This window comes from Psychrobacter sp. BF1 (assembly GCF_019279065.1).
GTDB classification, from domain to species: domain Bacteria; phylum Pseudomonadota; class Gammaproteobacteria; order Pseudomonadales; family Moraxellaceae; genus Psychrobacter; species Psychrobacter urativorans.
This window is the reverse complement of record NZ_JAGYWV010000008.1, coordinates 115344-160133: the sequence shown is the minus strand read 5'-3', so window position 1 is coordinate 160133 and position 44790 is coordinate 115344. Positions and strand designations below refer to the sequence as shown.

The following is a 44790-nucleotide window of genomic DNA, read 5'->3' as shown; positions in this document are numbered from 1 at the left end:
GGTGATAACGTTGAGATGGGCGTAGAGCTTATCCACCCAATCGCTATGGACAAAGGTCTTCGCTTCGCTATTCGTGAAGGCGGCCGTACTGTAGGCGCTGGTGTTGTTGCTACTGTTCACGCATAAGCCACAATCCTAAGCTATAACTAACGCTAGCAGAGCGATCTGTTGGTCGTTAGCTGAAAAGCCACTCTCTTTATTGAGGGTGGCTTTTTTTTGGGTAATAGGAAGTAAAAGGTTAGTGATGTTTCAGGTATTAACAATAAATAATTTGATTGATTAGGTGAAGTTTGCAGTATTTAATAAATAGCTAGACTACAGCTTTTCATATTGCAAATGTGTAAATGGATAAGACAATTTTTGCTCCCAAAGGAAAATAAAATGAAGAATGAATTTTTACTATTAGGTAGTTTATTGATATTAACTAGCTGCGCTAAGCCAAACATATATGACCCTGATGCTCAAATTATAGTGAATATAAATGATGACAAATACGTAATTCCGCTAAATCATATCACTAGACCAGATACTGGAAGTTATGCAAGCTTTGAGACGGATATGGGTCTTAGTTATTTTTTTTGGCCAAGTGGTCAAGGACTTTCCAATGAAGATAAAAATCCAAACGTTTTACAGTATGATGCAAATATTGTGAAGTTTCATTGGACAGCTCAAAACTCTGGTATTGAAGGCAACGATATGTCTACAAGAGTAAATATCGTAAAAAAAACAAATCGTAAAAATACGGCACAAGATAAATTTAGGTTAAAAGCTTATATTGACAACAATGATGACTCAATAATAACCTACATAGGTAATATCTATCCTAATTCGCCGACTACTATACGATGTTTAATGGCAACTAACAAAGATCAGAATAGTGTTTGTCAGATGGAATACTTACATCCTATTTATAACAATAATATCTTGCTTGAGTTTTCTGGAAAAAACCTTGCGGATTGGCAGTCGATAAATGCTATGGCAGTCAACTATATGAAAAAATGGCATCAGGAATAGTCATCATATGCATTGGTTAATACTAAAACAACTTCTAATACTTGGCAAATTCGATTCTAAGAACTGCTAATTATTAATGATAATCAAATAAGAAATGACCCTTGGCGCAGGCGGTGGTGCGGTTCGTACCACCTACATCACAGCTTTTCCTGTTGCTTTATCCTTAATCCAAATATCAGCGTAGCTGTCTCCACTGAACCATGACGTACCGATATCAGTAACCAAGTCTAATTGATAGTTTTTGTTGGCTTCAGCTTTAAAGCTAATCGTAGTCGGCCGAGTATAATGTCCTGCCATACGATAGCTGACGCGATGTTCATATATGGCGTTGCGTCTAGTCATCTAGCATAGCCCTCCTTAGATTACCTATCACCAATCAAATCACCACCACGCACACTCAAGATAGAGAAAGCACGTTGTGGATGAAGACGGTCGATCAAGGCAGTGTCGTTACTACTGCCGCGCTACCTAAATTCAATCAAGTACCAACGATTACCTCACCTAATGGCGTGGTAGTAGCTGTCCCTGTTGAGGTTACTGTTGATGCCAACGCAAAAGCTAAAGCGGCTATCGAAAAGAGTCCAGCAGAGCTAGGTAAGATAGCACTTGAGCTATCTAAGCAGCCCGGCTACGAGTATCTAGCGACTCTGGACAAGACTAACGATATTAATTGGGTACAAGTCGATCTGATTCAGAAGAATTGGGACTATACGCAAGAGGGATTGACGCCAGGGGCAGCGGCACTGATTGCTATTGCGATTACTATCGCAGCAGGTCCAGCAGGTTCAGGTCTGACCGCATCTATGGTAGCGACTAATGCTGCCGGTATTGCCTTACAGACGCAAGCGGTTATTACTTTGATTAATAATAAAGGTGATATTAGTAAGACGTTAAAAGATATGGCAAGTAGCGATACTATTCGTAATATGGCAACCGCTGCATTGACGGCAGGCTTGACTTCAAAGCTGAATATCCCAAATATGTCAACTAACGAATTTGCTAATAAGTTAGTTAATGGCGTTGCCGAAGGTGCGACTGGTGCATTTGTGAACGCTGCGGTCAACGGTGTTAGTTTGGAAGAAGCATTAAAAAATAGTTTACGTAACTCACTAGTTGACGTTTTCGCAGCTGAAACCTTTAGCAGCTTTGTAAAAAATATTGATACAGATGATTTCGCTGATAATCTTGCGCATAAGTTAGTAGCAGCTGGTGTCGGTTGTGTTTCTGCTAGTGCTAAGAAACAAAGCTGTGACGCTGGAGCGCTTGGTGCGGCTGTTGGCGAAATGCTGGGAGATTATTTAGTTGATGGAAGTCCATTAACACCCAAACAAGAATCAGATATCCTCAACGCTGCCAAGCTACTCGCAGGTTCTGTGGCGTTATTAACTAATGTTGATCTCAATACAGCAGCTAGTAGTGCTAGTTTAGCAGTTGAAAACAATGCTTTGCATCCAGGTGATTTTGTAAAAGTGGCTCGTGACTTTGAGAATCAATGCTTGAAATCAACGAATGCTGCACAATGTAGCTCTGCATTAAATAAATGGAAACAGACTTCTTACGATAGAGCTGGTTTAAAATCAAGCGAAGCTATACAAGGTTGGGAAGATTTTGCTTATTCAGAATATCAGCCTGCAATTGCAATTTGTAAGACTGATAGAAATTGTCTAGCCTTTGTTACGTCTAAGTTGGTTACTGATAGTATAAATTTTGCAGGTTCTTCTGTTGATTTGATTGAAGTTGCGCATATCGCTAAATTGTCAGCAGCTAAAATCATGAAAGATTCAGGTGCTTTTTTTGTCGCTGGTTTAGATGATTTTGGTTGGATGATTGGTTCAGGTGTTGTAACAGTTCCATCAAGGTTTACAGCCCCATTAATTTCTTTATATGCACAAAGTGGCAAGGTAGTTTCAGCCCCCTTATCTAAAGTACCTAGTATACTTGATCCTGCAAAATTTAGAAGCGGAATGCCATCTAGTTGGTTCAAAGCCTCATATAACCCAGCCACAAAAGCAGTGTCAATTTCTGTTGCAGAAATAAAAACAGCATCAGGACAAGTAGAAAGAGTCATGTCAGTTAGTGGTAATGCTTGGCATGGCGTTAATGCACCTAAAAGCCCAATCACATTGAATGGTATAAATTATAAGATAATAAAGGATATTCCGCAGAACCTAGCTGGTACTGCCAACCATGCTGGAAAAAATATTTTTGAGTACATCAATACCGCATATGCTAATCAGAGGGTTACCGTAAAATTAGGAGTTGAAAATACAAATTCTCGTGCACCAGGGTATGTGTGGTGGTTGAGGTACAGCTGTACGAGATCTATCTCGTAACAAAAAGAATTTAAATATTACAATATATCAAGGATCTACGCTTGTACGTAATCCATAAAATTGAGGAGCTTTAATAAATGAGTCCATATATACAACAATTCATAGATGCTATAAGCCCAAATATATGCTGGGAATTATATCCTGAATACATTGAAGGGTTTACAGAATATCAAATAGATATTTATGCTGAAGCATTAGATATGGATATTAATGGAGCATTTAGACAATGGCTTTTGACCTTCGGAAAATGTTCTGGAGGTTTATTCACTCAAGATCACTTTAATCATTATCATGGTGGTAGTAATATTGAAGAAAATCTAGCATATTTAAAAATGTATCCAGAGTTTCGAAAAGACATGTTTGACGATGGAAGAATTACTAATGACCAATTAAATCTAAAACCATTTAATTTATATTGGGAAAATGAGGTTGACCATTATTTTATTTTGACTAAAGACCCTGAATTATTCGTCTGGTTCTATACTGATAGTTATGATAGTGACTATGCTATTAATACAGGACTAAAATTTGACGAATTCATCAAATTAAAAATAGGAAAATTGAGGTGTCGAAAAGGTATTTGGATCGATAAAGAAGACATAATTGAAATGTCTAGTTCTAACATTTTTAAATAAAGTCTTTAGATTTAAATCATCCAAATCTTTTTGTTAAAAGCCTTATATCTAACTACGTTTTAAGTAATGAAAATTTTTATCAAATAGACTTAAACACTGATGCTGATATTTTTAATTAATTATTGATAATAATAGGATAAGAAATAACCCTTGGCGCAGCAGGTAGTTGTGATCTCATCACATCCGATACAGGCTGCTGCGTTGCCTTATCCATCACCCAAAAGTCAACATAGCTATTTTTACTAAACCACTCCGTACCAATATCCGTGACGAAGTTTAATTGGTAATTTCTATTTGCTTCAGCATCAAAGATTATCTTAGAAGGGACAGCATAATGTCCACCTATTCGATAGCTAATCGTCATCGTATGCTCACCTGTAGCAATCGGATATATCGTATCCCATGTTGCGCTATAGTCTTCTTTACGTTCTTTCGGTACACGCTTCCCATTAATCTCCATAATATAAGCAATACGATCACCGACTAGGCTCATGTAGCCAGGCTCTGAGCTACCCATTATCGTTGCCGTCTGACCCAATACTGGTGGCTGATAAAGTAGCTCAGCGGGTAAGTCTTTAGTATTCTTCAGGCTCATACAGCCTGTCAATATAAGCAGCGCAGCTATTAATACAACTATTTTCATCTTTTATCCTCAATAGAATCCATTCGTGTGGTTATAATCTTATTTTATAGTGATTTTAGCAATGATTTATTAGCTATGTGACTTTATACTATTTGATTGGTCACCATCTATTATATTGTCATATTTATAATCTATTCCATGCCATAACATATAAGACAAACCCTCTTCACTAAAAAAATATACTGTTAAAACTTGCATTATATATAAAGCCATGTATAATAATCAGCCTTAACACCCCTAGGCGATTGGCTCAATTGGTAGAGCATCGGTCTCCAAAACCGAGGGTTGTAGGTTCGAGTCCTACATCGCCTGCCATCTTTTTTTATCCTATCTTTGTTGTAGTCTAGCAACTCCAAAGTGAGTCCTTTATGAGCAATGACCAAGATAACCTCGATTCAAAGTTATCTAATGCCAATGCGGTTACTGGCGGCATGCTGTCTAAAGGAAACCACATCTCAGCGACAAATACTTCTGCCGTTGAAGTGGCAAAGAAAAGCTCAGCAAAAGATATAGTATTGTGGCTATTAGCCATTGTTGCTTTAATTAGTGCAACTTTTGCCAATCAATATTTACCCGGTGTATGGCAGCCAGCCAACGACCTTTGGGTCCGTATTGGTATCATTGTTGTATTAGCAGTATTTGCATTATTTTGTTTGGCGATGACCCATCAAGGTACTGCTTTTAAAACCTTATTGAGCGATGCTGCAGTTGAATTACGCCGAGTAACTTGGCCAAGTAAAGACGAAACCTTTCAATACACATGGCAAACCATTGTCGTGATCGCGATTGCTGGGTTTTTTGTTTGGTTGTTAGATAACTTTTTTAACTGGTTCGTCGGTCTATTTATTGGTTAATATTAGAGGTATTACTCTTTTTTAACCCCAATTTTATTTATAACGACTTAGTTATAAAGATCAGGAGCGTGATATGCGTTGGTATATTGTCCAAGCGTTTTCAGGATATGAAAAACAAGTACAACGTTCATTAACTGATCGTATTAATCGTAGTGACTTCGCTGATTCTTTTGGTGATGTGTTAGTACCTACTGAAGAAGTCGTCGAAATGAAAGACGGCAAAAAGCGTAAAAGTGAGCGTAAATTCTTTCCAGGCTATGTATTAATTCAAATGGAAATGAACGACAGCACTTGGCACATCGTTAATGAATGTCCTCGTATTATGGGCTTCATCGGTGGTACTGCTGAAACGCCAGCACCAATTACTCAAGTAGAAGCTGACCGCATCTTAAACCGTCTTAATCAAGCTGAAACCAATCCACGTCCTAAGACTCTATTTGAGCCAGGCGAAGAGTTATTGGTTATTGATGGTCCTTTCACCGACTTTAAAGGTATGGTGGAAAAAGTCGATTATGAAAAGTCCAAGCTACAATTAACCGTAAACGTATTTAATCGACCTACACAGGTTGAACTTGAGTTTAGCAAAGTTGAAAAGCTAGACTAAATAACTATTATTAATGCAGTAATTATTAATTAATTCAGTATTCATCAACCGGGGAGCTGTTGTTAACTACTAAAGTTCTTTGAGACTCAGTCTCTTAAGTATATAAAGTATTTAACTGGCGCTATTACCCATTTAGGAGAAAATCATGGCTAAGAAGATTGATGGTTACATCAAACTACAAGTCCCAGCAGGTAAAGCGAATCCTTCACCACCGATTGGTCCAGCTTTGGGTCAAAAAGGCGTGAACATCATGGCGTTCTGTAAAGAATTTAACGCTGCGACTTCAAACCAAGAGCCAGGTTTGCCGATTCCAACTGAAATCACTGTTTATAGTGATAAGTCTTTTACCTTTATCATGAAGTCACCACCAGCTGCGTACTTATTACGCAAAGCTGCTGGTGTCGCTAAAGGTTCAGGTACGCCAAACACTGCTAAAGTCGGTAAAGTGACTCGTGCTCAGTTAGAAGAAATCGTCAAAACTAAAGATGCAGATTTAACCGCTGCTGATCTTGATGCTGCTGTTCGTACTGTTGCTGGTACTGCCCGTTCGATGGGTATTACCGTGGAGGGTGTATAATGTCTAAGCTAACCAAACGTCAAAAAGAAATAAATAGCCGTATCGATAATGATAAGCAGTACACTATTGAAGAAGCGGTACAAATCCTAAATGATTTGCCAGCGCTAAAATTCAAAGAGTCTGTTGATATTGCTGTTAACTTGGGTGTTGACCCACGTAAATCTGACCAAGTTGTTCGTGGTGCTACTAACCTACCTGCGGGTACTGGTAAAACTAAGCGCGTTGCTGTGTTCGCACAGGGTGCTGCCGCTGAAGCTGCTAAAGAAGCTGGTGCAGACATCGTAGGTATGGAAGATTTAGCAGATCAAATCAAAGCCGGTAACATGGATTTTGATGTGGTTATTGCTGCTCCAGATGCTATGCGTGTCGTCGGTCAGTTGGGTACAATCTTAGGTCCACGTGGTCTAATGCCTAACCCTAAAGTCGGTACAGTAACGCCAAACGTTGCAGAAGCTGTGACTAATGCTAAAGCTGGTCAAGCACAATATCGTGTTGACAAAGGTGGTATTATCCATGCGACTATCGGTCAAGTTGGCTTTACTGCTGAACAAGTTATGCAAAATGCTCAAGCATTAATAGCGGATCTAAAACGCGCTAAGCCTGCTACTTCAAAGGGGATTTTCATTAAGAAGATCACTTTGTCTAGCACTATGGGTCCAGGTCTAACTATTGATCCTGTTCCTTATCGTATGGCTAAATAAGCTAGTTTTGATAAGCAAATGCTTTGAGAAAAATATTTTTACTATTTAGCTATTAGGCTTAAACAGTAATCCAATCAAATTTTAAAAATTAGGTCAGCGTAGTTTTTTGCTACGCTGTCTAAGACCGTAGGTAGAGAGCAGTTCTAAGGTATTTTTGATAGAAGACAGTAGTTGTTATCAGCTACTAGTTATTCTTATAAATAGCAACGAGTTGGTCTTGTTAATCGATGACAGATGAAAATCTTAATTGTCCTACGCAGACGGTGACCCACCCAGTTTAAGACTAGAGACGATAGGGTAGCATTACTATTAACTTAGTAGCGTTAGTTTATCATTCGACGTCATTCTGATAACGGTGCCGTAATCAGGCGTTACTTAAAACGAAAGTTTATGAGTAACGTGTCGTATCAAGTCAATCAACGCTGATAGCTTAATTTATTTAAGACTTAGGTCTTTAATTTTTATCTTGATAGTTGATTGGTAAGATTAAGGAGTTAACTTATGGCATTAACGCTAGAGCAAAAACAACAAGTTGTGGCTGAAGTGTCTGAAGTTGCTGCTAATGCTTACTCAGCAGTAGCTGCCGAGTATCATGGTATTGGTGTTGCAAAGCTTACTAAGCTGCGCGAACAAGCCCGTGATAAAGGTGTAGTTTTGAAGGTTGTGAAAAACACCCTAGCAAAACGCGCTTTTGAAGGCACTAAGTTTGAGTGCATGTCAGACAGTATGACTGGTCCATTACTTTTGGCTTTCTCTATGGAAGATTTGGGATCTGCTGCTAGAGTCATTTTTGACTTCAGCAAAGATAACAACGCTTTAGAGACCAAATTAGTATCAGTCGGCGGTGTGGTTTATGGTCCAGAAGAGCTAGAGCGCGTATCGAAACTACCAACTCGTGACGAAGCACTCTCTATCTTGATGGCTACTATGAATGCACCTGTGACCAAGCTAGTTCAAACTATGAACGCTGTTCCTAGTAAGCTTGTTCGCACTGTAGCAGCAATCAAAGACGCAAAAGAAGCTGCTTAATTGCTTGTTTTAACGTAAATTTATTATCGTTTGCTGCATTGATTGTTCATTCATTAAACTTTGGACAAGCAGTTTAAACGCTACTAGAATCAATTAATTTTATCAGATAACGGAGAGTTCTCATGGCACTATCTAAAGATGATGTGTTAAACGCAATTGCTGAAATGTCAGTAATGGATATCGTTGAATTAATCAGCGCTATGGAAGAAAAATTCGGCGTAACTGCTGCTGTTGCCGCTGCTGCACCTGCTGCTGCTGGTCCTGCTGCTGCTGCTGAAGAAAAAGACGAATTTGACGTTATTCTTACTAGCTTCGGCGAGAAGAAAGTTGGCGTTATCAAAGCTGTTCGCGAAGCGACTGGCCTTGGCCTAAAAGAAGCGAAAGATTTGGTTGAAAGTGCTCCAGCACCAATCAAAGAAGGCGCTAACAAAGCTGAAGCTGAAGAATTGAAAAAGAAACTTGAAGAAGTTGGCGCTACTGTTGAACTAAAATAAGTTCAGCTAAGCTCTAAATCTAAAGTTTTACAAAAAAAGCTGGTGATGCCTTGCATTGCTGGCTTTTTTTTATTATAATTACTAGCTTGACCTTTTGTGTCTGCCAATAGTCGTATCACAAGCGGTGGATACCCATCAAAAGGACACACGTTATACATGCAAGCAACCACAGTAGTTATGAGTAACAAATTAATATAGGCTAAACGTCGTTTGATGTTTGGCATTTTTCTGTGTCTGCATGCTTTCCCAATAATGGTAAATTTTGTTCTAATTTCAATTGATGTTTGTCTCATAGCCCTTTTGTAATTGTTTTTACCTACTATATATTATGTAGTTTAGCATGATTTTACTGTCAGTTCATAAGCTTGCCAACAGTGCTCGTAGACGGTAGATATTAGCGACCATACTAATAACGCATTGAGTTTGAATTTAAGCACTATTTTATAACCGTTTTAAAAGTATTTAAGAAAGGCTAGTTAAATACTAGTGAGTACGACTTTATTATCGTTTACGTTGCCAACTATGCATACTATTTATGCTTGCTGGTCACGCTTTCAATTTGTTTCCACGTTACTGTAAGGACTCCCGATGGCATATTCTTATACTGAAAAAAAGCGTATTCGCAAAAGCTTTGCTGAATTGCCAACTGTGATGGACATTCCCTATCTATTGTCTATTCAAGTTGATTCTTATGAGCACTTTTTGCAAGAGCACAAAAAGCCTAAGGCTCGTGAGAATACTGGTTTACAAGCTGCGTATTCCTCTATTTTCCCAATTGAGAGTCACTCTGGTAATGCTGAGTTACAATTTGTTGAGTATTACTTAGGCACGCCTGAGTTTGATGAGCGTGAGTGTATATTGCGCGGATCAACTTTTGCAGCACCTATGCGAGTTAAGATTCGTCTGATTATCAAAGATAAAGACAGCAAAGACAAAGATAGCAAAGCTGCGGTAAAAGATATCCGTGAGCAAAGCGTCTATATGGGTGAAATCCCACTGATGACCAACAACGGTACCTTTATTATTAATGGTACTGAACGAGTTATCGTGTCTCAGCTACATCGCTCACCAGGGGTGTTCTTTGATCATGATAAAGGCAAGTCACATTCAAGTGGTAAAGTACTTTATAACGCTCGTATCATTCCTTACCGTGGTTCATGGTTGGATTTCGAGTTTGATGCTAAAGACTTAGTTTTTGCTCGTATTGACCGTCGCCGTAAGCTGCTTGCATCTATTATTCTACGCGCTTTAGGTCTTAGTACTAATGAGATATTGGATCTATTTTTCCAAAAAGTAGCTGTATATAAAGGTGAAGAGCAGTTCGAAATCGACTTAGTAGCTGATCGTTTACGTGGTGAAATGGCTCAGTTCGATATCGTATCAGCAGAAGGCGAAGTGATCGTTGAGCAAGGCAAACGTATCAATGCTCGTCGTATCCGTCAGCTTGAAGAAGCGGGTATGACTAAGATTGCGGTACCTGATGAATATTTGTATGAGCGTATTCTAGCTGAAGACATCATCGTTAACGGTGAAGTTATTGCTAAAGCTAACACTCCTATTGATCATGAACTATTAGTCAAAATTAATTCGTTTGAAGCTAGTGATGCTATCAAACAAATTAGCATCTTGTTCACCAACGATATCGATCAAGGTAGTTATATTGCCGATACGCTACGTGCTGATAGTACTTCTAGCCGTGAAGAAGCGTTGATTGAAATTTATAAAGTTATGCGTCCAGGTGAGCCACCAACAGTTGAAACTGCTGAGAAACTATTCGACAGCATGTTCTTTAACGCTGATCGTTATGACTTATCAAACGTTGGCCGTATGAAATTCAACCGTCGTTTAGGCCTTGAGTTCGATAATACTGACGATCCTGATATTCAGCGTGAGCGCAGTGTATTGACCAATGCTGACATCGTCAATGTTCTAAAAGAGCTGATTGAGATTCGTAATGGTCGCGGCGAAGTCGATGATATCGATCACTTAGGTAACCGTCGTATTCGTTCAGTAGGCGAAATGGCAGAAAACCAATTCCGTGTTGGTCTAGTACGTGTTGAGCGTGCGGTCAAAGAGCGTTTGAGCTCAGCGGAATCAGACAACTTATCGCCACAAGATTTGATTAACTCAAAACCTGTCGCTGCTGCGGTCAAAGAATTCTTTGGTTCAAGCCAGTTGTCACAGTTTATGGATCAGAACAACCCCTTGTCGGAAGTTACCCATAAACGTCGGGTATCCGCACTAGGACCCGGTGGTTTGACTCGTGAGCGTGCAGGCTTTGAAGTACGTGACGTTCATGATACTCATTATGGTCGTGTATGTCCGATTGAGACTCCTGAAGGTCCAAACATTGGTTTGATCAACTCACTAGCTACTTTTGCTAAAACTAATAGCTTTGGTTTCCTAGAGACGCCTTATCGCCAAGTAGTCGATGGTAAAGTAACTGACGTTATTGAGTATTTATCAGCTATTGAAGAAGTAGGTACCGTAATTGCACAGGCCGACTCCCCAGTAACTGCTGATGGTGCGCTTAGCGATGAGATGGTCAGTGTGCGTAGCTATGGTGAATTCGTACGTATGCCACCAGAAAAAGTGACGCATATGGATGTGTCACCAAGTCAGGTAGTATCAGTAGCAGCAGGTTTGATTCCGTTCCTAGAGCATGATGATGCTAACCGTGCCTTGATGGGCTCGAACATGCAGCGTCAGGCGGTTCCTACACTACGTGCTGATAAGCCGTTAGTAGGTACGGGCATGGAGCGTCACGTTGCTCGTGATTCTGGTGTTTGTGTGATCGCTAAGCGTGGTGGTGTCATTGAAGATGTTGACGCTTCTCGTGTGGTAGTACGAGTTAACGAAGATGAGATGATTGCTGGTGAAGCTGGTATTGATATCTATAACTTAGTTAAATACACTCGTTCTAACCAAAACACTTGTATCAACCAACGTATCATTGTTAACCAAGGTGATGCTATTGCTGTAGGCGATATTTTAGCCGATGGTCCATCAACCGATCTTGGTGAGCTAGCGTTAGGTCAGAACATTCGCATTGCCTTTATGCCTTGGAATGGTTACAACTTCGAAGATTCAATCTTGCTATCTGAAAAAGTAGTGAAAGAAGATCGCTTTACTACTATTCATATCCAAGAATTGACTTGTGTGGCTCGTGATACCAAGTTAGGTACTGAAGAGATCACTGGTGATATTCCAAACGTTGGTGAAGCGGCTTTATCTAGTCTTGATGAAGCAGGTATCGTTTATATCGGTGCTGAAGTAGATGCTGGTGATATCTTAGTGGGTAAAGTCACGCCAAAAGGTGAGACCCAACTGACCCCAGAAGAGAAACTACTACGGGCAATCTTTGGTGAAAAAGCGGCTGATGTAAAAGATACTTCTTTACGAGTACCTACATCAAGCAAAGGCACGGTTATTGACGTGCAAGTCTTTACTCGTGATGGCGTTGAAAAAGATGCGCGTGCGCGTGCTATTGAGAAGTCACAGTTAGACAGCTATCGTAAAGATTTAAAAGAAGAGCTACGCATCTTTGAAGAAGCGGCTCGTGGTCGTATCAGCAACTTGCTTAACGGTCAAAAAGTCAGTGGTGGTTCAGGTCTAAAAGCCGGTACTGTTATGGCTGCAGTTGATATGAAAGATATGAATCTTGAGACTTTGCTTGATATCCAGCCAGTCGAAGAAGATATCTCTGAGCGTTTGACTCAAATTGCAGAATACTTAGTCGATAAGCAAAAAGATATCGATAGTAAATTTGCTGAGAAAAAACGCAAATTGACTGCTGGTGATGATTTGGCGCATGGCGTACAAAAAATCGTTAAAGTATATCTTGCGGTTAAGCGTCGTATTCAGCCTGGTGATAAGATGGCTGGTCGTCATGGTAACAAAGGTGTGGTATCACGTATTATGCCAGTTGAAGACATGCCTTATGATGAGCATGGCAACACTGTTGACATCGTACTGAATCCGCTAGGCGTACCTTCGCGTATGAACATCGGCCAGGTACTAGAGACCCATTTAGGTATGGCTGCTAAAGGTTTGGGCGAAAAAATAGATGGTATGCTTAAAGCCCAAGCAGCGATAAAAGATTTGCGTGATTTCTTAGACCAAATCTATAACAAAGTTGGTGGCGAACAAGTCGATCTTGATAGCTTAAGTGATGATGACATCATGGCGCTATCAGATAACTTGCGTGCCGGTGTCCCTATGGGTACAGCAGTATTTGATGGGGCGCATGAGCATCAAGTCAAAGACTTGCTGGAGCTTGCAGGTATGGCACGTGATGGTCAGCAAACGTTATATGATGGTCGTACTGGTCAAAAATTCGATCGTAAAGTAACGGTTGGCTACATGTATATGCTGAAACTTAACCATTTGGTTGACGACAAGATGCATGCGCGTTCAACGGGTTCATACTCACTAGTGACGCAACAGCCGCTAGGTGGTAAAGCTCAGTTCGGTGGTCAGCGTTTCGGTGAGATGGAAGTTTGGGCTCTAGAAGCTTATGGCGCCACTTACACCTTGCAAGAAATGCTAACCGTGAAGTCGGATGACGTTGAAGGCCGTACGCGTATGTATAAAAACATCGTTGATGGTGAGCAGTACATGGATCCAGGTATGCCTGAATCGTTTAACGTACTGACCAAAGAAATAAAATCTTTGGGTATTAATATTGAGCTAAAACAAACTCACTAACTAAATATGATTTCATAATTGATCATTTAGGTAGTTAACTAAAAGCAGTACGCTTATTGCTGCTGCTTTTAGGCATTTATCTCAACCCTATTCATTGCCTTCATTCATCTTAACTAGCAGTGCCACTGTAATTAGGGTGACAACACTAGCAGATGATTATAAAGATAACGGAGAAGCAACTTGAAAGATTTACTCGATATCATGCAGAGCCCTACCAGCAATGGTAACCATGAGTTTGACAGTATCCAAATTACCTTAGCCTCGCCTGACGTTATTAAGTCATGGTCACATGGTGAAGTTAAAAAACCTGAAACTATTAACTATCGTACCTTTAAGCCTGAGCGTGATGGTCTATTTTGTGCCAAGATTTTTGGTCCAGTAAAAGATTTTGAATGTCTTTGTGGTAAGTACAAACGTCGTAAGTTCCAAGGCGTTATCTGTGAAAAATGTGGCGTAGAAGTCACTACTGCTAAAGTGCGTCGTGATCGCATGGGTCATATTGACCTTGCTAGCCCAGTTGCGCATATTTGGTTCTTAAAGTCATTACCAAGCCGCATCGGTCTATTGCTAGATATGACTCTACGTGATATCGAGCGCGTTTTATATTTTGAAAGCTACATCGTAACTGAGCCTGGTCTGACTAGCTTAGAGAAGTATCAGCTTTTAGACGACGAAGACTACTATAAAGCTCTAGAAGAGTTTGGTGATGAGTTCGTTGCTAAGATGGGTGCAGAAGCGATTCAAGACTTGTTAAAAGATATCGATTTAGATATCGAAATTGATGAGTTACGTGAAGCGATTCCACAGACAGGTTCTGAGACTAAGCTTAAAAAGATGTCTAAGCGTCTGAAGTTATTAGAAGCCTTCCGTGATTCTCATAATAAGCCTGAATGGATGGTAATGACCATCTTGCCAGTACTACCACCAGATTTGCGTCCTCTAGTACCGCTAGAAGGCGGTCGTTTTGCGACTTCAGATCTTAACGATTTATATCGCCGCGTTATCAACCGTAACAACCGTCTTAAGCGTTTGCTTGAGCTTAGCGCCCCTGACATTATCGTACGTAACGAAAAACGTATGCTACAAGAGTCAGTTGATGCGTTATTAGATAACGGTCGTCGCGGTCGTGCTATCACTGGTAGTAACAAGCGTCCACTGAAATCTTTAGCGGATATGATTAAAGGTAAGCAAGGTCGTTTCCGTCAAAACTTACTAGGTAAACGTGTCGATTATTCTGGCCGTTCAGTAATCGTAGTAGGTCCAACACTACGTCTACATCAGTGTGGTCTACCTAAGAAAATGGCTCTTGAACTTTTCAAGCCTTTTACTTATAACAAATTATTATCACACGGTTTAGCGACGACGATCAAAGCTGCTAAAAAGATGGTTGAGCGTGAAGAGCCACAAGTGTGGGATATGCTAGCGATGGTTATTCGTGAGCATCCAGTGCTACTTAACCGTGCACCAACCCTACACAGATTGGGTCTGCAAGCGTTTGAGCCAGTATTGATTGAAGGTAAAGCCATTCAGTTGCATCCGCTGGTTTGTACCGCGTTCAACGCTGACTTTGATGGTGACCAAATGGCAGTTCACGTGCCATTGACCCTAGAAGCACAGCTTGAATCACGTGCCTTGATGATGTCTACCAACAACATCTTGTCACCTGCTAACGGTGATCCAATTATCGTACCATCACAAGATGTGGTATTGGGTTTATATTACATCAGTCGCTCGTCAGTGAACGTTAAAGGCGAAGGCATGATCTTCGCTACTGTTAATGAAGCGCTACGTGCTATTGGCTCTAACGATTTACATGTTAACGCTAAGATCAAAGTTCGAGTAACTGAAACTACTATCGCAGAAGATGGCACTCGTACTGAAAAAACTAGCCTAAAAGAAACCGTAGCAGGTCGTTTATTGATCTGGAACATTATGCCTACGGGCATGGCGTTTGAAGAATGTAATCAAGAGATGACTAAAAAGAATATCTCAAGATTGATTAACTCTTGCTATCGTAACTTGGGTGTCAAAGACAGCGTTATGTTCGCTGACCAATTGATGTACCTTGGTTTTGCACAAGCCACTTTATCTGGCGTATCGATTTGCTTAGATGATATGGTCATTCCACCAAGTAAAAAACAAATTATTGGTGTAGCAGAAGCCGAAGTACGTGAAATTGAAGATCAGTTCGAGCAAGGTTTTGTGACAGCAGGTGAACGCTATAACAAAGTAGTCGATATTTGGTCACGTACCAATGATAAAGTCGCCAAAGCAATGATGGACAACTTGGCAACAGATAAAGTAATCAACGCCCAAGGTGAAGAAGAAGAGCAGAAGTCTTTTAACTCTATCTTTATCATGTCAGATTCTGGTGCTCGTGGTAGTGCGGCACAGATTCGTCAGTTGGCAGGTATGCGTGGTTTGATGGCTAAACCGGATGGCTCTATTATCGAGACGCCGATTAAAGCTAACTTCCGTGAAGGTTTGACTGTACTTCAGTACTTCATATCAACTCACGGAGCGCGTAAAGGTCTAGCTGATACTGCCTTGAAAACTGCTAACTCAGGTTACTTGACTCGTCGTTTAGTCGACGTAGCACAAGATTTGGTTATCACTAGCGATGATTGTGGTACTGAAGTTGGCTTGCTAATGACTCCGCATATCCAAGGTGGCGAAATCATTGAGAAGCTTGGTGATCTAGTATTAGGTCGAGTAACTTCACGTGATGTTACTTATAATGATGATGTTGATAAAATCTTAATCCCAGTAGGGACTTTGATTGATGAGCATTGGGTTGATGTGCTTGATGACAACGCTATCGATGATATCTGGGTTCGTTCAGTTATTACTTGTGATGTAGCTCATGGTGTTTGTGCGCAGTGTTATGGTCGTGACCTTGCCCGTGGTCATAAAGTTAACATCGGTGAGTCAGTTGGTGTAATGGCCGCTCAGTCTATCGGTGAGCCTGGTACTCAGTTAACCATGCGTACGTTCCACGTAGGTGGAGCGGCAAGCTCAGCTTCTGTAGATAACAGCATCTCTGTCCGTAATGGCGGTCAGGTTCATTTCGAGAATATGAAAACTGTTGAGCACATTGATGGTCACTTAGTTATCGTATCTCGTTCAGCTGAAATTGCCTTGACCGATGAGTTAGGTCGTGAGCGTGAGCGCTATAAAGTGCCTTACGGTTCAAGCGTACTTGTGAAGAGCGAAGATCATGTTGAAGGTGGTCAAACTATCGCTAAATGGGATCCGCACACGCATCCTATTATTACTGAGTTTGCGGGTAAAGCACGCTTTAGTGATATTACCGATGGTCTAACAGCTACTGTAAAAGTTGATGACGCTACTGGTATGAGCTCGTTTGAGATTCTTGCTACCCGTGATCGTTCAAGCTCAGCCAAAGATTTACGTCCGGCTATTATCTTGAATACTAATGAAGGTAAAGAAGTGGTTTACTTCTTACCTGCTGAAACTATCATTCGTGTTGGTGATGGTGAAGAAGTGGCTGCTGGCTCAATCTTAGGCCGTGTACCACAAGCCTCTTCAGGTACTAAAGATATTACCGGTGGTTTGCCACGTGTTGCTGACTTATTTGAAGCCCGTCGCCCGAAAGATCATGCCATCATGGCAGAGATGACTGGTGTAGTGAGCTTTGGTAAAGAGACTAAAGGTAAAAACCGCTTTATTATTACTAATGAAGACGGTGAGATCCATGAAGAGCTAATCCCGAAATGGCGTCAAATCAACGTCTTTGAAAATGAGACAGTAGCTCGTGGTGAAGTGATCGCTGATGGTCCACAGAATCCACATGATATCTTGCGTCTAAAAGGTCAGACTGCTCTTGCTGACTATATCGTAAACGAAGTTCAAGATGTTTACCGCTTGCAGGGTGTAAAAATCAACGATAAGCACATCGAAGTTATTATTCGTCAGATGCTGCGTAAAGTTGAAGTTACTGATGCTGGTGACTCTAATCACTTTAAAGGTGATCAGGTTGAATACGTTGATATCAGAGCATTGAATGCTAAACTCGAAGCAGAAGATAAGTTCCCAGTGAAGTTTGAGCGTCAGTTGCTAGGTATTACTAAAGCAAGTTTGGCTACTGAAAGCTTTATTTCAGCAGCATCTTTCCAAGAAACCACACGTGTATTAACAGCGGCTGCGGTAACTGGTAAGATTGATGAGCTACGCGGTCTCAAAGAGAACGTGGTTGTTGGTCGCTTGATTCCAGCGGGTACTGGTCTTGCTTATCATAAAGCACGTAAAGACAAAGCTGAGAAAAAACTACAAGATAAAGACTTGAATGCCTCTTTCGATAATACGGCGTTTGATATGAGCATCGGTGGTAGCGATAGTAAAGACTTTGCTAGCTTTGATGAAGCCTTTGCTCAAGAGCTTAATCAAGATAACTAATAGAGTTATTGTTAATATTAATAGCGTTTTTATCAATATTTTTATTAACAGTAGTTCTCTATTACAGCTTAGATAAACTCAGAAGCCAGCCAAGTTGCTGGCTTTTTTGTCTCTAAAAATTACTATGTATTTTGTAAGAAATCTGTGATGGAAAATAGTAAACTGGATAATAGACGGTAGTTTTCCAAAGTTTTAATGACCTTTATAAGGATAGTAGACTCATGGCAGGTAAAACTCGTGTTGCCAAATATCAAGCAGATCGTACCAATCAAAAGCTATATTTTTGTCGTTTAGCCTGTCAAGCAGCTGGAGATAGTACTGATAAGCAGCTTTATCAAGCGCATTGCGAGACGGCTATCTTTCACTTGTATGGCACTTATTTAGCTTTTCTGCAAGAGTTAGGACACTTCTATGGCTTGAATATGAGTGCACCAACGATGGTAGACATCGAACAGGCATTAAGTGCACGTACCCAAGTTTCACCAGAGATACAGCGTCTACAGCTGCTACAACAACAAGGATTCTTAGCTAACGTTGAGCGTGCTTATCAGCGTTGTCTCTATGCGGTACAACCCGAAGAGATAGAAACTCAAAGTGCAGCTATAGTTAATAATCAACCGCCAGCTCGTGATTTGATCGTCAACGTTGTGACTTTGTCTAATCAGTGGTTACCAGATGATGCTACTATACGTGAATGGCGACAGCAGTTTTTGGACCTCATCGAGCAACTGCGAGCCGGTATGGTGGAGTTTTAACCACTGAGTATCAGTAGGCTGTGCAGCTATATCGTATCAAATAGCAAAACCAGATTGTATTAAACAGCAAAAAGGCTTATTCAGTATTAATTGAATAAGCCTTTTTTATTACCGTACTGCTTAATGAGCTATATAAAGTTGTAAGCTTATAAAGTTAGCCGCCATAAACCATGACGACTAGTAAGCTTAATTACTCGGGCGTTGATGATAACTGGCCGACTGGTGCTGGGGTTACCGTCTTTGGTATTCTAGCATTACGTGGTTGATCGCTAGTACTAGTAGCCTTGGTGCTGTCCTTGCTGTTGTTAATCTTAGCCGCACTAGTAGCTGCTGCTTCATCTATCTCAAGCACTGGTAACGGACGTTGCTGAGTCTTAAGTTTGACAGGTTTGGCTACACCATTACCGCCCTCATCTTCCTCTTCACTAGTAGTAACTGCGCCCTCATCAGTCATCTCTATGATTCGTAACTTTTGTTTTTGCGACTTTGATTTGTTATTCAAAGATACCCACTGACGAGGTGTGCCCTTCAGTTGGGCCCGCATAAAGTCCATCCACACTGGTAGAGCAGCAACACCACCATACTCACGGCGACCAAGCGTTTCAGGCTGATCAAAGCCCATCCATACTACAGTAGTGTTAGTAGGGTGAAAGCCTGCAAACCAAGCGTCTTTGGCTTCGTTAGTAGTTCCTGTCTTGCCACCTATATCGTCACGACCTAAAGCGCGCGCTTTTACCGCTGTACCACGCTGCACTACATCACGCAAGATACTGGCCATATCATAAGCTACTTTTGGCTTTAGAATACGGGGAGCCTGAGTAGCAGTCACATACTGAGTAACTGGCGCTTTGAGACGATCCGCTGCTGGGCTAGCATCATACATATTGAGGTTAGCACTTTGGTCTGCTGAGATACTGTTAATATTCTGCACGCTATCCTCTGTACCATCTGCCGTTAATTTCTTGGCATCTTTTGCAGCCTCAGTAGTGTTTTTACTGGTTTTAGCATCAGTGGCAGCTAGTAAGGTTTCTTCAGCCCGTTTATTATAATCTACAACTAATTTTTCATTAAGCTTCTGCAAGCCCTCATTAAAGCACAAGGCGCAAGCTTGTTGAGGATTGGCTTGGAATAACATTTTATTATCGTAGTTATAAATCTGCTCAATAAAGTAAGGCTGAATACGATGGCCACCATTAGCAAAAGTAGTATAAGCAGTCGCCATCTGTAAAGTGGTGGCTTGACCCGCACCTAGAGCTAACGATAGGGTAGTAGGTAGTTTTTCTTTATCCAAGCCAAACTGATCTAATAAGTTGCGAGCATCGGAGATCCCAATGGCTTGCAGTAAGCGAATAGACACTAAGTTACGGGATAAATATAAACCACGGCGTAAAGTAATATCCCCTAAGAAGCGCCCATCAGAGTTCTTTGGCTTCCAGTCACCTACTTGAATAGGACGGTCAGAGACTATACTGTCAGGACTATATCCTTTTTCTAGTGCAGCGGTATAGACTAAAGGCTTGATAGTTGAGCCAGGTTGACGCCAGCCTTGTAACGCTCGGTTGAACTTACTATGATTAAAGTCAAAGCCACCGACTAAGGCGTTGACGGCACCAGTATCAGGATGCAAAGATACTAAGCTACCTTGCACTTTAGGTATTTGTCCCAGTTTCCAGTTACCACCTTCAGTCGGTATCAGACGAACAATATCCTTTTCACTGACAATCTGTGAGGCATTGCTAGGGGAGCTACCAAAACGGTCGGCAGAAATATACTTGCGTGCCCATCTCATACCTGACCAATTGACGGTAACCGTCTTACCAGAAAGCATAATAGCTTCAAAGCTACTGGAGTTAACTTTAGTTACTTTAGCAGGTGACATATTAGCGTAGCGTTGGAAACTCTCTAGCGGCTTGTCATTAGCCTCAGCACCACGCCAGCCATGACGATGGTCATAATCAACTAAGCCTTTTAAAACCGCTTTTTCTGCATCCAGCTGGGCTTGACTGTCGACAGTCAAACGCACCCGCCAACCCCCATTGACTACTTGTTCACCGTAACGGTTGACTAAAGCATAACGAGTCATTTCTGCCAAATAAGGCATGTTGACATCGAGTTTTTCTTGATACAAGTTGAGGCCAATTGGGGATTTAACGGCTTCATCATGCTCAGCTTTGCTAATATATTTGAGCTTATACATTTGGCCAATAATCCAGTTACGGCGTACTAAAGCACGGCTAGGATTAGCAACCGGATTATACTTTGAGGGCGCTTTAGGTAAGCCTGCCAGCATCGCCATTTCAGCTATAGTAAGCTTATCAAGAGATTTACTATAGTATTTTTTAGCGGCTGCACTAATACCGTAAGCGCCTTCACCTAAATATATCTTGTTGACATATAAAGTCAAAATTTCTTTTTTGCTAAGCTCGTCTTCCATTTTCCGTGCGACAAAAAGCTCAGTCAATTTGCGGTCTAAAGTACGCTCAGGAGATAAAAAATAGTTCTTAGCAACCTGCATAGTAATAGTCGAGCCACCCGTTTGCGTATCATCATCGGTGACTACTTCAGTGACCGCACGACCAAGGCCCTTAATACTGATACCGCTATGTTGGAAAAAAGAGGCATCTTCGGCTGCTAAAAAAGCATTGGTGAAATTCTTTGGAATCTCATCATAGCTCACGGGTAAGGAGAGGCGATTGCCATACTGACCTATCAGTTTGTCATCGCTACTATAAATTTGTAGCGGCATCTCTAATTTGGCAGTCTTTATTTCCTGCAGACTGGGCAGAGTAGGCGATAAATACATCGCCATACCATAAAAACCAATCGGCACAGCCAAGGCTATAATTATAGCCAGCGCCAGACAAGCAATAAAAAGGCCCACCAAAAAGTGGATTAAACGAGCGGTAGCATGTTTTTTAGCCATAGGAAACTTATCATTTAAAATTTGCATTAAATTCTACATTATACCTCGAACAAAACTAGTAAGTCATAATTAATGTGTAAATCGCGGCTAAGGAACCCCTAAATACTTGAAACTAGTATTTAAGTAACGTATTGTATTTAAATATTACTATTAACTATCAATTTGTAAACTTATATAAGGCAAATAACTTGTGGGGCTATTTTCTTCCAAAGTTCAAGGACTGATAGGAGTGGACATAAGTTCTACTTCTGTCAAGATGGTTAATATTCAGCGTGAGCAAGGCCTATTTCATTTGAAGTCTTATTGCATAGAAACTTTACCGGTAGGAGCAGTGGTCGATAAAATCGTTGTTGATACCGAAATGGTGGGCGAGTCCATTTCTCGCTTGGCCGAACGGGGGCAGGTTTCTGGTAGTGCCGCAGCAACATCGGTCTCAGGGTCAGCAGTCATTACTAAGATTATTGACATGGATATGAGATTAAATGATGCTGAGCGTGAAGCGCAAATACGTCTGGATGCTGATCAATACATTCCTTATCCTTTAGAAGAAGTTAACTTAGACTTTGAGGTGGTTGGCCCCTCATTAGTACATGACAGTATGGTACAAGTTCTGCTGGCAGCTTCGCGTTCAGAGAATGTAAATCAACGCATTGATGCTCTGACTTTTGGTGGACTTGAAACGAAGATTGTGGATATTGAGTCACATGCTATAGAGCGTGCCTTCAGCTTAATGGTAGACAGCTTGCCTGAGCTAATAGCTTTAGTCGATATAGGTCATAACCAAACCACTTTATATATTGTCAAAAATGGTGAGTTTGTTTATAGCCGCGAGCAGCTATTCGGTGGTGCACAGCTAACAGAAGCGATTCAAAACCGTTATGGCTTGTCTTTTGAAGACGCTACTTTTAATAAGCGTGAACTTACTTTACCAGATGACTATTATCCAGAAATTCTCACGCCATTTATAGAAAACATCGTTCAGCAAATAACACGATCTTTGCAGTTTTATTTTTCATCCAGTCGGCACAATAATATAGATCACTTAGTGATATCAGGTGGTAGTAGCTCCATTCCTGGTTTAGCGGGCATGGTGCAGCAAGAGCTTGGCAAGCCGGTGACTATAGCCAATCCATTTATCAATATGACTATTGATCCTTATATAGATAGTGAGCAGCTGAACGTTGATACCCCAAGCTTGATGGCTGCTTGTGGTCTTGCCTTAAGGAGTTTTGACTGATGCCACGTATTAATCTACTGCCATGGCGTCGAGAAGAGCGTCTGCGTCGTAACAAAGAATTTATTACCTTAGCTACCGCTATCACTCTATTAGCGTTTCTATCAGCGTTTGCTACTTGGAGCTACTTCAACAATCAGCTGGAAGAACAACTCGATGCCAATGCGCTGATCACTAAAGAAAACAGTCGTTTAGACGCGGTAGTGGTTCAGATTGATAGTCTAGAGCAGCGCCGTGAAAATATTATTTCTCGTATGCAAGTGATTCAAGATTTGCAGGGTCGGCGTCCGATACCAGTACGCTTATGGGATGATCTTGCTAAAGCCATTCCACCCGCATTATATTTGAATAATCTCAAGCGAGAAGGTGATCTGATTACTTTGACGGGTATGGCTGATAACCCTAATGTGGTATCTAGCCTAATCCGTAATTTAAACAGTAGCCACTGGATGGGTAATTCTGCCGTACGTAATATCCAGCAAAACATTGCCGCCTACCAGTCAGAACCTAAACTTAATGCGCCGCCACCAACTGGTAAACAGCCACGCCCGATATATGCTGAGGACCGCTACGTGCAGTTCGTCATTACTACTCAAGTACAAGCCGCAGTCTCTACAATGGTAGATGATGATGCGATAGCAGTTGATACTGCTATTGGAGGTAAGTTATGAAACTTATCCCTAACAAATCACTATTAAAGAATCCAAAGCTTGCTAGTACTAAAGCGCTGGAGCCTACCTTTAATCTTGCTAATTTTAGGCGCAACTTTGAGTCATTAGATAATGATAACTATGGCAGCTGGCCCCTAGTAGTTAAGGTGAGTATATTGCTGCTAATAGGGGTCTTCATTGCCGCTTTATCGTGGGCACTACCCATCAGTAGTAAAATTGATGAAATTGGAGCCGCAGAAAGTGAACAGCAAGTATTGCTTGCAAGCTATCGGCAAAAAGAGTCCCGTGCTCGACATTTAGCAGCTTATAAAGCGCAAGTGAGTCAAATGGAAACGCAGTTCAATACCTTGTTAGATCAGTTGCCTAAAGACACCCGAGTATCAGAATTAGTAGAAGGTATTAATATGACAGGGGTTGGCAGTAATATTCGTTTTCAAGATATCTCTGTTGAGGCTGAAATTGAAAATGAGTTCTTTATCGAACAGCCTATTCGTATCGCCGCCCTTGGTGAGTATCATGAGTTCGGGAGTTTTTTAAGTGGTCTTGCCACACTACCTCGCATTATTACTATTCACGATTTTGAAGTGAATAACCCGCAGCCAACCTTAGAAGCCATACCTGAGCTGAAATTAGTGCTACAGACCAAGACCTACCGCTCAAAAGAAGCGGTAACACAAGAGGCGCTAGTAGATGCTGATGCCTCTGTAGGGAGTAACTAATGAGTATTAAGCCACGGTCTATGCTAGTTACTTTAACCGTTATTGGGCTAGGGCTATCCGGCTGTAGTGATCGTATTGGCCTAGCTTCGCAAGCAATGGACACTGTACGTAACCAAGCCGCAAAGCCGATTGAGCCGCCGCCACAAGCACAGTTAATCAAGGACTTTGTCTACAGTGCTAACTTGCTACGTAGCCCATTCTTACCTCCCAGTTTAGTCAATCTACAAGGTGCAACTACAGCTATCGATGGTGTACGTCCCAATATCAATCGCGTCAAACAACCTCTAGAACAGTACGGGCTGGCGCAGATGACATTCCGTGGCATGCTGACATCTTCTAAAGGTCAGCAATATGCTTTAATACAGCGACCTGATGGCTCAGTAGCTAGTGTCAAAGTAGGAGATTATATCGGTTTAAATAATGGCCGAATTGTTGAGATTACTGCTACCCAAATTAATTTGATTGAAATTGTACCTGATAGCCGAGCTGGATTCGTTGAAAAGCCACAGTCTCTGGTTTCTCCTATAAGTTAAGTAGATGTTTTTTTTGAGGAATGAATAATGACAGTACGCAACCACAAGGGAGTGATGATGAGTAACCGCGTATTCGCCACTTTTACAATCCCTTCCTACAATTTTGTCATGCCTATATTGGCTGTCAGTATGCTAGTGATTAGCAGCAGCGCTTATGCTGAACAGCGTATTAATACCTTATCAGTAGTGAAGACAGCTCCAGCTGTAACACAGTTACGTTTAGGGTTTTCAGAAATTCCGACATTACCTGCAGCCTATCAACTTGATGATCCCAGACGTTTAGTATTAGATTTTGAGCAAGTTCAAAACGGTATTACTAGTCGCTTGACTGACTATAATATCGGTATGATCAATGAAGTTACTACCTTAAGCAATGACAGCACTACTCGCATGATTGTGGGTCTAAAACAAACTGGCAGCTATACTACGGCTATTAGTGGTAACGATTTACTGCTTACTATTACTGAACCTAATCAAGCGCTAGCGACTACCCCTAAGGTCTACAACAGCGTTGAGGTCATTCCCACCACACCGATCACTAATAGTGTTGCTAACGTTGGCGTAGCCGTTAATAGCAGCACTAAAGCGGTGCCGACTGATACTATGATGGTACGAGTCAACCCATTACTAGACCCTAGACTAGCCGCCACACAAGTGGCTCGTCAGTATAGCTACGATGGTTTGACGGCCCTTACTTTTGCAGCTGATAACCATGGTGGCGGTAATGTCAGTATTGGGCTCGCTAATGAGGCTATTCCGGTAGATGTGCAGCGGCAAGGCAATAAGCTAGTGATACGCATGACTGGTAGTACGATTCCCAGAAATTTGCTACGCCGTCTTACTATTAATAGTGGGATAGTCGCTGGTGTCGATACTCAAAATCAAGGTCAAAATGGGACTATTACTATTAATATGACCGAAGACTATGAGTACCAAGCTTACCAATCAGGCAATCAGCTTACTATAGCGATTAAAAAACCTGAGCTGTTAGGCGAGCCTACGCTTGAGGAGAGAGTCTATACTGGTGAAGCATTATCTATGGAATTCCAAAATGTGGAAATCCGTAGTGTGTTAGATATCTTGGCACAGTTCACTAAGATGAATGTGGTGGCTAGCGATTCTGTCACTGGCAACATTACTTTGCGTCTTATCAATGTTCCTTGGGATCAAGCTCTAGATATTATTTTGAAAAGTAAAAATTTAGCAAAGCGTGAGAATGGTAATGTGATTTTGATCGCCCCTGCTACTGAGCTTGCAGAACAAGAAGCTAGTGAGCTTGCCGCTCAGCAAGTAGTGCAAGCCTTTTCTCCTTTGCGTACTGAGTACATTCGCTTGAGCTATGCTCGTGCCGAAGATGTTTTATTATTAATTTCTGATGGTAGTGGACCTTCTAATAGTGGTGACGGGTTTGGTGCTGTTAATACAGGTAGCAATCAAAATAATAATACCTTGTTGTCCAATCGTGGCACAGTCACTACTGATAAACGTACTAATACTTTAATTATTAAAGATGTGGCAGATAGTATTGAAAATATACATAAATTAATCAGTAAAATTGATATTCCAGTACGCCAAGTGATGATTGAGGCACGTATTGTTAGTGCTAGCGATACCTTTAGTAAGGAGATTGGTGTGCGCTGGGGTCTGTTATCTAATGGGGCAGCTAATAATCGCAACCTATTGGTTGGCGGCAGTGACCAGACCCTATGGGATTTAAAAGACTTCGATATCGAAACGACTACTGTCAATGGACAGTCGGTCTCTTATCCGTCATACGATATTAGTCGCCCTGATAATCTAAACGTTGATTTAGGCGTAAGTAATCCTGCAGGGAGCATTGCCTTTGGTCTGTTGGGGTTATCAGATTTCATGTTGGATCTTGAATTATCAGCATTACAAGCGGATAATCGCGGCGAGGTTATTTCTACACCCAAAATTTTGACTACTGATAAACAAACCGCTAAAGTTTCTTCTGGTACGCAGATTCCTTATCAGGAAGCGTCGGCTAGTGGTGCTACTACCACTAGTTTTAAAGAAGCCGCATTGAGCCTTGAGGCTACGCCAAATATCACCCCTGATGGCAAAATCGGTCTGCAGTTAGTAATTACTAATGGCACACCAACTATTATCAATAATCAGGTCGCCATTTCTGAAGACTCGATTTCCACTAATGTCATTGTTGAAGATGGCCAAACTATCGTATTAGGCGGGGTGTTTAAAAACCGTATTAATAATGGTGTAGATAAAGTACCATTCTTAGGAGATTTACCTTATATTGGTCGTGCGTTCCGTAGAGACGTTCGTAGCAATAATAAAGAAGAATTACTTATCTTTATCACTACGAAGCTGGTTAACGATGGCATAAATCGTTTAGAATAAGCGGCGGCATTTAAGACACTATAAAAATACAAGCTTAAGCGCTTGTTTTTTTATGGGCGCAAGGTTATTGCTAAGGGTTATGCTTTGGGCAGCATTATTTTATCAACAATAATCAACGCTCATTACTAGCTAGAATATTAATGACGTTGTATGATAGTTAATTTATCTGAGTGAGTGTTATGTTGGAGGAATTACCGTCGGTATTTATAGTCGGGCCGATGGGAGCTGGCAAGACCACCATTGGCCGTTTGCTTGCTAAGCAGCTGGGCCGCGAGTTTGTGGACAGTGACTGGTATGTTGAGTCGCAAACGGGCGCTGATATTGCTTGGATATTCGCGAAAGAAGGCGAGGCAGGCTTTCGGGCGCGCGAAACTCGAGCCATTGATGAGCTAACTCAATATAAGCAAATTATCCTTGCCACTGGTGGTGGTGCAGTCATGTCTGCTGAAAATAGAGCGTTCTTGCATCAGCGTGGCATTGTGGTTTACCTAAATGCACCAGTCGATGTACAGATGGTACGTACAGCGAAGGACAAGTCACGTCCTCTATTACAACAGCCTAATCCCAGAAAAATACTACAAGAATTATATAAAAAACGTGATCCATTATATCGACAAGTAGCGCACATTATCATGCCTACGGGCCACACTTATCCACGGAATATGGTCAATCAGTTGCTGCAACAGCTGCAGCGTTTTTCAGTAGTCAAGATAGAACAAGCTCTGGATACTGATATGGATACTGAGTTAGAGCAAGATACTGACAGTTATAGTATTCCTGAGCTCATAAAACCAGATAGTGAATTAAATAGTGCAGCTACTGTAGATGACGGTATTGATGTCCCTAATAGTATTAAAAGTAGCACTGTTGATACTGATACTGATACTGGCTTAGAGCTGTCCACTGATAATGATTGTTTAGTACCATCAGCCTCTGTTGCTGACCGTAATGAACTTTAACTATAGTATTTTTTATAGCTAATAATGTTTACAGCATAATAATTTTTGAAGCTAACCACTTTCAAACCTAACCATTAGGAAGTATGAGATGACTACCGCATTAGTGGAAGATGGCTTAATTGTACATACTCAAAGTCACGATTATCCAATAGTTATTACGGCACAAAGCGGCAATAAGACCAGTAATATGGCGGAGCAAATTACTTCCTATATACGGGGTAAGCAGCTATTAATTGTGACTAATGAAACGGTTGCGCCTTTATACTTAGCGGCATTACAAGCGCAACTAGAATTGCACTTTAAGGTGGCGGTCTGCATCCTAGCTGATGGAGAACAGTACAAAAATCAGGCTAGTATCGATAAAATATATGATGCGCTAATGGCGCAGCACTTCAACCGTGATGTTACTTTAATTGCGCTTGGTGGTGGTGTTATCGGTGATATGACAGGCTTTGCAGCGGCTAGCTTTATGCGTGGGGTTGATTTTATCCAAATACCTACTACTCTATTGTCGCAAGTGGACTCCAGCGTTGGTGGTAAGACTGGTATCAATCATCCACAAGGTAAGAACATGATTGGCGCTTTTTGGCAGCCGCAGATGGTACTAGCGGATATGAATACTTTGCAAACGCTGCCTGAGCGTGAGCTATCCGCTGGATTAGCGGAAGTCATCAAATACGCCCTGATTATGGATATTGAGTTTTTGGACTGGCTTGAAGAGCATCTACCAGCCATGATGGCTTTGGATCTAGAGGTTCTAGCGATAGCAGTAAAACGCTGCTGCCAGTATAAAGCTGATATTGTGGCGCAAGATGAGCGTGAAGCAGGTATACGAGCGATATTGAATTTTGGTCATACCTTTGGTCATGTGATTGAGACACATCAAGGTTACGGTAATTGGTTGCATGGTGAGGCAGTTGCGGCAGGTATGGTACAAGCGGCTGAATTATCACAAAAGCTTGGCTGGCTCAGCGATAGCGACGTGGCTCGAGTAAAACGGGTATTGAGCTTAGCGAAACTGCCAATTACGCCACCAGCGATCGATGTAGACACAGCGTTAAAACTAATGGGCCACGATAAAAAAGTCAAACAAGGACAAATCCGGCTGATTTTGTTAAAATCATTAGGTGAAGCTGTATTGACAGACGAATTCGATGCGCAGTTGCTTACTGAAGTGCTGTCATCCTAAGCGGCATACTAATTGTTTATAAGCTAATAGCTGTTGATAAGCTATTGGCTGTTGATAAGCGTTAATTAATTACTTTTCCAAGGAAACTCCCATGGCAGCACCGAGCTCTACGACTAGCTCTAGCAGTAAGTCAAATCGTCGCCAAGCACTAATTTGGTTAATGATGACTTTGCTGCTCGGAGTGGCCACTGCGCTGCTTTGGATGGTCAGCCAAACCCCTGCAATTGGAGCCAAAATTGAGAATGCTCCTATTGCTGCACCTGAAGCATTAGCTAGTGAGCTTGAACAACCTCTATCTATTGAGTCTTTGCATGAGCTGGATAATGACATTCAGCCTATTGATTTTGAAGATACTATTCGAGATTTACGCAATTATCCAGACGAGTTCAAAGATAAGCGATACTTGCTTGCCAATAAAGGCAAATGGACTGTACAAGTGATGAATGTCGCCGAGAATGAGGTGATAGTCAGCTATCTAGAAGGTCGAAAAGATAGAGATAAATTTGCCTATTTCCGCTATCGCGATGAGAACAAACAGCTGCGTTATATGCTTACTTATGGTCTATTAAATAGCTCACAAGAAGCAGTAGGGGCGGCAAAATTGGTAGATTTTGGCTTACCTGCTGACGTAAGTGTGCTATCAGAAGAGATTAATCGCTACACTAGTATTATCGACAATTATGAGCGTTCGCAACCCATAAAAGATCTAAGTACTAGACGCTCACGCTCAGTAAAACTGAATCCTACCAAGCGTGAAGTACCTGTGCGTCAAAAAGCGCCAGTAGTTCCTAAAGTTAGTAATGATAATCAAGAGGCCGCTTCTAAGCCGTCTAGTAATCAGTCTAATACTAATAGCACTGGCAGTATTAGTCAGTCCGCCGACACTTCAGATACCTTATCAGTCAATGAAGAGCGCACCTTATCATCTGAAAATTCTGATGATGCTAAAAAGGAGGATAAAGCTACTAAGGCTGAGCCACAAGTCAAAAAGCCACCGGTAGTAGCCACACCTAAACAACCAAGTTCGGCGAGCAATCCTGATAAAGCTACTGAAGGCAATAATAAAAAGAATAATAGTGGCGCTGATAAGAGCACTACTAACAAAGGCAATAGTGATCCTATTAAGCAACTAATAGAAGAGAAGAGTAAGTAGCTTTTAGCTAGCAGTTTTCGATCTAGCGGTTTTTTCTAAATAGCCGCTAGAGTCGAGATTGCTGTGGTTAACTTTTATTAGCAAATTTTTTTGCTTTTTTTTTGACAATACGCTTTAAAAGCAATAAGTGACTGGTGAGGTTTTTGCTAGTACAAGCACGGATATTAAAGGTAGAATCATTCATAATACTTGCAGAATAATGTCGGTCAGTCACTGGTATCGCCTAGTTACTTATAGAAGTAGCACAGTGATTTAGTCTTCATTTTTAGTAGTTAGCCACTGACGTTATTATCTGATTTTACGCCAGTAATTAACTATAACTATCCAATGATTTGTAAAAAAGACTAGATTTTTCCGCTATCATTAACTAATATGATTAAGGGACTTATTCTGTATAGTTATGGTAAATTGTTGGAAATACTGCCTATTTGGGTAAATTTTTCGTCTCTCACTATTCTAAGCGTTATTAATTGCTGTTGATCACAAAGGTCAAGTAATCGCTAATTCTCTTCTGTTTATTTATAGTCCTTATTTGGGTTAAAGAAGTGATTGAACTTAGAGCGTTTAATGTCCGAGCGTTGATAAGTAGATTATTATCGGTTCAATAGCCATCACTCTATCATCGCTCCTATCGTATTTACGGTGTCATTCACCCACATACACCATCAATCAACTATTAGCGCTTGAGCTATTTTGCCAAGTAGCTAACCGTTCTGCTGCAAACCAAACGGATAATTACTAACGACTCGTATCAACAATATTATGCAGTGTACGAATTCAGTTTTTGATCCGGATACTAGAATAATTTAGCCCGTTCTAACTGCGTCATTCAGTACATGTTACGCATTGTAGCCATGAACTGCTCGCTCACTTAAAAGGACTAGCCATGTCAATGATTTCATCACACACACATCTGGCCACTCCAGATGACTTTTCTGATAACTGTGGTTTTGGCTTAATCGCTCACATTGAGGGACAAGCCAGTCACGATTTAGTTAAGACTGCCATTCATAGTCTCAGCTGTATGACTCACCGCGGCGGTGTTGCTGCCGATGGCAAAACGGGGGATGGCTGCGGTTTGCTACTAGCCACTCCTAAAGCATTTTTTCAAGCTATTGCTGCTGAACAGCAGTTAACCGTTACTGATAACTTTGCAGTAGGGATGGTATTTGTCAATTTGGACGAGACCAAAGCTAAGTATAGCGAACAAGTACTAGCAGAAGAGATCGCTGCGCAAGACTTAGAAGTAGCTGGCTGGCGAGAAGTACCAGTTGATTTAACTATCGTTGGGGAGATTGGTCGTGAGACTCTACCCGCATTTAAACAGATATTCGTTAATGATCCTGCTAACTTAAGCAGTGAAGACTTCAATCGTAAGTTATTTGTAGCACGCAAAAAAGCAGAGCAACGTCTAACCGAAGATGAGCTGTTTTATGTCTGCTCGCTAAACTGCCAAACTATTATCTATAAAGGCTTGGTAATGCCGTCAGATTTGCCAGCGTTCTTTACGGATCTAAAAGATGAGCGCTTGGCCTCACATATTGTAGTGTTTCATCAACGCTTCTCGACTAACACTTTACCACGCTGGCCTTTAGCACAGCCATTTCGTTATTTGGCCCATAATGGCGAATTGAATACTATCACTGGTAATCGTAATTGGTCTGAGGCTCGTACGCCAAAATTAAAATCAGCTAAATTACCAAATTTGAGTGAGCTAACACCGCTAGTGAATAGTAGTGGCTCAGATTCTTCAAGCTTAGACAATATGCTTGAGGTACTGATGTCAGGTGGTATGAGTTTATTTCATTCAATGTCGATTCTAGTGCCACCAGCTTGGCAAAATGTCGATAGTATGGATATGGACTTACGCGCCTTCTATGAATTTTATTCGCAGCATATGGAAGCATGGGATGGGCCAGCAGGATTAGTGATTCAAGATGGTCGTTATGCGGTGTGTATGCTCGATCGTAATGGCCTGCGCCCGTCACGTTGGGTCACTACTAAGAACGGCTATATCACCGTAGCATCGGAGATTGGCGTTTGGGACTATGCCCCTAAGGATGTGCTTGCCAAAGGTCGAGTTGGCCCTGGTCAGATGTTGGTTATCGATACCTTGACGGGTCAGATTATGGATAACAAGACCATCGCCACGTTATTAAAAAAAGCCCATCCTTATCGCAAATGGTTACGTGAACAAGCGACACGTATTCGTGATGATGAGCGTATCGAAGAAGCGCTAGCGGCAAAATCTTGTCGTGGTGTGGCACTCAAGACTTTGCAAAAAATGTATCACGTAACTAATGAAGAGCGTACCGAAATTATTCGCCCCAACGCTGAGAATGGTCAAGAGCCAGTAGGCTCTATGGGTGACGATACACCAATGGCGGTACTATCACAGCAAATCCGTCACGTTGGTGATTTTTTTCGGCAGCAGTTTGCACAAGTGACCAATCCACCGATTGATCCTTTACGCGAATCGATTGTAATGTCATTACAAACTTGCCTTGGTGCGCAGACTAATGTGTTTGCGCCTTCTGCTAAAGACGCTCATCGCATTATTCTTTCGTCGCCTGTGTTATCTGCGAGCAAAATGCAGCAGATTGAGAACCTTAATGATACGGCCTTTCAAATCGCACGTATTAATTTAAATTATGATTTGAATCTAGATTTAGCTACGGCTATTACTACTATTTGTGAGCAAGTAGCTGCTGCCATTAGAGCGGGTCAGACCCTCATCGTATTGTCTGATAAAGATATTAGCGCTGACAAAGTGCCAGCCAATGCCATTATGGTCACTGGTGCGGTTCATCACTACTTAATTGCGCAAGGTATTCGTACTGATGCCAATTTGATCATTGAGACTGGACTGGCACGGGATTCGCATCAAGTAGCAGTATTGATCGGCTTTGGGGCGACTTGTGTTTATCCTTATTTGGCTTATGACGTCATTGATGATTTGGTAGCGACTGGCGAGCTTCTGGGTGATCCGATTCAAGCGCGTGTCAATTTCCGTAAAGGTTTAGATAAAGGGCTACTAAAGATTTTATCGAAGATGGGCATCTCTACTATTGTTTCTTATCGAGGTGCGCAACTGTTTGAAGCGGTTGGTCTCTCTGAGCCAGTAGTCGCTATGTGCTTTAAAGGGGTACAAAGCCGGATTAAAGGGGCAACTTTTGAGGATTTAGCGGCCGATCAAGCGCAGCTAGCTGCTAATGCTTTTAAGCGTCGTATGCCTCTCGATCAAGGCGGTCTACTCAAGTTTGTTTTCAATAAAGAATACCATGCCTTTAACCCTGATGTGATTAACAGCTTGCACACAGCGGTACGCACTGGGGATTATGAGAACTATCGTAACTATGCTGATTTAGTTAATAGCCGTCCAGTGGCAACCCTACGCGATTTACTACAGCTTAAAACTGATAATCCTATCGCTGTCGATGATGTTGAGGACATCACTAAGATTTTGAAGCGTTTCGATTCAGCGGGTATGTCATTAGGTGCTTTATCTCCTGAAGCCCATGAGTCTATCGCTATGGCGATGAATACTATTGGTGGGCGCTCAAACTCTGGTGAGGGCGGGGAAGATCCAGTACGTTACGGTACTTTGCGTAACTCCAAGATTAAGCAAGTAGCCTCAGGGCGCTTTGGGGTGACTCCTGCTTACCTGCGCTCAGCAGAAGTGATGCAGATAAAAGTCGCTCAAGGGGCGAAACCAGGTGAGGGTGGTCAGCTACCAGGTGGTAAGGTCAATGCCTTGATTGCACGCTTACGTTATTCAGTGCCAGGGGTGACCTTAATTTCGCCACCACCGCATCATGATATTTACTCGATCGAAGATTTAGCCCAGCTTATCTTTGATCTTAAGCAAGTCAATCCAGACGCGTTAGTATCAGTAAAACTAGTGTCACGCCCAGGCGTCGGTACTATTGCTACTGGAGTAGCTAAGGCTTATGCCGATCTGATTACTATCTCAGGTTATGATGGCGGTACGGCGGCCTCACCCTTGTCCTCTATCCATCATGCTGGTTCACCTTGGGAGCTGGGTTTAGCTGAGACTCATCAATCCCTAAGAGTTAACGGTCTGCGTGACAAAGTACGCATCCAAACTGATGGTGGCCTCAAAACAGGTCTCGATGTGGTAAAAGCCGCTATTTTAGGGGCAGAGAGCTTCGGTTTTGGCACGACGCCTATGATTGCAGTTGGTTGCAAGTACTTGCGTATCTGCCATCTGAATAATTGTCCGACTGGGGTAGCCACTCAAAAAGCTGAGCTACGTGATCAGCATTATATCGGCGAAGCTGAAATGTTGATTAACTTCTTCAAGTTTGTCGCTACTGAAACTCGCGAATGGCTAGCCGCCTTAGGTGTGCCTAGTATGGAAGAGTTAGTCGGCCGTACTGACTTACTGGAGATATTAGAAGGCAATACTAATAAACAGCGTCATCTTGATTTAACGCCTTTATTGTTCAGCCATCCTGCTAGTGCAGGCAAGCCACAAACTTGCCAAGTAGAGCGTAATGCGCCCTTTGATAAAGGTCTACTCGCTGAGCAAATGATCAGTGATATGCTACTAAATATCCGTAAAGGATTAGGCGGTGACTATAGCTATTCTGTTGGCAACTGTGACCGCTCGATTGGCGCTCGTATCTCTGGTGAGATTGCTCAATTATGGGGCAATCTAGGCATGAGTGATATGCCTATCAATCTGCATCTAACAGGTACGGCTGGACAAAGCTTAGGAGTCTGGAACGCTGGTGGATTAAACATTGAGCTTGAAGGCGATGCTAACGATTATGTTGGCAAAGGTATGGCAGGTGGTGAGATTGTCATTTATCCGCCCAAAGACTCTAGTTTTGTTGCTCATGACACAGCGATCATAGGCAATACTTGTCTCTATGGTGCGACTGGTGGCAAGCTATACGCTGCGGGTACGGCAGGCGAGCGCTTTGCGGTACGTAACTCCGGTGCTCAAGTAGTCATCGAAGGCACTGGGGATCATTGCTGCGAATATATGACTGGCGGTATTGTCACCGTTCTTGGACCTACTGGCCTTAATTTTGGTGCAGGTATGACGGGTGGTTTTGCTTATGTCCTCGATATGGAAGGCGACTTCTTTGATCGCTGTAACCACGAGCTGATCGATCTAAATCGTATCTCTAGTGAGCAGACTGAAGAGCATCGTATTTATCTGCAACAAGTAATCGAGAACCACGTTAGCAAGACCAACAGTGCATGGGGACAGACTATATTGGCTGACTTTGAGCATTATGTGCGTAAGTTCTACTTGGTTAAGCCTAAGGCTGCCAGCTTAGTAAGCGTACTTAAAACTACCATGGCTGATCCACAATAATAGGGTCAGTTAACCAGTTAAGGTAAGATTTTACATAAGTTTTTAGGTAAATACAGTATTGAGTCATTAACCCTCAATAGTTAAATTTTTCCAGCAGGTCAGTGGTGTTATTTGCCATCTAGCAGCGTATCGGTCAACAGTCCCTACGTTGCTAGAGACTCACCACTTCCCACTCTAGAAAAGCCTATTATAGAAGAGATAATATTATGGCAAAACGTTTAGAGAACAGTTATCAGTTTTTAGATGTACCACGGTTAGAGCCGCTCAAAAAAGACATCGTCACTCGTGCTACTGAGTTTGTAGAGATTTACACCCCATTTGAAAGTGAGGCAGTAGCTCAGCAATCACATCGTTGCCTAGAGTGTGGTAATCCGTATTGCGAATGGAAATGTCCCGTACATAACTATATTCCTAATTGGCTAAAAATGGCTACTGAAGGACAGATTTTTCAGGCTGCCGAACTCTGTCATCGCACTAATACTTTACCTGAAGTCTGCGGACGAGTTTGTCCACAAGATCGGCTTTGTGAAGGGGCTTGCACCCTTAATGATGGCTTTGGCGCAGTGACTATCGGTAATGTTGAGAAGTACATCAACGATACGGCCTTTGCACTGGGCTGGCGTCCAGATATGTCAGAAGTGGTTTGGACAGACAAAAAAGTCGCTATTATTGGTGCAGGCCCCGCTGGTCTTGGCTGTGCTGATATCTTAGTCAGAAACGGGGTGACTCCGGTAGTGTTTGACAAGCGCCCTGAGATTGGTGGTCTTTTGACTTTTGGTATTCCAGAGTTCAAGATGGAAAAAGACGTCATGCGCAATCGCCGAGTTATCTTTGAAGGTATGGGCATTGAGTTCCGTCTTGAGACTGAAATCGGTACTGACATTAGTATTGATGAGCTAATGAATGACTATGACGCTGTATTTATGGGTATGGGTACTTATACTTATATGCGCGGTGGTTTCGCTGGTGAAGAGCTCGATGGGGTGCACGATGCGCTTGATTTCTTGATTGCTAACGTCAATCGTTGCAATGACTGGGAAAAGAGTTCAGAAGACTACATCGATCTAAAAGGTAAAAAAGTAGTCGTGTTAGGTGGCGGTGATACCGCAATGGATTGTAACCGTACTAGTATCCGTCAAGGTGCTGAAAAGGTCGTCTGTGCTTATCGCCGTGATGAAGAAAACATGCCAGGTTCGCGCCGTGAAGTAGTCAATGCTCGTGAGGAAGGGGTAGAGTTCTTATTCAATCGCCAACCTACCGAGATCATCGGTCTCAATGGCAAAGTAAATGCGGTCAAGGTCATCACAACCCAGTTAGGAGCTCCAGACAACCGTGGTCGCCAACGTCCTGAGCCCATTGCTAATTCAGAAGAGATCATTGCTTGTGATGCGGTAATTATGGCCTTTGGCTTCCGTCCTAGCCCTGCCGATTGGTTTGGCAGTCAACAAGTTGAGATGGATAGCTCAGGGCGGGTACTAGCGCTTGAAAAGCAAACCTTTAAGTTCCAAACCAATAACCCTAAGATATTTGCTGGCGGTGATATGGTTCGTGGTTCTGACTTAGTAGTAACCGCTATTTGGGAAGGCCGCGAAGCTGCTGAAGGTATTTTGGACTTCTTAGCCGTATAGTTCTATAAAGTAATACGAGGCATCAGCCATGGTTTGATAAGCTGTGGCTAGCCTTAGTTTATGACGCCTTCTACCTATTAATAGCTGCATTATATATTAATAGGTAGAAGGCGTTATTTTTTGGTAAATATGTTATATTTTATCCTTAGTAGTTATTACTAATGATGCATTACTAACGACGTATCACTAACGATTTATCCTTGATGCTTATCGAGTATTTTATATTTCTTTTTATATAAGAGTGCCTTTGCGTGAAATTAGCGATTTGGCAATGGATTACTGAGCCAATTATTGAACCTTATTCGCGTTACCAGCACGCCGATGTTTTGCATGCGGTACGTTTAGGCGTTGCAGTAGTTATTGCTTTAGGACTGAATAGGATCAGTCATTTCCCCCATGGCGAATGGACGACTATTACCGTATTTGTGATATTGGGTTTGTTACAGTATCAAGGCGCGATTTATACTAAGGCTAAAGAGCGCATATTAGGCACTTTATTAGGAGTGATAGTTGGGTTAGGGTTTTTGTGGTTAAGTAAAGATATTGGCATTTGGCTCTGGGCTTATTATCTACTGATTGGGATTATCAGTAGCATTATTGGCTATATGTCAGTCAGGCAACTTGGCTATATTGGTCTATTGACTGGCATTACTATGTTGATGATTATCTCAAATCCCGATCAAAGTAATATCGGTCAGGATGGTCTGTATCGAGCCCTGAATATTCTATTCGGTGCCATTATAGCCGTAGGTGCGACTTTGATATTACCGCTAAAGTCCACTTTGATGTATCGGTTCTTGCTGGCTAGTAATCTTGATGACTGTAGTAATCTTTACGCTAGCGTAGGTAGCCATATCAATCCTGAAGTGCTGACTCACGAGCCTTTACAGCACTCAAAATCGCTAGAGGTAACAGCTACCCGTTATGCTGCACAAAACGCTCTACCAGATATACCGGTTAATAAAGCTTTAATCAAAGCCCTACAGCAGATCAATAAGCGACTGTTAGCAATGCGGCCACATATTGCCGCCACTGCTAGCGAAACAGGGGTAGATAAAGAAGCGATAGAAACCATCCAGCGTAGTCATCGCAATATGATAGGCACTATTGATCTACTGTTGAGCGCTGCACCACGATTAGCTCACATCGAGATTGACGAGGATAATCATATCTTATTGTTGCACTATCAGCGTGAGCTGACCCAAGCGATGCGTCATATAGCAGCAGTGTTGCGCAGTCCTAATAATGAGGTGTTTCGTCCTATTACTCGTATTAAGGTATCGCAATATCCAAGCGTGCAGCATTTGAGCTTTGAATGGCAAGGTTACTTTTGGTTGATTCAAACCTTACAATCACAACTACAAGAGCTTAGCGATCTACTACAATCCACTAAGTCACGCTGGTTCGCAGGCTCTGGGGTTCGATATCAACGCCGTGAACAACGACGAATTAAAAAGAAGGGCAGTGAAGCTGATTTGCATTTATAAAGATACGAACGCTGCTAAGCGCCCAGTATTTACAAATAGTTAAGCATAAAAAAACGCTAACCTTTCAAAGGTAGCGTTTTTTATTTTTTAAGGCAGTTATTTGAGCTATAGCTAACTCACTCATTGATTAACTAGGGCACGGATTTATCTGCGCCATTATTTAACTAATGGTAGTGATGCTATTAACGACCAGTTTTTAGTTTATCCCAATACTGCTGATAAATTTGCAGGGCTTCATCACCGACATCTTCTTGGAACTCAGCTTTCGCTAAAGTTTCTTTACTGGGATAGATTGTTTTATTGTTACGCACTTCATCTGCCATCAGCTCACGTGCGGCTAAGTTTGGTGAAGCATAGCCTATCTCTTCACTGACTATTTTGGCATTTTCAGGCTGTAATAAATAATTGATAAATTTGTGTGCTGCATCGACGTTTTTAGCATTCTTTGGAATGACAAAATTATCCATCCACAATATTGCCCCTTCGCTAGGGTATTTATAGACTAAGCTGGTTAAGCCTTCATTATTAGCCATTACCGCTTCGCCATTCCAGGTCATACCGATATTGGTCTCGCCTTCGATATAAGGGATACGAGTAGCATCTGAGTTAAAGGTCTTAACGTTAGGCATCAAAGTAATGAGCTTGTTGTAAGCGGCTTTAATCTCATCAGGGCTGCTACTATTACCAGAATAGCCCAAGGTCAATAGCGCCATGCCAAATACTTCACGCATATCGTTCATCAGCATCACCTGATTTTTGTACTCAGGGCGCCATAGATCATTCCAGCTATTGACAGTCGCAGGGTCGAACTTATCACCATTGATAGCTATGCCAGTACTGCCCCACATATAGGGAATCGAGTACTTATTTTCAGGATCAACTTTGGTATTAGTAAATGAGGTGTCTAAGTTCTTAAAGTTACTTAGTTTCGACTTATCAAGCTCTTGTAATAAGCCTTCTTTGGCCATTTTTTCGACATAATAAGTTGAGGGGATAGCAAGGTCGTATTGGCTTGAATCATCAAGGAGCTTGAGCTTAGCGTACATTGCCTCATTAGAGTCAAATGTGGTGTAATTGACGTTGATACCAGTCTCTTTTTCAAAGCCATCAAGAATCTCTTGTGGCATATACTCCGACCAGTTATATAGATTAAGGGTTACCTTACTAGCAGCAGCTGCACCTTCGGCTGGTGCCTTATCAGAGTTGCTACAGCTAGCAACAGCTAGTCCCATAGCTGCACATAATAATGCTTTGGGTAATAGGCTAGTAAGAGTGGCGGTGCGCATAGATAGGTGGGATGATGACTGGGTCAAATTAACTCTCCTAAAGTCAGACAAATCAATAAAAATAGAGGTTTAACAAGTAAGTAGCAGTAGGCTAACTAGGCTTTTAAGAGCCGCTAATAGCTACAATGTTACTGTTATGGTTATAACATGGCATAATTTAAAGGGCAACGCTTTGAATCTGTGAGGTTTTAACCAAAGGCTAACTAGTAGTCAAGGGTTGACTGGGCCACTGCCAGTAAGCAACCATGCTATGATAGGCTTTTTTTGCTCTAGTTAAACTGAGTTATAAAAGCCAGCGTTTTTAGTGTTTATTAGGCGCTGTTGACCCTTCACAACTAGACACTGCTGTGGTCTATTATTCAACAAGCCTTACTTAATCGGTAGGTAGTCGCTACTGAATTGATAATAATAAAACCCCATAGGATAATCAACTATGATTAACAATCAGACCGTTATACCAGCTTTGCTAAGCGATAAAGTAGTCATTGTTACGGGCGCAAGCCGTGGACTCGGCGCGCAAATCGCTCAGCAAATGGCCGCAGCAGGCGCAAGCGTTTGCGTTAATTACCTTAAGAGCAAACAGGCTGCTGACCAAGTCGTAGCAGAGATTGAACAGGCAGGTGCACAGGCTTTTGCTTACCAAGGAGATGTGACAGATTTAGCACAAATGCAGGCTATGGCAGCGCAAGTTATCGAACGCTTTGGACGCATTGACGTATTAGTTAATAACGCTTTGCCAAGCTACCAGTTCAATCCAAGTGCTGATTATACTAGCATCGAAACCGTACAATGGGCGCATTTTTCGCAGCAGATCGATGGTATTGTCAAAGGCGCTGTCAATACAGTGCAAGCGGTATTGCCCCAGATGAAAACTCAACAGATGGGCAAGATTATCAATATCTCTACCAATTTAGTGTATAACCCAGTAGTGACTTACTATGACTATACTACTGCCAAATCGGCCTTGATTGGGCTCACTCGTAACTTAGCGGCTGAGCTTGGGCAATATGGTATTCGCGTTAATCTGCTGGCAGGCGGGTTGCTAAAAACGACTGATGCTAGCAAATTAACTACCGAAGAGGTGTTTGATTATATCGCGACGACTACGCCCTTGCGTCAAGCTACTTCCGTGGCAGACTTTGCCAATTCAGTACTACTAATGGCGTCTGATTTGAGTGCAGCTATTACTGGTCAGTCTATTGCTGTTGATGGCGGTTTGACAATGCCTTGATACGCCTTGATAGGCTTTGATAAATTGTCAATAATAAGTTTTAAGGTACAAATAAGAGAGATGCAATGAGGAATCGCAAAATCGCTGGAGTAGTCAGCGCGGTGATAGGGCTATGTGCCATTATGGCTTTTTTTAATACCGGTATGGATACGCCGCTGTTAGGCTGGCCATTAGAAACTTATCTTGGGGTGGCTTTTACTATGGCTTGGCTGACCAACATGCCAACGTGGTTGGCTTATTCGCTAGCTGCTGTGCTATTTATAGTAATAACTATGGGGCTTTATAAGCTAGGCAGTTGGGTTTATGGATTGGTCATGGGGCGAGGTTGATTGAGTCTAAGTTTAGCCAAAAAAAAACAAAGATTTAACAGCATGGCCTCAGCATTGCGTTCTTTAACCGATAGAAATATGCGGGTCATGGGCAATGTTACTTTAAGGGTTCGCCTCGGCGCTCGTCCCTCACGCAAAAACCCTTTATGGCGCTGGAGTAAAGTAGTGCTTCGCTAGTGAAACTTATCATAAGAAATTTTTATAAAATTGTTTTTGTTTATGTGGCTTAGCACCCACTCTACTCAATCCTTTACGCCTTTTGTTGTATACAAAACTTATCAAGTATCGCTTGTATGCCATACTCTTCAATAGTGCCTGTGACTAAATCGGCACGCTCTTTTAGCTCAGGCTTAGCATCACCCATTGCCACCGCAAAGCCGACTAAATCAAACATTTCTAAATCGTTCATGCCATCACCAAACGCCATACAATCCTGCGCGTCAATATTATAATGTCGGCAAACATCTAAAATACCGCGTGCTTTTGAGGCGTCTACTGGCAAGATGTCAGCACCTACTGTGTGCCAATGTACCAGCTTCAATTCATCCTCAGCAAAGTCAACCTCTTGCATTTTATCTTGTTGATTATTGAAGAATACTGAGCACTGATAGACGGTATTTGACTTGTAATAATTAGGATCAAGAATAGAGTTTGGCGTTATGGCATTGTATTCACGCAAACGCTCGTTCTCTTTTGACCAAGCGATATGAGTGGCTGAGTCAAACTTATGAATAAGATCGCCTTTGTGGCATAAGTTCACAATCTTATTAGTTTGCGCCTCTGATAAAGGGTAATGGCTGATAATGCCATCCTTATTAAAGCTATATTGACCATTCATACAGATAATAGCGTCCAATACATTGGCATCGAGTAGCGCTAAGATATCAGAGGGTAATATTGCTTTAGAGCGTCCTGTGGAGATAATAAGCTTGATGTCACTGCTGGCAAGTTGTTCTAGCGTGGCTTTATTTTGCTCGGCAATAATTCCGTTACGGCTCAGAGTATCATCAATATCGAAAAATATGATCTTAGGCGTAGGGATATTATTACTCATACTCTCTTGGGCAACTTTGTCTTTAATAAACATGGTGATCCTATTATTTTCTATTTATTCAAATGTTACTATAATCAGCCTAGACCATTAAATAAATAGCTATAAAGTAATGCTTGCCTATTATGCCTACCTAGCGCTTATCCTGTAATGCGGTTGAGCCAGCAAGCATACATTGCAACATAGCAGGTAATAAGCTGGCTTTGCTCGCTATCTTGATTATCAGGCTCATATTTATGTAATTTACTGCACCAAAAGGTCAGCCTAAACTGATCAAGCATAATTTTGCATAATAGGATTCAATACCCCTTGAATGCCTTGCTCTTCAATGGTGCCAGTAATGAGGTTGGCACGCTCCTTCAGCTCGTCTTTGGCATCACCCATCGCTACCGCAAAGCCGACTAAATCGAACATTTCCAAATCATTGAGTCCATCGCCAAACGCCATACAGTCAGCGGCATCAATACCAAAGTGAGCGCATACATCTAAAATACCACGCGCTTTTGAGGCATCTACGGGCAAGATGTCACCAATAGCGTCATGCCAATGTACCAGCTTTAGGTTGTGCTTAGCAAAATTAACGTCCTGCATCTTCTGGTTTTGATCATCAAAGAATACCGAGCACTGATAGACAGTGTTTGCCTTACAATACTCAGGATCAATTAGGCTTACGTCTTTAATTTTATCGTGATATCTATTTTGCCAGTCGTGCGAATCTGACCAGGCAATGTGGGTTGCAGAATCAAACTTGTAGATCAACGCACTATCAACACACAGTCCTGCAATGGTAGTCGCTTGACTAAGAGTTAGCGGGTAATCGCTAATCACCTGCTGGTTGTTAAAGCTGTATTGCCCATTCATGCAGATGATGGCATCTAAGACATTGTCTGCAAGCAGCGCTTGGATATCTAGCGGTAATATCGGCTTTGAGCGTCCCGTTGAAATAACCAGTTTGATATCTAAGTCTGATTTGGCCAGTGCTTCAAGGGTGGCTTTATTATGCGGGGCAATCTCACCATTGCGGCTTAAGGTATCGTCAATATCAAAAAATATCATTTTTGGAACAGGGATAGAGACGGGATTGATGTTTTCTAAGCTTTTGGTTTTGTTTGAGGTGGGCATGGAAGTCCTTTTTCTAATATTATTAAGGTTTCTTGTTATATCGTTTGCTAGGTTAAAAACCTGGCCTATGCTAGCTACTTTAAATTTGGTCGTTAAGAGGTGGAGGTGAATATAACGCTGTTTCCCAATCTTCGTAAGGCGGATCAGCGCTGAAGTTAGGATCACAGTATGCTCTCAAATAATCAGTTGCACGTTTTTCTGCATACTTAGCGTTTAAAACGTTACCTTTCTTATCTAATTCCAACACATTGACATAGATTGCAAAGACTTGTTCTATGGCACTCGGATCACTTCCGTACAAATCTAAATAATCGATACCTTCTAGTGTATTCTGAGAGCCACTGGACATGAAATAAACGAAAGTTCTTAGTGCGCCGCTAAAGCTATCGCTTAGCTTCATTTTTTATATTTCCCAAAATCATATCTATTGCTTCAAAGTCTAGCCTACGGCTGTTATGTTAGTAACAGTCATTTTTGCAAAAAACGCTTTATCCGATGTATGATATCTAATACGTTAGAACGTATAGAATTTTTACACTCTATTTCTGGTTCATCGAATTCTGAAGCTCCTGATATAATTTCTTTATACTGGTATGAAATACTATCTGCCTGATTTTCCACACTTTCACCATCGTAGATCAATTGCTCATATATTCCCAATTTACCTTCTGGATATTGTGCTTCCCACAAATCACTTCTATTTAGAATATCTTGATAAGAGTTTTCAAATCCCACTTTATCAAACTTGTACCACTTGCCGTCTTGTATAATTTGATGCTCAGCT

The 44790-nt window shown here is 41.7% G+C and carries 33 protein-coding genes, 1 tRNA gene and 2 pseudogenes (1 of these 36 cut by a window edge); 28 read left to right on the top strand and 8 right to left on the bottom strand.

Annotation, left to right across the window (positions count from 1 at the left end; translation table 11 throughout):
- A pseudogene (gene tuf, locus KZA12_RS10590) lies at positions 1 to 126 on the top strand (elongation factor Tu); the annotation flags it as partial.
- Positions 127 to 381: 255 nt separating this feature from the next.
- Entirely contained in the window at positions 382 to 1014 is a 633-nt protein-coding gene (locus KZA12_RS10585) for a hypothetical protein (RefSeq protein ID WP_218690201.1), read from the top strand.
- Positions 1015 to 1146: 132 nt separating this feature from the next.
- Here KZA12_RS10585 and KZA12_RS10580 read toward each other — a convergent pair whose 3' ends face one another.
- Entirely contained in the window at positions 1147 to 1356 is a 210-nt protein-coding gene (locus tag KZA12_RS10580) for a hypothetical protein (RefSeq protein WP_218690200.1), read from the bottom strand.
- Positions 1357 to 1436: 80 nt separating this feature from the next.
- Here KZA12_RS10580 and KZA12_RS10575 point away from each other — a divergent pair, with 80 nt between their 5' ends.
- Together KZA12_RS10575 and KZA12_RS10570 are read left to right on the top strand one after the other, a co-directional pair.
- The gene (locus KZA12_RS10575) at positions 1437 to 3347 is read left to right on the top strand and encodes a DUF637 domain-containing protein (RefSeq protein ID WP_218690199.1); all 1911 of its coding nucleotides are present in this window, start codon (positions 1437 to 1439) and stop codon (positions 3345 to 3347) included.
- 77 nt (positions 3348 to 3424) lie between these two features.
- Positions 3425 to 3982 (top strand): hypothetical protein, encoded by a 558-nt coding sequence (locus KZA12_RS10570; protein WP_201623267.1) that lies wholly within the window; start codon positions 3425 to 3427, stop codon positions 3980 to 3982.
- A gap of 115 nt (positions 3983 to 4097) precedes the next feature.
- Here the strand turns inward: KZA12_RS10570 and KZA12_RS10565 are convergent, their stop codons facing one another.
- Complete coding sequence (locus KZA12_RS10565) at positions 4098 to 4625, bottom strand: hypothetical protein (protein ID WP_218690198.1); 528 nt, start codon at positions 4623 to 4625, stop codon at positions 4098 to 4100.
- Positions 4626 to 4864: 239 nt separating this feature from the next.
- Between KZA12_RS10565 and KZA12_RS10560 the strand changes: the two genes are divergently transcribed.
- From KZA12_RS10560 to KZA12_RS10515, 10 genes are all read left to right on the top strand, one after another.
- Positions 4865 to 4940 (top strand) — tRNA-Trp (locus tag KZA12_RS10560).
- A gap of 53 nt (positions 4941 to 4993) precedes the next feature.
- Positions 4994 to 5479 (top strand): preprotein translocase subunit SecE, encoded by a 486-nt coding sequence (secE, locus tag KZA12_RS10555; RefSeq protein ID WP_201623269.1) that lies wholly within the window; start codon positions 4994 to 4996, stop codon positions 5477 to 5479.
- A 73-nt stretch (positions 5480 to 5552) separates the two neighbouring features.
- Positions 5553 to 6083 carry a transcription termination/antitermination protein NusG gene (nusG, locus tag KZA12_RS10550; RefSeq protein ID WP_201623270.1) on the top strand — a complete coding sequence of 177 codons (531 nt, stop codon included), beginning with the start codon at positions 5553 to 5555 and terminating at the stop codon, positions 6081 to 6083.
- 145 nt (positions 6084 to 6228) lie between these two features.
- Positions 6229 to 6660 (top strand): 50S ribosomal protein L11, encoded by a 432-nt coding sequence (rplK, locus tag KZA12_RS10545; protein WP_201623271.1) that lies wholly within the window; start codon positions 6229 to 6231, stop codon positions 6658 to 6660.
- Positions 6660 to 7361, top strand: a complete 702-nt coding sequence (gene rplA / locus KZA12_RS10540) for a 50S ribosomal protein L1 (RefSeq protein WP_201623272.1) — start codon at positions 6660 to 6662, stop codon at positions 7359 to 7361. The genes rplK and rplA overlap by 1 nt, the downstream gene beginning before the upstream one ends.
- A 501-nt stretch (positions 7362 to 7862) precedes the next feature.
- Complete coding sequence (gene rplJ, locus KZA12_RS10535; RefSeq protein WP_201623273.1) at positions 7863 to 8390, top strand: 50S ribosomal protein L10; 528 nt, start codon at positions 7863 to 7865, stop codon at positions 8388 to 8390.
- Positions 8391 to 8512: 122 nt separating this feature from the next.
- Complete coding sequence (gene rplL / locus KZA12_RS10530) at positions 8513 to 8884, top strand: 50S ribosomal protein L7/L12 (protein ID WP_218690197.1); 372 nt, start codon at positions 8513 to 8515, stop codon at positions 8882 to 8884.
- 588 nt (positions 8885 to 9472) lie between these two features.
- Positions 9473 to 13591 carry a DNA-directed RNA polymerase subunit beta gene (gene rpoB, locus KZA12_RS10525; protein ID WP_201623276.1) on the top strand — a complete coding sequence of 1373 codons (4119 nt, stop codon included), beginning with the start codon at positions 9473 to 9475 and terminating at the stop codon, positions 13589 to 13591.
- Between the two features lie 180 nt (positions 13592 to 13771).
- Positions 13772 to 18007 (top strand): DNA-directed RNA polymerase subunit beta', encoded by a 4236-nt coding sequence (gene rpoC / locus KZA12_RS10520; RefSeq protein WP_218690196.1) that lies wholly within the window; start codon positions 13772 to 13774, stop codon positions 18005 to 18007.
- Between the two features lie 221 nt (positions 18008 to 18228).
- Entirely contained in the window at positions 18229 to 18762 is a 534-nt protein-coding gene (locus KZA12_RS10515; protein ID WP_201623278.1) for a DUF6586 family protein, read from the top strand.
- A 190-nt stretch (positions 18763 to 18952) separates the two neighbouring features.
- Here the strand turns inward: KZA12_RS10515 and KZA12_RS10510 are convergent, their stop codons facing one another.
- Positions 18953 to 21685, bottom strand: a complete 2733-nt coding sequence (locus tag KZA12_RS10510; RefSeq protein ID WP_218690211.1) for a penicillin-binding protein 1A — start codon at positions 21683 to 21685, stop codon at positions 18953 to 18955.
- Positions 21686 to 21875: 190 nt separating this feature from the next.
- Between KZA12_RS10510 and KZA12_RS10505 the strand changes: the two genes are divergently transcribed.
- The 11 genes and pseudogenes from KZA12_RS10505 to KZA12_RS10455 all read left to right on the top strand — a co-directional run bounded on the left by KZA12_RS10505 (position 21876) and on the right by KZA12_RS10455 (position 38987).
- Positions 21876 to 22922 (top strand): pilus assembly protein PilM, encoded by a 1047-nt coding sequence (locus KZA12_RS10505; RefSeq protein ID WP_218690195.1) that lies wholly within the window; start codon positions 21876 to 21878, stop codon positions 22920 to 22922.
- The gene (locus tag KZA12_RS10500) at positions 22922 to 23590 is read left to right on the top strand and encodes a PilN domain-containing protein (RefSeq protein WP_218690194.1); all 669 of its coding nucleotides are present in this window, start codon (positions 22922 to 22924) and stop codon (positions 23588 to 23590) included. The genes KZA12_RS10505 and KZA12_RS10500 overlap by 1 nt, the downstream gene beginning before the upstream one ends.
- Positions 23587 to 24309, top strand: coding sequence for a type 4a pilus biogenesis protein PilO (locus tag KZA12_RS10495; RefSeq protein ID WP_201623281.1), 723 nt, complete (start codon positions 23587 to 23589; stop codon positions 24307 to 24309). The genes KZA12_RS10500 and KZA12_RS10495 overlap by 4 nt, the downstream gene beginning before the upstream one ends.
- Positions 24309 to 24842 carry a pilus assembly protein PilP gene (locus KZA12_RS10490; RefSeq protein WP_218690193.1) on the top strand — a complete coding sequence of 178 codons (534 nt, stop codon included), beginning with the start codon at positions 24309 to 24311 and terminating at the stop codon, positions 24840 to 24842. Before KZA12_RS10495 ends, KZA12_RS10490 begins: the two co-directional genes overlap by 1 nt.
- Positions 24843 to 24869: 27 nt before the next feature.
- Positions 24870 to 27221, top strand: coding sequence for a type IV pilus secretin PilQ (gene pilQ / locus KZA12_RS10485; protein ID WP_218690192.1), 2352 nt, complete (start codon positions 24870 to 24872; stop codon positions 27219 to 27221).
- A 179-nt stretch (positions 27222 to 27400) separates the two neighbouring features.
- Positions 27401 to 27979 (top strand): annotated as a pseudogene (gene aroK / locus KZA12_RS10480) (shikimate kinase AroK); the annotation flags it as partial.
- Between the two features lie 289 nt (positions 27980 to 28268).
- Positions 28269 to 29369, top strand: a complete 1101-nt coding sequence (aroB, locus tag KZA12_RS10475; protein WP_201623284.1) for a 3-dehydroquinate synthase — start codon at positions 28269 to 28271, stop codon at positions 29367 to 29369.
- Between the two features lie 91 nt (positions 29370 to 29460).
- The gene (locus KZA12_RS10470) at positions 29461 to 30522 is read left to right on the top strand and encodes a hypothetical protein (protein WP_218690191.1); all 1062 of its coding nucleotides are present in this window, start codon (positions 29461 to 29463) and stop codon (positions 30520 to 30522) included.
- A gap of 886 nt (positions 30523 to 31408) precedes the next feature.
- Positions 31409 to 35872, top strand: coding sequence for a glutamate synthase large subunit (gene gltB, locus KZA12_RS10465; RefSeq protein WP_218690190.1), 4464 nt, complete (start codon positions 31409 to 31411; stop codon positions 35870 to 35872).
- A gap of 206 nt (positions 35873 to 36078) precedes the next feature.
- Positions 36079 to 37500, top strand: a complete 1422-nt coding sequence (locus KZA12_RS10460; RefSeq protein ID WP_201623287.1) for a glutamate synthase subunit beta — start codon at positions 36079 to 36081, stop codon at positions 37498 to 37500.
- A gap of 251 nt (positions 37501 to 37751) precedes the next feature.
- A complete protein-coding gene (locus KZA12_RS10455; RefSeq protein WP_218690189.1) occupies positions 37752 to 38987 on the top strand; it encodes an FUSC family protein in 1236 nt (411 codons plus the stop codon).
- A gap of 182 nt (positions 38988 to 39169) precedes the next feature.
- Here KZA12_RS10455 and KZA12_RS10450 read toward each other — a convergent pair whose 3' ends face one another.
- Positions 39170 to 40300 carry a PotD/PotF family extracellular solute-binding protein gene (locus tag KZA12_RS10450; protein WP_256932936.1) on the bottom strand — a complete coding sequence of 377 codons (1131 nt, stop codon included), beginning with the start codon at positions 40298 to 40300 and terminating at the stop codon, positions 39170 to 39172.
- A 406-nt stretch (positions 40301 to 40706) separates the two neighbouring features.
- Here KZA12_RS10450 and KZA12_RS10445 point away from each other — a divergent pair, with 406 nt between their 5' ends.
- From KZA12_RS10445 to KZA12_RS14920, 3 genes are all read left to right on the top strand, one after another.
- Positions 40707 to 41504, top strand: coding sequence for a 3-oxoacyl-ACP reductase (locus KZA12_RS10445; RefSeq protein ID WP_218690188.1), 798 nt, complete (start codon positions 40707 to 40709; stop codon positions 41502 to 41504).
- Positions 41505 to 41569: 65 nt separating this feature from the next.
- Positions 41570 to 41833 carry a hypothetical protein gene (locus KZA12_RS10440; RefSeq protein WP_201623290.1) on the top strand — a complete coding sequence of 88 codons (264 nt, stop codon included), beginning with the start codon at positions 41570 to 41572 and terminating at the stop codon, positions 41831 to 41833.
- 42 nt (positions 41834 to 41875) lie between these two features.
- Complete coding sequence (locus tag KZA12_RS14920; protein WP_256932935.1) at positions 41876 to 42010, top strand: hypothetical protein; 135 nt, start codon at positions 41876 to 41878, stop codon at positions 42008 to 42010.
- 73 nt (positions 42011 to 42083) lie between these two features.
- Here the strand turns inward: KZA12_RS14920 and KZA12_RS10435 are convergent, their stop codons facing one another.
- The 4 genes from KZA12_RS10435 to KZA12_RS10420 form a co-directional block, all read right to left on the bottom strand.
- Positions 42084 to 42920, bottom strand: a complete 837-nt coding sequence (locus KZA12_RS10435) for a Cof-type HAD-IIB family hydrolase (protein ID WP_256932934.1) — start codon at positions 42918 to 42920, stop codon at positions 42084 to 42086.
- A 237-nt stretch (positions 42921 to 43157) separates the two neighbouring features.
- Complete coding sequence (locus KZA12_RS10430; protein WP_218690187.1) at positions 43158 to 44006, bottom strand: Cof-type HAD-IIB family hydrolase; 849 nt, start codon at positions 44004 to 44006, stop codon at positions 43158 to 43160.
- Positions 44007 to 44085: 79 nt separating this feature from the next.
- The gene (locus tag KZA12_RS10425; protein ID WP_256932933.1) at positions 44086 to 44406 is read right to left on the bottom strand and encodes a YbbR-like domain-containing protein; all 321 of its coding nucleotides are present in this window, start codon (positions 44404 to 44406) and stop codon (positions 44086 to 44088) included.
- 68 nt (positions 44407 to 44474) lie between these two features.
- Positions 44475 to 44790 carry the end of a hypothetical protein gene (locus tag KZA12_RS10420; RefSeq protein WP_218690186.1) on the bottom strand. Its footprint extends 431 nt past the window's final position, so only the last 316 of its 747 coding nucleotides appear in the window; its start codon lies off the right edge, out of view; the stop codon is at positions 44475 to 44477.

What these genes read in the sequence shown, in the direction of transcription:
- KZA12_RS10460 (WP_201623287.1), top strand. Translation starts at nt 36,079, where the DNA reads ATGGCAAAACGTTTAGAGAACAGTTATCAGTTTTTAGATGTACCACGG.
- rplK (WP_201623271.1), top strand. Translation starts at nt 6,229, where the DNA reads ATGGCTAAGAAGATTGATGGTTACATCAAACTACAAGTCCCAGCAGGT.
- KZA12_RS10490 (WP_218690193.1), top strand. Translation starts at nt 24,309, where the DNA reads ATGAGTATTAAGCCACGGTCTATGCTAGTTACTTTAACCGTTATTGGG.
- nusG (WP_201623270.1), top strand. Translation starts at nt 5,553, where the DNA reads ATGCGTTGGTATATTGTCCAAGCGTTTTCAGGATATGAAAAACAAGTA.
- rplL (WP_218690197.1), top strand. Translation starts at nt 8,513, where the DNA reads ATGGCACTATCTAAAGATGATGTGTTAAACGCAATTGCTGAAATGTCA.
- KZA12_RS10500 (WP_218690194.1), top strand. Translation starts at nt 22,922, where the DNA reads ATGCCACGTATTAATCTACTGCCATGGCGTCGAGAAGAGCGTCTGCGT.
- rplJ (WP_201623273.1), top strand. Translation starts at nt 7,863, where the DNA reads ATGGCATTAACGCTAGAGCAAAAACAACAAGTTGTGGCTGAAGTGTCT.
- rpoB (WP_201623276.1), top strand. Translation starts at nt 9,473, where the DNA reads ATGGCATATTCTTATACTGAAAAAAAGCGTATTCGCAAAAGCTTTGCT.
- KZA12_RS10575 (WP_218690199.1), top strand. Translation starts at nt 1,437, where the DNA reads ATGAAGACGGTCGATCAAGGCAGTGTCGTTACTACTGCCGCGCTACCT.
- KZA12_RS14920 (WP_256932935.1), top strand. Translation starts at nt 41,876, where the DNA reads ATGGCCTCAGCATTGCGTTCTTTAACCGATAGAAATATGCGGGTCATG.
- KZA12_RS10445 (WP_218690188.1), top strand. Translation starts at nt 40,707, where the DNA reads ATGATTAACAATCAGACCGTTATACCAGCTTTGCTAAGCGATAAAGTA.
- KZA12_RS10510 (WP_218690211.1), bottom strand. Translation starts at nt 21,685, where the DNA reads ATGGCTAAAAAACATGCTACCGCTCGTTTAATCCACTTTTTGGTGGGC.
- gltB (WP_218690190.1), top strand. Translation starts at nt 31,409, where the DNA reads ATGTCAATGATTTCATCACACACACATCTGGCCACTCCAGATGACTTT.
- KZA12_RS10565 (WP_218690198.1), bottom strand. Translation starts at nt 4,625, where the DNA reads ATGAAAATAGTTGTATTAATAGCTGCGCTGCTTATATTGACAGGCTGT.
- KZA12_RS10515 (WP_201623278.1), top strand. Translation starts at nt 18,229, where the DNA reads ATGGCAGGTAAAACTCGTGTTGCCAAATATCAAGCAGATCGTACCAAT.
- KZA12_RS10435 (WP_256932934.1), bottom strand. Translation starts at nt 42,920, where the DNA reads ATGTTTATTAAAGACAAAGTTGCCCAAGAGAGTATGAGTAATAATATC.
- KZA12_RS10470 (WP_218690191.1), top strand. Translation starts at nt 29,461, where the DNA reads ATGGCAGCACCGAGCTCTACGACTAGCTCTAGCAGTAAGTCAAATCGT.
- KZA12_RS10425 (WP_256932933.1), bottom strand. Translation starts at nt 44,406, where the DNA reads ATGAAGCTAAGCGATAGCTTTAGCGGCGCACTAAGAACTTTCGTTTAT.
- KZA12_RS10440 (WP_201623290.1), top strand. Translation starts at nt 41,570, where the DNA reads ATGAGGAATCGCAAAATCGCTGGAGTAGTCAGCGCGGTGATAGGGCTA.
- pilQ (WP_218690192.1), top strand. Translation starts at nt 24,870, where the DNA reads ATGACAGTACGCAACCACAAGGGAGTGATGATGAGTAACCGCGTATTC.
- KZA12_RS10430 (WP_218690187.1), bottom strand. Translation starts at nt 44,006, where the DNA reads ATGCCCACCTCAAACAAAACCAAAAGCTTAGAAAACATCAATCCCGTC.
- KZA12_RS10570 (WP_201623267.1), top strand. Translation starts at nt 3,425, where the DNA reads ATGAGTCCATATATACAACAATTCATAGATGCTATAAGCCCAAATATA.
- KZA12_RS10495 (WP_201623281.1), top strand. Translation starts at nt 23,587, where the DNA reads ATGAAACTTATCCCTAACAAATCACTATTAAAGAATCCAAAGCTTGCT.
- KZA12_RS10580 (WP_218690200.1), bottom strand. Translation starts at nt 1,356, where the DNA reads ATGACTAGACGCAACGCCATATATGAACATCGCGTCAGCTATCGTATG.
- secE (WP_201623269.1), top strand. Translation starts at nt 4,994, where the DNA reads ATGAGCAATGACCAAGATAACCTCGATTCAAAGTTATCTAATGCCAAT.
- aroB (WP_201623284.1), top strand. Translation starts at nt 28,269, where the DNA reads ATGACTACCGCATTAGTGGAAGATGGCTTAATTGTACATACTCAAAGT.
- rplA (WP_201623272.1), top strand. Translation starts at nt 6,660, where the DNA reads ATGTCTAAGCTAACCAAACGTCAAAAAGAAATAAATAGCCGTATCGAT.
- KZA12_RS10585 (WP_218690201.1), top strand. Translation starts at nt 382, where the DNA reads ATGAAGAATGAATTTTTACTATTAGGTAGTTTATTGATATTAACTAGC.